The organism is Agrococcus pavilionensis RW1 (assembly GCF_000400485.1).
In the GTDB taxonomy this organism is placed as follows: domain Bacteria; phylum Actinomycetota; class Actinomycetes; order Actinomycetales; family Microbacteriaceae; genus Agrococcus; species Agrococcus pavilionensis.
The window spans coordinates 1-56,686 of the sequence record NZ_ASHR01000035.1 but is presented as its reverse complement, the minus strand read 5'-3'; the positions used below and the strand labels follow the sequence as shown (position 1 = coordinate 56,686).

Below are 56,686 nucleotides of genomic sequence, written 5' to 3'. Positions count from 1 at the left end.
CGCAGCTCATGCGCGAGGTCGTCGCGGTCGCGAAGGAGCTCGACGCCGACGACGGCGTGGGTGCGATCGTCGTGACCGGCTCGGAGCGCGCCTTCGCCGCCGGCGCCGACATCAAGGAGATGGCGACGAAGTCGACCGCCGAGATGCGCGCCGACGGCCACTTCGACGCGTGGCTCGAGTTCGCGGACGTCGAGAAGCCGGTCATCGCGGCGGTGTCGGGCTACGCGCTCGGCGGCGGCTGCGAGCTCGCGCTCATGTGCGACATCATCCTCGCCGCCGACACCGCGACGTTCGGGCTGCCCGAGGTGGGGCTCGGCGTCATCCCGGGCATCGGTGGCACGCAGCGGCTCGTGCGCGCGGTCGGCTACCCGAAGGCGGCCGAGATCATCCTCACGGGGCGTCGCGTCGGCGCCGAGGAGGCCGAGCGCATCGGGCTCGTCTCGCGCGTCGTGGCGGCGGATGCGCTGCTCGAGGAGGCGGGGAAGGTCGCCGCGGGCATCGCGGCGAAGTCGCTGCCGGCGCTCCGCGCCGCGAAGGCGGCCATGGACGCGGCGCTCGAGGTGCCGCTCACCGAGGGCCTCGCGCTCGAGGCGGAGCGCTTCACCGGCCTGTTCGACACGGCCGACCAGAAGGAAGGGATGGCGGCGTTCAGTGAGAAGCGCGAGCCGAGGTTCCAGCACCGCTGAGCTGCTCCCGAGCCGCTCCGCGGACCCCTTCGACCGAACCGGACCCGGTGCACCGGGTCCCGCTCGGCAGAACGGGTCCCGGTGGCGTGCTCACAGCGGCTCGGCCACCGGCCGCGGGTCCTCGAAGTCGCCCGCTCGCTTGCGCATCCGCGCGATGAGCCGCACGAGCTCCGCCGCGTCGTCCTCGTCGATGTCGAGCCCCGTGAAGGCGCGCTCGTTGAGCGCGACCGTCGCCCGCTCGACGAGCTCGCGCCCCGCATCCGTGATCGCCAGCACCGTCGCCCGACCGTCGGTCGGGTGCTGCTCGCGCATCACGAGCCCGTCGCGCACGAGCCGGTCGACCGTGCTCGTCACGCTCGTCGAGTGCACTTGCAGCCGCTTGACGGCCGACTTCATCGGCAGCCGGCCGTCGCGCGTGAACGCGAGCAGCCGCAGCACCTCGAAGCGCGCGAACGACAGCGAGAAGGGGCGCAGGGTCGCCTCGACCGGCGCGACGAGCAGCTGCTGCGCGCGGTTCACCGAGGTCACGAGCGTCATGCCCGGGACGGCATCCGTCCAGCCGTGCTCGATCCACTGGCGGCGGGCCTCGGCGATCGGATCCATCGGCATCGGCCTGTGCGGCATCGGCTCCTCCTCCTCGATCACCGTACCGTTGCCTCAGCACCCCACCACGAAGGGAACCGCTCGATGAAGATCGTCGTGCTCTTGAAGCCCGTCCCGGACACGTACGGGCAGCGCGTGCTCGACCTCGAGACCGGCCTCGCCGATCGCGCGGCGAGCGAGACGGTCATCGACGAGATCGGCGAGCGCGCCCTCGAGGCCGCGCTGCAGCACGCCGAGCAGGCCGGCGACGCCGAGGTCGTCGTGCTGTCGATGGCGCCGGCCGAGTCGCAGTCCGCGCTCCGCAAGGGGCTCGCGATGGGCGCCGCCTCCGCCGTGCACGTCGCCGACGAGCGGCTCGCGGGCGCCGACTACGTGCGCACCGCCGAGGTGCTCGCCGCGGCCCTGCGCAAGACGGGCTTCGACCTCGTCATCACGGGCGACGCATCCACCGACGGCACGGGCGGCGTGATGGCCGCGATGCTCGCCGAGATGCTCGACGCGCCGGGCATCACGCGGCTCGAGTCGCTCGAGATCACGGCGGATGCGGTGCGCGGCACGCGCGCGACCGACGGCGGGACGATGGTCGTCCAGGCGGCGCTGCCGGCCGTCGTCTCGGTGACCGAGGCGCTGCCCGACCCGCGCTTCCCGGCGCTGCGGGGCATCATGAACGCCAAGAAGAAGCCGGTCGAGCAGCTCACGCTCGACGACCTGCCGCTCGACGAGGTCGGCGCGGCGCTCGACGAGACGGCCGCGCCGCGCTCGATCATGACCTCGGTCGCCGAGCGGCCGCCGCGCTCGGCGGGCACCATCATCACCGACGAGGGCGACGCGGGCGAGCGCATCGCGGCCTTCCTGGCCGAGCGGAGGCTCGCGTGAACCCCATCCTCGTGCTCCTGCCCGCCGCTCCCGCGGGCGGGCTCATCGCCGGTGCCGCCGAGGCCATCGGCGCCGCCGCCTCGATCGGCACGCCCATCGCGGTCGTGACCGGACCCGCGGATGCGCTGCCCGGCCTCGCCGAGCAGGCCGCGTCGTTCGGCGCGGCGCGCGTGCACACGGCCGTCGTCGAGGGCGCTGAGCTCGGCGCACCGGCGGCCGACGCGTTCGAGGCGGCCGCGCGGCTCGTGCAGCCAGAGCTCGTGCTCGTGCCGGCGACGGTCGAGGGCCGCGAGGCGGCCGGCCGGCTCGCGGCGCGGCTGCGCGCGCCGATCGCCGCCGACATCGTCGGCGTCGCGCGCGACGAGCAGGGCGTCGTCGTGCGCCACTCGGTCTACGGCGGCGCGTACGACGTCGAGTCGGCCGCGACCTACGGGCCCCTCATCGCGACGATGCGCCTCGGCTCGATCGACGACCGCGCCGAGGCCGCGGCGCCCGACGTCCAGCCGCTCGAGGTCACCGCATCCGGTTGGCGCGCCGCCACGATCGAGAGCTTCGAGCCCATCGCGCAGGTCTCGACGCGCCCCGACCTCCGCACGGCGAAGCGCATCGTCTCGGGCGGACGCGGGCTCGGCTCGAAGGAGCAGTTCGCGCTCATCGAGCAGCTCGCCGACACGCTCGGCGCCGCGGTCGGCGCCTCGCGCGCCGCCGTCGACGCGGGATACGTCGAGCCGAGCGCGCAGGTCGGGCAGACCGGCACGTCGGTCTCGCCCGACCTCTACCTCGCGGTCGGCATCTCGGGTGCGATCCAGCACCGCGCCGGCATGCAGACGGCCAAGACGATCGTCGCGATCGACCGGGATGCGTCGGCGCCGATCTTCGAGATCGCCGACCTCGGCGTCGTGGGCGACCTGTTCACGATCGTGCCGCAGCTCACCGCGGCGCTCGAGGCGCGGAAGGGCTGACGATGGAGCGAGCGGTGGCGGTGCGTCGGGGGCTCCCGCGCGTGCCCGGCGGCGAGCCGTGGCCGCCGGCGTCGGACGTCGCCGCGGCCGACCCGCTGGCCATCGCGACGGCCGCTGCGCCGATCGCGGCCGATGCGCCGCCGCAGCCGCGCGACGACGCGGCGACCGCCGTCGAGGCGGTGCCGGTCGAGCAGCCAGAGGCCGCGGCTCCCGCTCCCGCCCCCGCTGCCGTGCACTCGACCCCGCCCGGCGCGATCCGGCGCGGCCTGCCGCGCGTCGCCGGCGGAGAGCCGTGGCCGCCTGCGGCCGGTGCGGCCGCGGCCGTCGCGGCGCCCGTCGAGCAGCCGATCGCCGAGCCTGAGCGCGAGCCTGCATCGCTGGGTGGTACCGATTCGTCGCCTGCCGCCCCCGCCGAGCGACACATCGGTACCACCCCCGCCCCGGAGGCCGCGCCGGGTGGTACCGATTCGCCGCCTGCCGCCCCCGTCGAGCGACAGATCGGTACCACTCACGACACCGGCGCCACGATCCGCCGCGGGCTGCCGCGCGTGCGCGGCGGCGAGCCGTGGCCGCCCGCCGGCGCTGCCGCGTCGGCCCCCGCCCGTTCGTCGAGCAGCGCGCAGAGCGCGCGCATCGAGACGGAGCCGACGGGTCTCGATGCGCCGCCTGCTTCCACCCGTGCGTCGAGTAGCGCGCGCAGCGCGCGTATCGAGACGGAGCCGGCGGGTCTCGATACGCCGCCTGCGGCGGCTACTCGACCAGCGGGAGTGGAGCCGGCTGCGGCGGCTACTCGACCAGCGAAGGTGGAGGCGCCTGCGGCGGCTACTCGACCCGCGGAGGTGGAGGCGCCTGCGGCGGCTGCTCGACCCGCGGAGGTGGAGGCGCCCGCGGCGGCTCGACCAACGCCGGCGGCGAAGCCCGCCCCGGCGACGAAGCCCGCCGCTGCCGCGGCGAAGCCGGCGGCCGCCGCCGCGAAGTCGGCCGCGACCGCTGCCGCCGCGCCGTCGATGCGCCCGGTCACCGCGCGCCAGTGGATCGCGACCAGCATCATCGTCGCGCTCGCGATCGTCGGCCTCGCGACGATCGTCGTCGCGATCGCCCGCTGGTTCGTCGGGCTCGAGCCGGTCGCGGCGTTCATGCAGCAGTACTCCGGCACCTACGACCTGCCGGAGGGCGCGCCCGTCGGCCTGCCGCCGTGGCTCAACTGGTCGCACTTCTTCAACTCGCTGCTGATCGTGCTCATCATCCGCTCGGGCCTGCAGGTGCGGTACGAGCGGAAGCCCGCCGCCTACTGGACCCCGAAGCGCGGCGGGAAGAAGACGTCGCTGTCGGTCTGGCTCCACACGAGCCTCGACGTGCTGTGGGTCGTCAACGGGCTCGTCTTCGTCGTGCTGCTGTTCGCGACCGGGCAGTGGATGCGCATCGTGCCGACGAGCCTCGAGGTCTTCCCGCACGCGATCTCGGCGGGCCTGCAGTACGTCTCGCTCGACTGGCCGACCGAGCACGGCTGGGTGAACTACAACGCGCTCCAGCAGCTCGCGTACTTCACCACCGTCTTCGTCGCCGCGCCGCTCGCGATCATCACGGGCATCCGCATGAGCCGCTGGTGGCCGCAGGGCAAGGCTGGCCTCGACCGCGCCTTCCCGGTGGAGTGGGCGCGCGCCGTGCACTTCCCCGTGATGCTGTACTTCGTGGTGTTCATCGTCACGCACGTGCTGCTCGTGCTCACGACCGGGGCGCTGCGCAACCTCAACCACATGTACGCGGCGCGGGAGGCCGACGACTGGCTCGGCTTCGCGTTCTTCGCCGGCTCGCTGCTCGTCATCGCCGCGGCGTGGTTCGCGGCGAGGCCGTCGCTGCTCGTGCCGATCGCGCAGCGCTTCGGCACCGTCTCCTCGCGCTGACCGCCGCCCCGAGCGGGATCCACCGGGGGTCATCCCCCAGGCGGATCCCGGGGCGGCCGGGTGGCCCGGTCACCCGCGCGCGCCTAGCGTTGCTCGCATGACCGTCCCCAATCCCGCACAGGGCCAGCCGATGCAGCAGGCGCCGGCCCAGCCGTACGTCCCGCCCGTCGCGCCGACCCAGACGACGACCCCGCGGCCGCCGCTGTCGAAGGCCGACGCCCACCGCGCCCGCCTCGCCGGCGGCATCGGCGGCGGCATCGCCTGGCTCGGCCTCGGCATCTCGCAAGCCGCGATCCTCCTCCTCGCGCTGCCCTTCATCGTCAGCGCCGTCATCTTCGGCATCGGCTTCGCCCTCAGCGACGGCGGTCCGAGCGCGACCGGCGGCGTCTGGCCGCAGCTCACCGACTGGCTCGGCTCCGCGGCCGGCATCGCGGTGATCGCCGCGATCCCGCTCGGCGTCGTCGTCTGGCTCGTCGGCCTCTGGATCAGCGCCCGCATCCTCCGCCGCGGCGGCGTCCACCGCCCGGTCGGCGTCACGTGGGCCGGCTTCGGCATCGCCGCTGCCGCGAACATCCTGCTCGGCAGCCTCGGCTCGATCACGATCGGCCCCGCGTTCGGCGGCCTCCCCTTCGCCGGCGGGCCGAACCTCGACTTCGACCCGAGCGACACCTACTGGGGCGCGCAGGGCTGGAGCGGCGACCCGGGCGACTTCGATCCGGGCGCCATCGACCCCGGCCTCCTCGAGCGCATCGCCGACCCAGGCCAGCTCGTCGCCCTGGCTGGCCCGTGGGTCGCGCTCGGCTCGCTCGTCTCGCTCATCGTGCCGATCATCCTGAGCATCTTCGCCTGGTGGTGGATGGCGCACGCACTCCGCGCTCCCGCCCGGCCGGAGGTCGACGCCACCGCCTGAACGACGGATGCGGCCGGTCACGGCAAGATGGATGGGTGACAGACGATCTCGAGGCCACCCGCCGTCGCCCGCTGTGGTCGCTCATCGGGATCGGCCTCTTCGCCGGGTTCCTCTCGGGCATGTTCGGCATCGGCGGCGGCATCGTCATCGTGCCGCTCCTCGTGCTCGCGGCCGGCTTCGAGCGCCGGCTCGCGGCGGGCACCTCGCTCGCCGCGATCGTGCCGGCCGCGCTCGTCGGCGTCGCGAGCTACGCGGCGCTCGAGCAGGTGGACTGGCTCGTCGCGCTGATCCTCGTGGTCGGCTCGGTGACCGGCGCGCAGGTCGGCGCCCAGCTGCTGCACCGGCTGCCGCTGCTCGCGATCCGCTGGGCGTTCATCGTCTTCCTCGCCGCGGTCGCCGTGAGCCTCTTCCTCGTCGTCCCCTCGCGCGAGGCGGAGCTCGAGCTCACGGTGCTGCCGATCATCGGGCTCGTCGTGCTCGGCTTCTGCACGGGCGTGCTCTCGGGCATCCTCGGCGTCGGCGGCGGCATCATCATCGTGCCGATGCTCATCCTGCTCTTCGGGCAGAGCGACCTCGTCGCGAAGGGCACGTCGCTCGCGATGATGATCCCCACCGCGATCTCCGGCACGATCGGCAACCTGCGGCGCAAGAACGTCGACCTGCGCTCCGCGCTCGTCGTGGGGCTCTCCGCGTGCGTCACGACCGCGCTCGGCGCGGCCGTCGCCAACCTGCTCGACCCGCGCACGGCTTCCATCGTCTTCGCCGTCTTCCTCGCGGTGCTCATCGTCCGGCTCGTCATCGAGGCCGTGCAGTCGAGCCGCAAGGCGTGACGCGGCGGCTCGTGCCGCTGCTGATCGGCGCGCTCTTCACCGCCGTCGGCGCGGCGGTGCTCGCCGCGATGCTCGCCGTGCCGCGGCGCTGGGCGCTCGACGTCGAGACGCTCGTGCTGCTCGTGCCGGCCGCGTGCTTCGTCGTCGGCGCGCTGCTCGTCGGCTTCGCGGTGCGGGGGATGCTGCGCGATCGGCGACGGCGCGCGATGCCGCTCGCGGCGGCGCGGCCGCAGCCCGCGGCGGTGAGCGGCGAGGGGCGCTGGGCGCTCGCGGACGTCGCGAGCGAGCTCGCCCGCCGGCTCGCCGACAGCCCGTGCGCCGTGCATCACGCGGGTGCGCACATCGAGGTGCGGTGGCGCGTCGGCTCGTGGGGCGAGGAGCGCTGCGAGCTGCGCGATGCGGGCGGGGGAGAGCTCGAGCATGCTGACGTCATCGAGACGCCGACCGCGATGCTGCGCCAGAGCGGCGGCTCGACCGTGCGCGTCGGCGCGCCCGGTCGGGCGCCCGCGTCGGCCGGCGCTCGCGAGGAGCTCGACTCGCTCGAGCGGCTCGCGGTGCACGACGCGCTCGACGAGGCGCTCGCGGTGTCGGGGTGGCGGCGACGCGGCTGACGCGACCGCGACCGCGACCGAGGCTACTTGGCGATGTCGATCTGCTCGGTGGGCGGCGGCAGCGTGAGCGTGCCGGTGCGGCTCATGCGGTCGGAGCGGCGCACGCGGATCCACCAGATGGCGCCGACCGCGAAGGCGACGAGGCACGTCGCGGCCGCGACGAGGAGTCCCGCCCGCGGGCCCCACGCATCCGCCACCCAGCCGACGATCGGCGCGCCGATCGGGGTGCCGCCCATGAAGACCGCGCCGTAGAGCGCCATGACGCGGCCGCGCATCTCGGGCGCGCTCGTGAGCTGCACCATCGAGTTGGCGTTGGTCATGAACAGCTGCGCCGTGAAGCCCGCCACGACGAGCGCGACGCCGAACAGCACGATGTGCGGCGAGACCGCCGCCGCGAGGCAGCCGAGCACGAACAGGCCCAGGCCGCCGACGATGAGGGTCCAGCGCGGGCGCGCGGCGCGAGCGGCGAGCAGCGCGCCCGCGACCGAGCCGATCGCCATCGCGCTCGAGAGGATGCCGAAGGTGTCGGCCTGCGCCTCGTACTCGACGCTCGTCATGGTCGAGATGTAGATGGGGAAGTTGAGCCCGAAGGTGCCGAGGATGAACGCCATCGCGAAGACGATCATGAGGTCGCCGCGCTTCTTCACGTAGCGGAAGCCCGCGACGATGTCGCCGAGCCCCTTCGCGCCGCGCGGGCTCGGCCGCAGCTCGTCGGTGCGCAGCCGCAGGAGCGCGACGATCATCGCGATGAAGGTCACGGCGTTGATGAGGAACACCGGGCCGGGCGCGACGAGCGCGATCAAGAGGCCCGCGACGGCCGGGCCGACGAGGCGCGCGCCGTGGAACGAGGCGGAGTTGAGGGCGACCGCGTTGGCGATGTCGTCCTGCCCGACGATCTGCGAGACGAACGCCTGCCGCGCCGGGTTGTCGAACGACTGCACGATGCCGAAGGCGAGGGCGAACAGCTGCACGTGCCACAGCTCGACGACGCCCGCGGTGACGACGATGCCCAGGATGAGCGCGAGGATGCCCATCGCCGATTGCGTCACGAGCAGCACCTTGCGGCGGTCGTACTTGTCGGCGATGAGCCCCGAGACCGGCACGAGCAGCAGCTGGGGACCGAACTGCAGCGCCATGTTGACGCCGACCGCGGTCGCGTCGTTGTTGGTGAGCACCGTGAGCACGGTCCACGACAGCGCGGTGGACTGCATCCACGCGCCGATGTTCGAGATGAGGGCGCCGGTGAACCACGTGCGGTAGTTGAACAGGCGCAGGGAGCGGAACATCATCGTTCGGCGAGCCTCTGGATGACGGGGATGGCGCGCACGAGCGCCTCGCGGTCCTCGGGGCTCAGCGCGTCGATCGCCTCGGCGAGCGCGCGGTTGCGGCGCTCGCGCGTCTCGGCGATCATCTGCCCGCCCTTCTCGCTGATCGCGAAGAGCACCATGCGGCCGTCGCTCGGGTGGTCGCGGCGCTCGACGTAGCCGAGCGACTCGAGGTGCTGGAGCGTCTTGACCATGCTCGGCGGCTTCACGCCCTCGCACGCCGCGATGCGGGCGAGGGTGGGCTCCTCGACGACCTGCAGCGCGCCGAGCGCCGAGAGGTGGTGGAGCGAGAGCGCCTCGTCGACCCGCTCGGCCCGCATGCGCCTGCCCATGCGCACGAGGGCGACCCGGAAGGCGTCGGCGAGGGCGATGGTCGGCATTTCGTTAGTCTACCAAACGACCCGCCGCGAGGTCGACGGCGATCGCGCGCCGATCGGCGCGCGATCCGGTCGGCGTCAGCCGTTCGAGCCGGCCGAGGCGGCGCTCGCGGAGCCGGCCGGCGCGACCGGGGCCGGGGCCGGCACGGGCTCCGGGGCGGGCACCTCTTGAGCGGAGACCGCCGCCTCGGTCGGCGAGGGCGCGACGATCGTGCCCGCGGCGGCCTTCGCGCCCGGTGCCGAGCCGTCGCCCGTGCTCGAGCGCTCGCCGCGCAGCTCGATGCCGGCGACGGGCGAGCCTGCCGCGTCCTGCACCTGCATCGCGTTCGCGATCCCCATCGCGCCCACGCTGAGCCCCGCGAGGGTGAGCGCCCCCGCGGTGCCGACGAGCACCCACTGCTTCCGCTGCATGCCTCCACCCTCGCCGGTCTCCGTGAGGGCGGGAGGACGCTCAGATGAGAGGTCTCTCATCTGCATCGCGCAGGATGTCGCGGCCGAGCGCGAGCTCGACCTCCGCGGTCTCGAGGTCGCCGCGCTCGATCGGCGCGAGCGCGTGCGCGAGCACGTGCACGGCGGTGCGGTGCGCGACGCGCGCCCGGCCCGGCCGCCCGGGGGCGAGCCAGCGCGCGGCCGCGGCGTCGAGCAGCCGCCGGAAGCCCGCCGAGCGGCCCTCGTCGCGCCGCGCGAGCGCGATCGAGGCGATGAGGTGGGCGATGAGCGCCGCCTCGTCGTCGGCCGGGTCGCCGAGCCCCGCGGTGTCGATGTCGATGACGCCCGCGATCGCGCTCGCGTCGTCGGCGTCGACGAACAGCTGCCCGACGTGCAGGTCGCCGTGGATCGTGCGCCGCTCGGCCTCGTCGACGACGAGGGCGGATGCGTCGGCGCCCGTCACGACCGCCGTCACGGCGGCGAGGTGGTCGCGGAGCACCGCCGACGGGGCGACCGCCGGGTCGCCCTCCGCTGCCCTGGCGAGCGCCGCGTCGATGCGCGCGAGGTACCAGTCGTGCCGCAGCGCGAGCGAGGCGCGCGCGTCGCGGCCGGTGTCGACCGCGGCGATCCGCTCGCGCAGCGCGTCGATCGAGTCGAGCAGCCGATCGGGCTCGAGCTCGGCGAGCCGCGAGGTCAGCGGCACGCCGTCGGCCGTCTCGGTGAGCACGATCCCGAGCTCCGACCAGCCGGTGATGTGCGGCACGGGCACGCCGCCCGCGCGCAGCGACTCCTGCAGCTCGACGATCGAGCCGGAGGCCGACGGGCGCACGATCTTGAGGTAGGTCTCCCGCTCGCCCGCGCGCATCCGGAACATCGCCCGCTTGCCGGGCCGGTAGACGAGCAGCTCGGGCGGGCGGTCGATCGAGACGCCGAGCCGGCCCATGAGCGTCGCCGCGGCGGCGGGGAAGGATGCGGGGGCGAGGGCGGGCAAGCGGGGATCGGCCGGGTGCAGCCAGATGCGCGCGTCGGGGCGCCCCGGGTCGCCGAGCACGAAGCCCGTCTCGGCCTCGACCCGCTTGCCGGAGGTGTCGACGTACCAGTAGCGCGCCTGGGGTGAGAGCTCCTCGAAGCCCGTGAGCGCGCCGCCGCCGAACGGCTCGCGGCTGATGATGCGCAGCTCGCCCTCGAGCTGCTCGCCGAGGGCGTCGCGCAGCATCCGCTCCTCGGCGCTCTGGGCGCGCCCGTCGATCGCTGCATCCACACGGCCATTCGACCAGATCGCCGGGCGGCGCGGGCCGATCGCGAGGGGCCTCTCATCCTCGGCTCATCGCCGCCCCGCGACCGCGGGGGTTGAATGGAGGCATGGCCCATCCCGAGCGGAGGCGACTGCGCCCATGGACGGTGCGCTCGCGCATCGTCGGGCTGCTGACGCTCCTCGCGCTCGTCTCGGCGTTCGTGGCCGGCGGGGTCGCCTACGTCGCGGAGCGCTCGCGCACGCTCGAGCAGATCGAGGCGAACCTGCGCGCGGCGCTCGAGTCGGCGAGCTTCATCGTCGCCGACGACGCGTGGGCCGACTCCGCGCAAGCGCTGCGGGCGGTCGTGCAGCGGCTCGCGCCGGATGACAACACCGGCACGCTCGGCATCGTCGACGGCAGCGCGGCGCTCGTGCCGGGCATCGCGACCGACGTGCCGCTCGACCGGCTGCCGGGCTTCGTCGAGCGCGTCGTCGCCGAGACCGCCGGGCACGAGGTCGTGGTCGGCACCTACGCGGGCGGCGAGCGCACCGTGCGCTACCTCGCGGCGCCCGTCGTGGTGGGCGACGTCGACGAGGGCGCGCCGCCCGCCGCCGTCTTCGTCACCGGCTACGACGTCGATGCCGAGCTCGCCGAGCTCGACGGCGCCGCGCGCGTGTTCACGATCACGGCGCTCGTCACGACCGCGGCGACGTTCCTCGTCGGCCTGCTCGTCTCCGACCGGCTGCTGCGCCCCATCCGGCGGATGCGCGAGGTCGCCGAGCGCTCCTCGGCCGCGAGCCTCTCGGAGCGCATCCCCGTCGGGTCGAGCCGCGACGACGTGTCGCAGCTCGCGATCACCGTCAACGGCATGCTCGACCGGCTCGGCGGCGCGCTCGGCAGCCAGCGCGAGCTGCTGCGCGATGTGGGCCACGAGCTCAAGACGCCCATCACGATCGTGCGCGGGCACCTCGAGCTCGTCGACGCGCACGACCCGGCCGACGTCGAGGCGACCCGCGACCTCGCGATCGACGAGCTCGACCGCATGGCGCGGCTCGTCGACGACCTGCGCGCAGCGGCGCGGCTGCGCGACCCGGGCGCCTTCGAGCTGCGGCAGACCGACGTCGCGGCCCTGCTCGAGCAGATCGCCGAGAAGGCGCGCGCGATCGACGGCGCCGAGCTCGAGCCCGGGGTCGAGGCGGTGGCCGCGGTCGCCGTGCTCGATCCCGACCGCATCACGCAAGCGATGCTGCAGCTCGTCGCGAACGCCGCGCGGCACGCGCGCGGCCCGATCGCGATCGGCGCGCGCGTGCTCGGCCGCGACCTGCAGCTGTTCGTGCGCGACCGCGGACCGGGCGTGCCGGACGAGCTCAAGGCCGTCATCTTCGAGCGCTTCCGCCGCGGCGTCGCGGAGGGGCGGGGCGACGGCGGCTCGGGGCTCGGGCTCGCGATCGTGACCCTCATCGCGGAGCGCCACGGCGGCTCGGCGTCGGTCGTGGATGCCAGGGCGACGGATGCCTCGGTCGGCTCCGAGTTCCGGCTCACCCTCCCGGGCGCCGTCGTCCCCGCCGCCGGTGGCGCGCATCCGCCCCGGGGCGCCGTCGATCGCGCCCGGCTCGACGCCCGACCCGACGCCCGATCCCAGACCGACAGCGAGGAGCAGCCATGGCATCGATCCTGATCGCGGAGGACGAGGCGCGCATCGCGTCGTTCGTCGAGAAGGGGCTCGCGGCCGCGGGCTTCTCGACGCGCGTCGCGACGACGGGCCCCGAGGCGCTCGACCTCGCGCTCACCGACGAGTTCGACCTGCTCGTGCTCGACATCGGGCTGCCGGGCTTGGACGGCTTCGAGGTGCTCGCGCAGCTGCGCGGCTCGGGCTCGACGATGCCGGTCATCATCCTCACGGCGCGCGCGGGCGGTGCCGACACCGTCGCGGGGCTCGAGGGCGGCGCCGACGACTACATGGCCAAGCCCTTCCGCTTCGACGAGCTGCTCGCGCGCGTGCGGCTGCGGATGGCGAGCGCCGCGCCGAGCGGCCAGCCGGTCGCGCAGCTCTCGCACCAGGGCCTCGCGCTCGACGTCCGCACCCGGCGCGCGAGCGTCGACGGCCGCGAGGTCGAGCTCTCGGGCCGCGAGTTCGCGCTCGCCGAGGAGCTCGTGCGCCACGCGGGCCAGGTGCTCTCGCGCGAGCAGCTGCTCTCTCGCGTGTGGGGCTACGACTTCGACCCGGGCTCGAACGTCGTCGACGTGTACATCCGCTACCTCCGCAACAAGCTCGGCGCGGAGCGCATCGAGACGGTGCGGGGGATGGGCTACCGGCTCGTGTGAGCGGCCGCCGCCGGCTCAGCGGCGGGGCCGGAGCCCCGTGACCTCGAGCGCGCGATCGAGCAGCAGGCTCGCCGCCTCGGGCGATCGCTCGGCGGCGCGGATGCCGTGGCCGAGCAGGTGCAGCGCCGTGAGCGCTCGCGTGTGCGCCGAGTCGAGCCAGCGCTCCTCGGCGGCGTCGGCGAGGTCCTGCAGCAGCTCGGCATCGGCCGCGCGCCCCGCGACGTCGTTGCGCACGGCGCTCGCGGTCGCGTGCCCGACGAAGGCGGCGCAGTCGTCGGCGGGGTCGCCGAGCCCCGCGGTGTCGACGTCGATGACCGACGAGACGGCGCTGCCGTGGAAGAAGAGCTGGCCGATGTGGAGGTCGCCGTGGATGACGCGCGGCGGGCCGACGCGGCGCGCGTTCGCGATCACGAAGGGCGCGAGCGCTCGCACGTCGGCGGCGCGGTCGGGGAGTGCCTCGCCGATGCGCGCGAGGTGCCAGTCGATGCGCGTCGCGACCGAGGCGCGCGCGATGCGGCGCGTGCGCACCGTGAGCAGCCGCTCGCGGAGCGCGTCGACCGCGTCGACGACGTCGTCGGCCGGCATCGTCGCGGCCGTGACGGGGCCGGGCGTGCCGATCGCGTCGCGCACGACGACGACGCCCGACGGCGACCAGTGCACGACCTCGGGCGCGGGCACGCCGACCGAGCGGCACGCCTCGTGGATCGCCACGAGGTCCTCGGCCTCCGCGGGCCGCACGACCTTCACGAACAGGTGCACGCCGTGCTGCGTGATGCGCACGACGGCGCGGCGGCCCGGGCGGTAGGCGAGCACGCGCGCCTCGATCCGGCCGCTGCTGCCCGCCGCGGCCGAGATGCGCGCGAGCCGCTCGGGGTCGACGGCCGTGCGCAGCGCCGGCAGGCGCGGGTCGAGCGGATGCTTCCAGATGCGGGCGACAGGGACGCCGTCGCTCGTGCTGACGACGAAGCCGGTCTCGACCGCGACCGGCTGCCGCGAGGTGTCGACGAACCACTCGCCGGCCCACTCGCCGTCGTCGATCGTGAAGCGCGCGATGCTGCCGTGCCCGAAGGGCTCGACGGCGACGAGGCGACCGGTGCGACCGATCGCCTTCTCCAGCAGCGCCTGCTCACGCATGCACCCATCGTCGCAGGCGCGCGCGACGATCGGGGTACGGATGCGGTGCGAGCGCCCGGCGAGTTGCGCGAGGCGCGCTGCCGGCGGCTACTCGGCCGCGCCGCTCGCGTCGGCCGCGCCGCGGCCGAGGAGGCTCGAGCGCAAGGGGCCGAACACGCGGTGCAGCACCGCGATCGCCTCGTCGTCGAGGCCGCCGAGGAAGAGCTCCTCGACGTGCCGGGCGTGCACGGGACGCGCCTTCCGCAGGCGCTGCCGCCCCGCATCCGTCAGCACCGCCTCAGTGCCGCGGCGGTCGGTCGGGCTCTGCTCGCGCCGCACGAGCCCCGAGCGCTCGAGCGCGGCGACGCGATACGTCAGCCGGCCGGGCGCGAACGCGATCGCGCGCGCGAGGTCGCCCATGCGCATCCGCGAGCCCTCGGCCTCGTGCAGCACGAGCAGGATGTTGAACTCGCCGAGGTCCATGTCGGCGGCCTCCTTGAGGCGCCGCTCGAGCTCGTTCTCGAGCAGGCTCGAGCCCTCGAAGTACTCGCGCCAGGTCTGCGACGCCGTCGGCTTGCCGCGAGCCGCGCTCACGCGTGCCCCAGCATCTGCTCGAACGAGACGAACGCGTCGCTCTCGACGTCGAACGGGTCGGCCTCGCGCCGTCGCGGCATCGCGACCATGAGGTCGGCGAGCTCTTGCCCCGCGCGCGCGATGCGGCGCTCGAGGCCGGATGCCGTGCCCCAGTCCTCGCTCGCGGCGAAGACCCCGGTGGGCACGACCTGCGCCTTGAGGTAGGCGAACATCGGCCGCATCGCGGTGTCCATCACCATCGAGTGGCGCGCCGAGCCGCCCGTCGCGCCGAGCGCCGTGGGGATCGAGGCGAGCTGCCCCTCCTCGATGACGTCGAAGAACGACTTGAACAGCCCCGAGTACGACATGTTGAACGTCGGCGTCACGGCGATGATCGCCTCGGCGTCGACGACCTCCCTGATCGCGGCGGCGAGCGCCCCCGAGGGGTTGTGCGTGAGCATGTGCGCGGCGATGTCCTGCGCGAGCGGCCGCAGCACGACGTCGACGGCCTCGGCGGTCTGGCCGTGCCCCGTGAGCGCCGAGAGCGTCGCGTCGCGCAGCCGGTCGGCGAGCAGCCTCGTGCTCGAGGGGTCGCCGAGGCCGGCCGAGACGACCGCGATCCGCGGCTCGCTCATCGCGCCTCTCCCGCCTGCTGAGCGATCGCCGCGCCGGTGTCGAGGTCGCTGCGCGCGCCCTGCTCCTGCCACGCGCGGCCCTGCTCGCCGAGCTGCGTGCCCGCCTCCCGCGCGGCCGCGACGCGCGCGGCGTGCGTGGGCGCATCCGGCACCCCGGGCTGGCGCACGCGGTCGAACTCCTGCCGCAGCACCGGCACGACCTCCGTGCCGAGGATCTCGATCTGCTCGAGCACCTCCTCGAGCGGGAGGCCGGCGTGGTCGATGAGGAAGAGCTGGCGCTGGTAGTCGCCCGCGAAGTCGCGGAACGAGAGCGTCCGCTCGATGACCTGCTCGGGCGTGCCGACGGTGAGCGGCGTCGCCTCGGTGAACTCCTCGAGCGAGGGGCCGTGGCCGTAGACGGGGGCGACGTCGAAGAACGGGCGGAACCGCTCCTTCGCCTCGCGCTCGGTCGGCTTCATGAAGACCTGGCCGCCGAGGCCGACGATCGCCTGCTCGGGCTCGCCGTGGCCGTAGTGCGCGAAGCGGTTGCGGTAGAGCCGCACCATCCGCTCGGTGTGCTCCTTGTTCCAGAAGATGTTGTTGTGGAAGAAGCCGTCGCCGTAGTACGCCGCCTGCTCGGCGATCTGCGGCGAGCGGATCGAGCCGTGCCACACGAAGGGCGCGACGCCGTCGAGCGGCGCGGGCGTCGAGGTGTAGCCCGTGAGCGGTGTGCGGTGCTTGCCCTGCCAGTTCACGACCGGCTCGCGCCACAGCTTGTGCAGCAGCGCGTAGTTCTCGATCGCGAGCTCGATGCCGTCGCGGATGTCCTTGCCGAACCACGGGTAGACCGGGCCGGTGTTGCCGCGGCCGAGCGTGAGGTCGACGCGGCCGTCGGCGAGGTGCTGCAGCATCGCGAAGTCCTCGGCGATCTTCACCGGGTCGTTCGTCGTGATGAGCGTCGTCGCGGTCGAGAGGATGAGCCGCTCGGTCTGCGCGGCGATGTAGCCGAGGATCGTCGTGGGCGACGAGGAGAAGAACGGCGGGTTGTGGTGCTCGCCGGCGGCGAAGACGTCGAGGCCGACCTCCTCGGCCTTCTTCGCCATCGCGACCCACGCCCGGATGCGCTCGTGCTCGGTCGGCGTGCGGCCGGTGGTCGGGTCCTCGGTGATGTCGCTCACCGAGAAGATGCCGAACTGCATGCTGCTCATTGGGGGTCCTTCCGTCGCGAGCAAGTCGTTCAAAATCGAATAATCAGTGCAACGGGTCGTGCCGACAGCGTATTCCTCCGGGACGGCTGATCGTTCAAATCCGTCGGATCTGCCTGCGTGTCCTCGTGTTGCGGGCGGATGCGCCCGGCGCCCGGGCGCGTCGGTAGCGTTCGAGCATGGGTGAGCGAGCGGACGTCGCGGTCGTCGGCCTCGGCGCGATCGGCTCGAGCGCCGCGTGGCGGCTCGCCGCTCGCGGGCGCGACGTCGTCGGGATCGACCAGCACCAGCCGGGGCACGCGTGGGGCGGCTCGCACGGGCGCACGCGGCTGTTCCGCGTCGCGTGCCTCGAGCACCCGGGGTTGACCCCCATCGCGCGCCGCGCGCGCGAGCTGTGGCGCGAGCTCGAGGCGTCGAGCGGGGAGGAGCTGCTGCTCGAGACCGGCGCGATCATGATCGGCCGGCCCGGATCGCGCATCATCGAGGGCACGCTCGCCGCGGCGCGAGAGCACGACCTGCCGGTCGAGCGGCTGACCGCCGACGAGCTCGAGCGCTGGCTCCCGGGCCACGCACGGCTCGAGCCCGGCGACATCGGCTTGTGGGACCCGGAGGCGGGCATCCTCCGACCGGAGGCCGCGATCGTCGCGGCGGTCGACGCCGCGCGCGCCGCCGGGGCGCGCATCCGCACCGGCGAGCGCGTGCTCGCAATCGAGCCGGACGGCGACGGCGTCGTGGTGCGGCTCGCGGCCGGCGACGTGCGCGCCCGCCGCGTCGTGCTCGCCGCCGGGCCGTGGCTCGGCCAGCTGGCGGACGTGCCGCTCGTGCCCCATCGCGTCGTGATGACGTGGTTCCGCGCGCGCGACGGCCACGACGCATCCATCGACCGCCTGCCGGTCTTCATCCGCACCGCGCCGGGCACCGGGCAGTGGATCTGGGGCCACGGCGCGCTCGCGGGCGATCTCGCGAAGGTCGGGCCCGAGTTCGACGGCCCGTTCGAGCCCGACGATCCCGACGCGATCGACCGCGAGGTGCACGCTGGCGAGACCGACGGCATCGCGGCGCTCGTCGCGGCGACCTTCCCCGACCTCGAGCCCGAGCCGGCCGAGTCGACGACGTGCACCATGGCGCACACCCCCGATGGGCAGTTCCTCGTCGGGCCGACGGATGCGTCGGGCCGGGTCGTCGTCGCGGGCGGCTGCTCGGGGCACTCCTTCAAGCACGCCGCCGCGCTCGGCGAGCTCGCCGCGCAGCTCGCGGTCGACGAGGCGCCCTTCACCGACATCGGCTTCCTCGACCCGCGCCGCTTCGCCGCGAGCCGCGTGGCCTGAGGCCTCAGCACCCGCGCGCGGACGCGCACGCGCACGCGGGTAGCGAATCGCCGTGCGAGGGCGACTCAGGAACGGTCGTTACCGTCGTCCACCGCCGCGGCGAGCGCTCCTGCGCCCGCGACGATCCACGGAACCGAGTCAAGAGACGAGACGCGTATAGCCATGCCCGCCAGCCACCCCGCCGACTCCCGCTCGACGCGACCCGACGCATCCGCCGATCCGCCCGCCACGACCGGGGAGCTGCGGAGGCTCGAGGTCGACGACGTGCTCGTGGTGAAGACCGGGCGCGTGCGGCAGGCGATCTCGGGCACCGTCGTCGGCAACTTCATGGAGTGGTTCGACTTCGGCATCTACGGCTACCTCGCCGTGACGATGACCGCGGTCTTCACCGCCGGGATGGACGAGGGCCTCGGGCTGCTCGTCGTGCTGCTCGGCTTCGCGATCTCGTTCCTCGTCCGCCCGCTCGGCGGCCTCGTGCTCGGCCCGCTCGGCGACCGCATCGGCCGGCAGCGGGTGCTCTTCCTCACGATGGCGATGATGGCCGCCGCGACGGCGCTCATCGGCGTGCTGCCGACCGCCGCGCAGATCGGCGCGTGGGCGATCCTGCCGCTCTACCTGCTGAAGATGGTGCAGGGCTTCTCGACCGGCGGCGAGTACGCCGGCGCGACCACCTACGTCGCCGAGTTCTCGCCCGACCGCTCGCGCGGCTTCTGGTCGTCGTGGCTCGACGTCGGCTCCTACGTCGGCTTCGCCGCCGGCGCCTCGGTCGTCGCCCTCACGACCTGGATCACGGAGTCGGTCTCCGGGGCCGGCGCGATGGTCGACTACGGCTGGCGCATCCCCTTCCTCATCGCCATCCCGCTCGGCGTCGTCGCGATCTGGTTCCGCCTGCGGATCCCCGAGACGCCCGCCTACGAGGTCGCGCAGGAGGCCCCGCACACCGACGCCGACGACCCGATGGCGCGCCACGGCATCCTCGGCATCCTCCGCCACCACTGGCGCGCGGTGCTCGTCGCGATGGCCGTCGTCGCCGCGACGAACACGGCGGGCTACGCGCTCACGAGCTACATGCCCACCTACCTCGAGGCGACCGTCGGGCTCTCGACGGTGACCGCGGCGCTCGCGACCGTGCCGGTGCTGCTGCTGCTCTCGGCGCTCCTGCCGCTGCTCGGCCGGCTCTCCGACCGCATCGGCCGCAAGCCCGTCTACCTCATGGCGTCCGCCTCCGTCGTCGTGCTCATCCTGCCCGCGTTCGCGCTCATGCAGGTGGGCGAGCTGTGGGCCGTCATGATCGCGCTCGTGATGGTCGCGGTGCCGGTCGCGCTGTGGATCGGCTGCTCGGCGGCGACGCTGCCGGCGCTCTTCCCCACGGCGTCGCGCTTCGGCGCGATGGCGATCGCCTACAACCTCTCGGTCTCGCTGTTCGGCGGCACGACGCCGCTGTTCAGCCAGGCCCTCATCGACCTGACCGGCAACCCCTACATGCCGGCGTTCTACATCATGTTCTTCGGCATCGTCGGCGGCCTCGCGGTGCTCGGCATGCGCGAGACGGCGCGGCGCCCGCTCATCGGCTCGGTGCCGACGGTCGAGTCGCGCGCCGAGGCGGTCGAGCTCGTCGCGACGCAGGACGAGAACCCCCTCATCGACACGACGTCGATGCCGCTCGTCGAGGCGGGCGAACGCGAGCTCGAGGCCGCCCGGTAGCCCGCGCGGCGGCCCGGCGCGAGCGACGGATGCGCCGGGCTCAGTCGGTCGTCGTCGTCGCGGGCGGCGCGTGGTCGTCGCGCACCGCCGCGGGGCGGCCGCGGAGCCGCTCGAGCGCGGCCATCAGGTGGTAGATCACGAGGGTCGCGACCGTGCCGAGCACGATGCCGCCGAACGAGATCTGCCCCGAGGCGAGCGTGAAGTCGGCGATCGCCACGATGAGGCCGACGCCCGCGGCGAACTGGTTGCGCGGGATCGAGAAGTCGACCTTGTTCTCGACCCAGATGCGCACGCCGATGATGCCGATGAGGCCGTAGAGCGCCGTCGTCACGCCGCCGAGCACGCCGTCAGGAGTGGCGAAGATGACCGCGCCGACCTTCGGCGAGAGGCCCAGCAGCACCGCGGTGATCGCGGCGATCCAGTAGGCGGCCGTCGAGAACACGCGCGTCGCGCTCATGACGCCGATGTTCTCGCCGTACGTGGTCGTCGGCGAGCCGCCGAACGTGCCCGCGATGGTGGTGGCGATGCCGTCGGCGAAGAGCGCGCGGCCCGCGAGCGGGTCGAGGTCGCGGTCGAGCAGCTGGCCGACGCCCTTGACGTGCCCGAGGTTCTCGGCGACGAGCGGCAGCACGACCGGCACGAACATGAGGATCGCCGGCAGCAGCGCGGGATCGAACGTCGGCGACGTGAAGGTCGGGAGCCCGATCCACGCGGCGTCCTCGATCGCCTCGAGCTTCTCGGGGTCGACGCGGCCCGTCAGCAGCGCGATGACGTAGCCGAGGACGACGCCGAGCAGGATCGCGAGGCGCGCGACCATGCCGCGGAAGAGCACCGACGTCAGCACGATCGCGAGCAGCGTGATGGCCGCGAGCAGCGGGTCCTTCACGAAGTTGTCGCGCGCGGCCGGGGCCAGGTTGAAGCCGATGAGCGCGACGATCGTGCCCGAGACGACCGGTGGCATGACGGCGCCGATCCAGCGGGTGCCCGAGAAGTGCACGATGACGCCGACGAGCGCGAGCAGCAGCCCGACGAGGATGACGCCCGAGAGCGCGAAGCCCGGCCCGCCGATCTCGGTCGCGGCTCCGATGGGCGCGAGGAAAGCGAACGACGAGCCGAGGTAGCTCGGCAGCCGGTTCTTCGTGATCAGGAGGAAGAGCATCGTGCCGAGCCCTGAGAACAGCAGCGTCGTCGACGGCGGGAAGCCCGTGATGATCGGCACGAGGAAGGTCGCGCCGAACATCGCCACGACGTGCTGCATGCCGAGGCCGATGGTGCGGGGCCAGGCGAGCCGCTCCTCGGGGAGCACGAGGTCGGATGCGGTCAGTCGCGACGCGTCGCGGAGGCGCCAGGTGAACATGTGGTTCCTTCGGTGTTCCGGGCGGCGGCGACCGCCTCTCGGATCGTAGTCCGCAGTCATCCGCTCGGGCGACGCGCACCGCGCCCGATCCGGGCTAGCGTCTCGAGGTGCTCTCGACGATCCTCGCCGGCTACCCCTGGCTCGCGCCCGCGGCGCTCGCCGCGCTCGCGCTGCTGTCGCCGCCCATCGGCGCGCTGCTCGTCAGTCGGCCGCGCGCCGCGTGGACCCTCGCCGCCCTCGCGGCGCTCGCCGTGCTCGTCGCGACGCTCAGCCCGACGGGTCGCGAGCTCGACGCGGGTTGCGTCCTCGTCGTCGAGGCGCGGCTCACGGCCCCGGAGCCGCTCGCGAACGTCGTGCTCACGGTGCCGCTCGCGCTGCTCGTCGGTGTCGCGAGCCGCAGGCCGGCGCTCGGCGCCGCCGTCACCATCGTGCTCGCGCTCGCGATCGAGGCCGTGCAAGCGCTCGTGCCGGCGCTCGGCCGCTCGTGCGCTGCCGACGACGCGCTCGCGAACGGCGTCGGCGCCGCGGTCGGCGCGCTGCTCGCGGTCGCGGCGCTCGCGATCGCGCGGCGAGCGCGGCCGGGCGCGGACCGCCCGGCCGACCGACGCATCCGCACCCCTCAGTAGGCCTGCTCGCGCTGCTCGGTGACGACGTGCAGCAGCACGAAGCGTCCGCCCTCGCGCCACAGCCGCAGCGCCTCCTCGACCGCGGCCGGCACGTCGGCGTCGCGCTCGGCCGCGATGCCGTGCCCGCCGTAGGCGCGAGCGAGCATCGCGAAGTCGGGGTTCTCGAGCTGCGTGCCCGAGACGCGGCCCGGGTGGCGCCGCTCCTGGTGCGTGCGGATGGTGCCGTACTCCTGGTTGTCGACGAGCACGACGAGCGGCGTGGCCCCGACCTGCGCGGCGGTCGCGAGCTCCTGGCCGTTCATGAGGAACTCGCCGTCGCCCGCGATCGAGACGACCTGCCGCTCGGGGAAGTGCAGCGAGGCGGCGACAGCCGATGGGATCGAGTACCCCATCGACCCGTTGCCGCAGCTCACCATCGAGGGGTAGGCGCGGGTGGGGAAGTAGCGGTGCGCCCAGTTGGTGTGCTCGCCGGCGCCGAACGTGACGAGCGCGTCGTGCTCGAGCTGCGGCACGAGGTGCGCCATGACGGTCGCCATCGAGGCGCGGCCCGCGCCGGGCTCGAGGCCCGGGAGCGCGCTGAAGGCGACCTGCTGCTCGCGGAGCCTCGCGGTCCACTCGGCGCGGCGATCGTCGGGCGCGAGCTCGATCCGCTCGAGGTCGCGGGCGAAGGCGCTCGGGCGAGCGAGGATGTGGTGGCTCACGGCGCCCGAGCGGCCGCGCAGGGTCGGGTCGATCGAGACGAGGAAGTTGCGGCGCTCCCAGCCCTGCCGCACGAGGAAGCCGTTCGTGATGACGTCGCCGGGGAGCGTGCCGACGAAGACGAGCAGGTCGCACTCCTCGAGCACGTCGAGCGTCGGCTTCGGGCGGCCGTAGCCGATCGGGCCCGCGTAGGAGGGAGAGTCGAACGGCACGATGCCCTCGGTGCGCCACTCGGCGACCGCTGGCAGGCGGTGCCGCTCGAGCCAGCGGGTGAGCCGGGCCGACGCCTGGGCGTCCCAGTCGCTGCCGCCGGTGACGAAGAGCGGCTTCTCGGCGGTCGCGAGGGCGTCGCGCAGGGCGTCGAGGTCGTGCGCCGTCATGCCGCCGTCGGCGACCGGCAGCTGCGGCTGCGGGTGCCGCTCGATCGACTCCCGGATGACGTCTTCCGGCAGCCCGACGACGACCGGCCCCGGGCGCCCGGCGCGAGCGAGGAACAGCGCGTCGGCGACGACCTCCTGCGCCCGCTCGGCGACGTCGAGCGTGACCACGCTCTTCGCGCCGGCGGCGAACCAGCCGTCGACGTCGAACTCCTGGAACGCCTCCTTGTGCCGGTGCGCGAGCGGGATGAGGCCGATGAACAGCACCATCGGCGTCGAGTCCTGCCACGCGGTGTGCACGCCGACGAGCGCGTTCGCCGCGCCCGGCCCGCGCGTCACCATCGCGATGCCCGGCAGCGGCCCGAGCTTGCCCTCCGCCTCGGCCATGTAGGCCGCGCCGCCCTCGTGGCGGCACACGACCGTCTCGATGCTCGAGTCGTGCAGCCCGTCGAGCACCTCGAGGTAGCTCTCGCCCGGCACGACGAAGGCGCGCCGGATGCCGTGCTCTTCGAGCACGCGGACGATCGCGTGGCCCGCGGTCTCGGTGGCGGGGTGGGGATGCGTGGGTTCGGCCTGGCGCGTCGGCGCGGGCATGAGCTGGGTCAAGAGTGCTCCAAGTTTCGGCAGGAGTGATGCGAGGTGTGAGTCGCCATCGCTTCGGGCGGGTCGCCGAGCGGGCTCTCGCGGGGCCGGGAGGCTCGCGGTGGCGAGCGGGGCCGAGGGGTCGAAGGTGCCGAACCGCACCCGACGCTACGCGCCGCGCCGACCCGAGCGGCTGATCTCCCCGCGCGAAAGATCCCAGTATCTTCACCCCGCGCCAAGACGAGCGCGGCTTCCCGAGCCGCAGAGTGCCGACACTCTGCGGTCCGCGACCCTCGAGAACGACAGAGTGCCGACACTCTGCGGCCCGCGCCCTTCGCGCAGAGTGCTGGCACTCTGCGCGAAGGGCGCCTCGCCCGCGTGGGCGGTGCGCGCTAGGTTCGCTGCGTGATCGAGCACATCGCGGTGCGTGGCGCGCGGGAGAACAACCTGCAGGGCGTCGACGTCGACATCCCCAAGCGGCAGCTGAGCGTCTTCACCGGCGTCTCCGGCTCCGGCAAGTCGAGCCTCGTGTTCGGCACGATCGCGGCCGAGTCGCGTCGCCTCATCGACGAGACCTACGACGCGTTCGTGCAGGGCTTCATGCCGCCGTCGCCCCAGCCCGACGCCGACAGCCTCGAGGGGCTCACCGCGGCGATCCTCGTCAGCCAGGACCAGATGGGCGCGAATTCGCGCTCGACCGTCGGCACCGCGACCGACGCGTACACCATGCTCCGCGTGCTCTACTCGCGCGTCGGCACGCCGCGGCTCGAGTCGTCGGTGATGCTCTCCTTCAACGATCCGCGCGGCATGTGCCTCGCGTGCGAGGGCCTCGGCCGCGTGTCGACGATCGACGTCGATGTCATCGTCGACCGCTCGAAGAGCCTCAACGAGGGCGCGATCGACTTCCCGAACTACGGCGTCGGCACCTGGTACTGGAAGATCTACGCCGACTCGGGCCTGCTCGACCCCGACAAGCGGATCGCCGACTACACCGACGACGAGCTGCACACCTTCCTGCACGGCGAGGAGCGGAAGCTCGCGTTCGCCGGCTTCAACATGACCTACGAGGGCCTCATCCCGAAGCTCCGCAAGAGCGTCTTCGTCAAGGACGTCGACTCGATGAAGCCGACGCTCCGCGCGATCGTCGAGCGCGCCGCGACCTTCGAGGCGTGCCCCGAGTGCGGCGGCTCGCGGCTCAACGCCGCCGCGCGCGAGGTGCGCGTGCAGGGCGTGACGATCGCCGAGGCGACCGCGATGCAGCTCACCGACCTCGCTGCCTTCGTCGCCGCCATCCCGCCCGATGCGGGCGGCGCCGCGACCGCGCCGCTGCGCGCGAAGCTCGTCGACCTGCTCGAGACCTTCGACGCGATCGGCCTCGGCTACCTCTCGCTCGACCGCCCCGCCGGCAGCCTCTCGGGCGGCGAGGCGCAGCGCACGAAGATGGTGCGCCACATGGGTTCGGCGCTCACCGACGTCGCCTACGTCTTCGACGAGCCGACCGCCGGCCTCCACCCGCACGACGTGCAGCGCATGAACGAGCTGCTCCGGCGGCTGCGCGACAAGGGCAACACCGTGCTCGTCGTCGAGCACAAGCCCGAGGTGATGGCGATCGCCGACCGTGTCTTCGACCTCGGCCCGGGCGCCGGCGTGCACGGCGGCCGGGTGGTGTTCGAGGGCACCTTCGACGAGCTGCGGGCCTCGGGCACGCGCACGGGCGAGCACCTCGAGCACCGGCAGCAGCTGAAGGCCCAGGTGCGCACGCCCGCCGGCAGGCTCGAGATCCGCGACGCGCGCGAGCACAACCTGCAGGGCGTCGACGTGGATGTGCCCACGGGCGTGCTCGTGGCCGTCACGGGGGTCGCGGGCTCGGGCAAGTCGTCGCTCATCCACGGCTCGCTGCCGCGGGACGGCGTCGCGTTCGTCGACCAATCGGCGATCAAGGGCTCGCGGCGGTCGAACCCCGCGACCTACACGGGCATCCTCGAGCCCATCCGCAAGGCCTTCGCGACCGCGAACGGCGTCAAGCCCGCGCTCTTCTCGGCGAACTCCGAGGGCGCGTGCCCCGAGTGCAAGGGCCTTGGCGTCATCTACTCCGACCTCGCGTTCATGGCCGGCGTGACGACGCCGTGCGAGCTGTGCGGCGGTCGGCGCTTCACGGCGGAGGTGCTCGAGTACGAGCTGCGCGGCAAGTCGATCGGCGACGTGCTCGACATGTCGATCGAGGAGGCCGCCGGCTTCTTCACCGAGAAGCAGGTGCGCCCGATGCTCGGCCGGCTCGTCGACGTCGGCATCGGCTACATCACGCTCGGGCAGACGCTCACCTCGCTCTCGGGCGGCGAGCGGCAGCGGCTCAAGCTCGCGATCGAGATGGGCACGACCGCCGACGTCATCGTGCTCGACGAGCCGACGACCGGACTCCACATGGCCGACGTCGACAACCTCATCCGGCTGCTCGACCGCATCGTCGACGCCGGCCGCACGGTCATCGTCATCGAGCACAACCTCGACGTCGTCTCGCGCGCCGATTGGCTCATCGACCTCGGGCCCGGCGCGGGCGCGCAGGGCGGACGCGTCGTGTTCGAGGGCACGCCGATCGCGCTCGCGACCGAGCCCGGCGACTCCCTCACCGGCCGGCACCTCGCGAAGCGGCTCGCGGCGGTGTGACGCTGCTCAGTCGATCAGGCCGGTGAGCTCCTTCACCGCGTCGGCGACCGCATCCGGCCGATCGTTCGCGATGTAGTGGCCCGAGCCCCGAGCGGTCGAGATCCGCAGGTCGGCGGCCGTGCCGCGCCAGGGCCCGAGCGTGGCCTCGGTGAGCACCGGATCCTCGCCCGCGAGCACGATGCGCGTGGGCAGCGCGAGGTGGCGCCCGTCCCACGCCCCGCGGCTCATCGCCGCCATGCCGGGCAGGATGAGCCGACGGTAGATCGCCGAGAGGCCGCGCGCCTTCTCGGGCTCGCGCCAGACGGCGAGGAACGCCTCGCGCTCGGCCTCGTCGAAGGTCTCGCGCTGCCAGTCGAGCATGTAGCGCACGATGCGCTGCTTGCCGGTTCGCGCGCTCCATGCGCCGACGCCGGGCGTCGCGAGCACCGGCTGGAACCACACGCGCCACAGCTGCGTCAGCATCGCGCCGGTCGGCCGCGTCCACGGGTGCGGGGAGCCGAGCGCGACGAGCCCCGCGATGCGGTCGGGGTGGTCGAACGCGATGCGCCAGCCGAGGAAGGCGCTGTAGTCGTGGGTGACGAGCACGGGCGGCTCGCCGCCGAGCGCGTCGAGCAGTCCCAGGACGTCGTGCAGCTGCGAGTCGACGTCGAACCCGTGCCGAGGCGACTCGCTCCAGCCGGCCCCGCGCAGATCGGGCATGTGCAGCCGGTGGTCGCCGGCGAGCTCGGGCACGACGCGCCGCCACTCGAACCAGTGCTGCGGGGAGCCGTGCAGCAGCAGCACGGGCCTGCCGCGACCCGCCTCCGCGACGTGCATCGAGAGATCGCCGACCCGGATGCGTCGGTGCGTCGCGCCTGCCAGCTCCGGCATGGGCGCGGTGGTCGTCGTCGTCATGGCCGCACGGTACTACGGCTGTAGTAGACACGCCACTACGGATGTAGTCCTACAGTGGCATCGTGACCTCGACTCGAGAACGCATCGTCGCCGCAGCGCTCGAGCTGCTCGGCACGGAGGGCGCGCGGGCGCTCACGCATCGCCGGGTCGACGAGCTGGCGGGCCTCCCGCAGGGCTCGACGTCGAACCACTTCCGCACCCGTGCCGCGCTCATCGACGGCGCGTCCGACGGGCTCGTCGCGGCGGAGCTGCAGGGGTTGCGGCCGATGGATGCGACGACCGTCGAGGAGCTCGTCGAGCAGGCCGCGCGAGCGATCGAGCTCGTGACCGGAGCGCTGCGCACCGCCACGGCGGCGCGGCTCGCCCTCTTCCTCGAGGCGGACCGCGACGAGCGGCTGCGCTCGAGGATCAGCGCCTCTCGCGCCGCGTACGTCGAGGTCGTCGTCGCCGCGATGCGCGCGGTCGGCGCGGCCGATCCCGCGACCGGAGCGGAGGCGCTGATGGCCGCGAGCGAAGGCGTCATCCTGCACCGGATCGCGCGCCACGACGAGCGCGACCCCCGCCCGCTGCTCGAGGTCGTGGTGCGCGGCGCGCTCGCGGCTCGCGCCGCCGGCGAGGCCGCGATGCCGGAGCCTCCCGAGCGCTCGACGTAGACTCCGCGGCATGCAGATCACCGCCCTCCGCGACGAGTCGACGTTCGTCGACCTCCAGGGGGTCACGATCCACCTCTACAAGTGGCAGCCGGGCCGGCCGAAGGCGGCGGTGCTCATCGCGCACGGCCTCGGTGAGCACGCCCTGCGCTACGAGCACGTCGCGCAGCGACTCGTGCAGGCGGGATACGCCGTGTGGGCCATCGATCAGCGCGGGCACGGCGCGACGGGCGTCGAGCAGCACGGCGGCGACGTCACGAAGCTCGGCCGGCTCGGCCCCGGCGGCATGCGCGCCGTGGTCGGCGACCTCGTCAACGTGCTCAAGCGCATGCGGGCCGAGCACACGACGATCCCGATCGCGATCGTCGGGCACTCGTGGGGCTCGCTCTCGACGCAGATCCTGCTCAACAGCCGCAGCGACCTCGTCGACGCGGCAGTGCTGAGCGGCACCGCCTACCGCGTGCCCGGCTGGATGAACGCCGGCGACCTCAACGCCCGTCACGCGCACCTGGGCTCGACCGGCTACGAGTGGCTTTCGCGCGATCCCGCGATCGTCAGCGCCTTCGTCGACGACCCGCTGACCTTCCCCGCGAAGGTGCTCCCGCTCTTCGGCGTCGCCGACGGCACGCGCCTCTACGGCGTGCCGAAGCGCATCCAGCCGCCCATCCCGCTGCTCATCGCGGGCGGCTCCGACGACTCGCTCGGCGGCGCCAAGTCGATGCGGCGGCTCGCGGAGGCCTACCGCCGGCGCGGAGGCCTCGACGACGTGACGCTCACGATCTACCCCGGCGCGCGGCACGAGATCTTCAACGAGATCAATCGTCAGAAGGTGCTCGACGACCTCACCGCGTGGCTCGACGAACGCCTCTTCGAGCCTCGGATCGAGACGCCCGGCGCCTAGGCTGTCGAGGTGGCCGAGCCGTGGATCCCCGACGTGCTCGGTGCCCCGTTCGAGCAGCGCACGCTCCCGCTCGGCGACGATGCCGAGGGGCAGGTCGTCGCGACGCTCGTGCGCCGCCTGCCGGGGTGGGGGCAGCGGATGCTCGGACCGCTCCGCGACGTCGACGTGCTGTACGTGCACGGCTGGTCCGACTACTTCTTCCAGGCCGAGCTCGCGCAGTCCTGGAACGACCTCGGCGCGCGCTTCTACGCCCTCGACCTGCGCAAGTACGGCCGGTCGCTGCGCGACGGGCAGACGCCCGGCTACGTCGACTCGCTCGACGCCTACGACGCCGACATCGCGGCGGCGCTCGACGCGATCGGCCACGACGGCGAGCCGCGCTCCCGCCGCCTCGTGCTGCTCGGCCACTCGACCGGCGGGCTCACGCTCACCCTCTGGGCTGCGAGGCACCCCGGCGTCGCCGCCGCGCTCATCCTCAACAGCCCGTGGCTCGAGCTGCAGACGGGCGCGCTCGCGCGGCAGGCCATCGCGCCGCTGCTGCGCGCGCACGCGCGCGTTGCGCCGCTCAGCGCACCGCCCGCGATCGAGCTGAGCACCTACGCGCGAGCGCAGCGCGAGATCGGCTCGCTCCCGACCGCCGAGGGGCGCGAGCGCTGGCGGCCGGCGGAGGCCTTCGCGATCCTCCCCGGCTGGCTCAACGCCGTGCTCGCGGGTCACCAGCGGATCGCGGCCGGCGTCGACGTCGGCTGCCCCGCGCTCGTGCTGCTCTCGGCGCGCTCGACGCCGCCGTTCCGGTGGGTCGACGAGCTCACGAGCTCCGACTCGGTGCTCACGGTCGACGACATCGCGCGCGCGGCGACGCGGATCGGCTCGGTCGTCACGATCGCGCGGATCGACCGCGCGATCCACGACGTGTTCCTCTCGTGGCCCGAGCCGCGCGCCGAGGCGTACGGCGTCATGCGCGCGTGGGCGACGGCCACGCTGCGCGCGCCGCGCTCCGCCGGCCTGCGCTCGAGACGCGCATCCGCCTAGGCTGAGGGCCATGCACGGCGAGTACAAGGTCCCCGGCGGCAAGCTCGTGGTCGTCGACCTCGAGGAGCAGGACGGCCGCATCGCCGGCTTCCGGCTCGCGGGCGACTTCTTCCTCGAGCCCGACGACGCGCTCGGCACGATCGACGCCGCGGTCGACGGCCTGCCCGTCACCGCGACCGCCGCCGAGATCGGCGAGGCGATCAAGCGCGCGCTGCCGCAGGACGCGGTGCTGCTCGGCTTCACGCCCGAGTCGGTCGGCGTCGCGATCCGCCGCGCGCTCCAGCACGCGAGCTCGTTCAGCGACTACGAGTGGACGATCATCGACGACGAGCCGCGCCTGCCGATCGTGCACGTCGCGCTCGACGAGGTGCTCACCGAGGCCGTCGGCGCGGGCTCCCGCGGGCCGACCCTGCGCTTCTGGAACCTCGCGGGGCCCGCCGTCTACCTCGGCTCGTTCCAGTCGTACCGCAACGAGGTCGACCCCGAGAACGCCGAGCGCCACGGCATCCCCGTCATCCGCCGCATCACGGGCGGCGGCGCGATGTTCTCCGAGCCCGACAACGCGATCACCTACTCGCTCTACGTGCCGGGCGACCTCGTGCAGGGCATGAGCTTCCAGGACTCCTACGCGTTCCTCGACGCGTGGGTCATCGAGGCGCTCAAGGGACTCGGCATCGACGCGTACTACGCGCCGCTCAACGACATCACGTCGGCGCGGGGCAAGATCGGCGGCGCCGCGCAGAAGCGGCTCGCCTCCGGCGCGGTGCTGCACCACGCGACGATGTCCTACGACATCGACGCCGACAAGATGACCGAGGTGCTGCGCATCGGGCGAGAGAAGCTGAGCGACAAGGGCACGACGAGCGCGAAGAAGCGCGTCGACCCGCTCAAGTCGCAGACCGGCATGCCGAAGGCCGAGGTGCAGGAGGCGCTCAAGGGCACGTTCCGCCGGCTCTACGGCGGCACCGAGGGCGCGCTCACCGAGGCCGAGCTCGCCGAGGCCGAGGAGCGCATCCGCTCGAAGTTCGCGACCGAGGAGTGGCTCCACCGGGTGCCGTGAGTCCGGCGGGCCCGAGGGCCGATCCGCAGGAACCCGGCCTTACGATCATCGCACCATGGACTTCTCACTCGCGCTCACGCCCGACCTCCTCGCGATCTTCCTCACGCTCTTCGTGCTCGAGATCGTCCTCGGCGTCGACAACGTCATCTTCATCTCGATCCTCGCCGCGAAGCTGCCCGAGTCGCAGCAGGCGAAGGCGCGCACCCTCGGGCTCACCCTCGCGATGGTCATGCGCGTCGGGCTCGTGCTGCTCGCCGGCTGGATCATCACGCTCAACGACGACCTCTTCACCGTCTTCGGCATGGGCTTCTCGGGCCGAGAGCTCATCCTCATCGGCGGCGGCGGCTTCCTGCTCTACAAGGCGATCCACGAGATCCACCTCAAGCTCGAGGGCGAGGAGGAGTCGCACGGCTCGAACGCCGCGAAGGCGACGTTCGGCGCCGTGCTCGCGCAGATCCTCGCGATGGACCTCGTCTTCTCGCTCGACTCGGTCATCACCGCCGTCGGCATGACGAGCAACATGATCGTCATCATCAGCGCGGTCGTCATCTCCTTCGGCATCCTGCTCTTCGCCGCGCGCTACATCTTCGAGTTCGTCAACCGCCACCCGACGGTCAAGATGCTCGCGCTGTCGTTCCTGCTGCTCATCGGCGTCTTCCTCATCGCAGAGGGCTTCGGCTTCCACATCGACAAGGCGTTCATCTACGGCCCGATGGTGTTCGCGGTGCTCGTCGAGGGCCTCAACCTCGCGGCGGCGGCGCGCCGACGCAAGCGCGAGGGCGCGAAGGACGAGGCCGTGCGGCTCCACCTGCGCACGTACGCCGGCCCGGTGCGGGGCAGCGTGCCGCTCGGCCCGCTCACCCGCTCCCAGGCGGCCGCGGCGAGCGCCGAGGCGCCGGTCGGGGACGACGCGGGGCGGGACGGCGGCGCCTGAGCCTTGTCGCCCATCCGCCCGCAGGGTTGGATGGGCGGCATGACCGAACCTGCAGCGCCCGGCACCCACGTCGTCGTGGGCGACGACTCCGACCGCTGGCGCTTCGAGGCGCACATCGGCAGCCAGCTCGCCGGCGTGCTCTCCTACGCGGACGACGAGGAGACGGGCGAGCGCACGCTCCAGCACACCGTCGTCGGCGAGGCGTTCGGCGGGCACGGCGTGGGCAGCGCGCTCGCCGCCTTCGCGATCGCGGAGGCGCGCGAGGCGGGTCGCCGCATCGTGCCGCAGTGCACGTTCGTGCAGCGATGGCTCGAGAAGCACCCCGAGCAGGCCGACGTCGTCGCGCACCCGTACAAGCCGTCCACGGCGTAGCCGCGCGCCGCGCCGGAGGCGCGAGCGGCTGATCGCGCCATGAGCGGATGCTGGGCCTCGGCGCCTTCGAGCAGGCTTGGCTCAAGAGTCGCCGAGAGCGCTGGGGGACAGCGCGGACGGTGTTACGTTGCCCGTGCGCGCCGTCGACGAGGACGGCCGACACGGGCCGGGGGACTCCCTTGAAGCAGCAGCTGGTGGCGGTGCTGACCGCCGCGATGGTAGGCATCGGCGTCATCGCCGCTGCGCCGACGCCGGCGGTCGAGCCGCCCGAGGTGCCGGCGCAGATCGAGCGCGTCGCCGCCGTCTTCGACGGCATCAACGCCTACCGCGCGGCGAAGGACCTCGAGCCGCTGCTGTTCTCGCCCGAGATCTCCGAGGGCTCGCTCGAGTGGAGCCTCGAGATGGCCGAGACGGGGGTCTTCGCCCACAGCCCCGACCCCGGTTCGCACCTCCCGCGCGGTTCCTCGCGCGAGGGCGAGATCATCGCGTCGCGCTGGGATCGCGACGCGCTCGGCCTCGTCGACCAGTGGATCGCGTCGCCGTCGCACGAGGCCGCGCTCACGCGCGACTTCACCGTCATGGGCGTCGGCATCGCGATCGGCGATGACGGGAAGATGTACGGCACCGTGCACTTCGGGCGCTACCGCAACCCGGATGCGATCGACGCCTTCGTCGACGTGCGCGCGTGGCTCGATGCCATCGGCGCCGAGGCCGCGGCGAGCGTCGAGCCGGCGGCGCCGCCCGTGCCGACCGGGCCGACGGTGTCGCGCGTCGCTGGCGCCGATCGCTTCGAATCCGCCGTGCTGCTCTCGCGCCGCTACAACGACCCGGCGACGGTGCAGACCGCCTACCTCGTCTCGGGCGAGGCCTTCGCCGACGCGCTGAGCGCCGCGCCCGCGGCGGCCCAGCCGGGCGGCGCGCTGCTGCTGACGCAGCGCGAGCAGCTGCCGGCAGCCGTCGGCGAGGAGCTCGCGCGACTCGCTCCCGCGAGGGTCGTCGTCGTGGGCGGGTACGGCGCGATCTCGGCGGGCGTCGAGACCGCCGTCCGGGAGCTCGTGCCGCTCGCGCAGGTCGACCGCATCGCGGGTGCCGACCGCTACGCCACGAGCGCCGCGATCGCGCGCGACGCGTTCCCCGGCTCGGCCGAGGCGTACATCGCCTCGGGACTCGGCTTCGCGGATGCGCTGAGCGCCGCCCCGATCGCTGCGCAGCGGGGCGCGCCGGTGCTGCTGACGCCGCCGGGCGAGCTCGCGCCGGCGCTGCGCGACTTCCTCGACGAGCGCAGCCTCGTCTCGATCACCATCGCCGGCGGGACGCCGTCGGTCTCGATCGCGACGGAGCGCTCGATCATCGAGGCTACGGCCCTGCGGCCCTCGCGCCTCGCGGGCAGCGACCGCTTCGCGACCAACGTCCTCGCGGCCAGACGGGGTTCGGTCGCCGAGCGGGAGACGGTGCTGCTCGCCCCGGGCTACGACTTCCCGGACGCGCTCGCGGCCGCCGCGCTCGCGAACCGCGTGGGACCGCTGCTGCTGACGGCCCCATCGTGCGTGCCGGCCGGCACGCTCGCGATGCTCGAGAGCACCTACCGCCCGAGCGAGGTGGTCCTGCTCGGCACCGAGGCGGACCTCGGTGCGGGGGTCGCGGCGCTCGAGCACTGCGGCTGACCGCCGCGTGAGGGCCCTCCGATGCGCGGCCGGTCGAGGTGTCGTACGATGGGGGCGCTGCGAGAGCGGCACTGCGGATGTAGTTCAATGGCAGAACTTCAGCTTCCCAAGCTGATAGCGCGGGTTCGATTCCCGTCATCCGCTCCACGAGGCCCGGTCGACGACCGGGCCTTCGCCGTGTCCGCTCGTTAGGCCGTCGCCGCCCGCCGCACCGCGAGCTGCAGGATCGCCACGCCGGTGCTCGTGGTGTCCGCCCGCCGCAGCTCGAGGTCGCGCCGCGGCCCCTCGCCGAACAGTCGCGTGCCGCTGCCGAGCGTGACGGGGTGCACGAGCAGCACGAAGCGGTCGACGAGCCCCGCCGCGTGCAGCGCCCGCACGAGCTCGCCGCTGCCGAGGATCGAGAGCTCCCCGTCGACCTCTTGCTTGAGCCGCGCGACGGTCTCGACCGCCTCGCCGTGCAGCAGCGTCGACGAGGGATGCGCGACCGGCGCGCCCGAGCGCGAGGCGACCCACTTGGGCGTGCGCCGCAGGAAGTCGCCGAAGGGGTTCGGCTCGGGCGCCGAGAGCCAGTGCCCGACGACGTCGTCGTAGGTGCGGCGGCCGAGGAGCATGCCGCTCGTCGTCGCCATGCCCTCGCCCATGATCGCCAGCTGCTCGTCGTTCGCGAACGGCGCCGCCCAGCCGCCGTGCGCGAACCCGCCCCTCGTGTCCTCCTCGGGCGCGGCGGGTGCCTGCATGACGCCGTCGAGCGTGATGCTCTCGGTCGCGGTGATCGTGGCCATGCGCCGACCCTGCTCGCCGAGCCCGCGCGCGTCAATGCGCGAGTTCGCGTCAGCTCGGCAGCTGCAGCGGCTGCAGCACCCCGAGCCGCAGCCAGAGGAGCGGGGCGACGACCGAGAGCGCGACCGTCAGCAGCAGCGTCAGCACCACGACGATGTACTGCACGCGCCGGCGCCCCTGCGAGATGCGGCGGAAGCCCCACGCGACCGGGATGCCGACGAGCGCGACCATGATCGCCACGGTCGGTGCGACCCAGTGGGGGATGCACGCGAGCACCGCGAGCGCCGCGACGCCGACGGCGATCGGCCACATGCGCGGCTCGCGCCGCGCGCGCCGCTCGTGCTCCGGCGGCGGCTCCCACGGCAGCTCCGGCACGGGCACGGGCCCCGCGTCCAGCGGTGCGGATGCGTCGGCGGGCTCCCGCGGCGGGCGGATCCTGCGCGTCCACGGTGCGGCCGCCGACGGGGCATCCGGCTCGGCGCGACCGTCGCCGCCTGCACCCGCTGCCGCCCGGCGCTCGGGCGGTGCCCAGCGCGCCGCGTCGTCGTCGTGCCCCTCCACGCATCCATCGTGGCAGGCGGCGCCCGCGCCGTCTCCGCCCCGAGCGGTTCAGGGGAGCGGCGGCAGCTGGAGCCCGCTCGGCCCCGTCATGGGCGGCGGTTCGCGCCTCGCGCGCGCGGCGGTGAGCGCGACGCCCGCCGAGGCGATGATGACGAGCGCGATCGCGAGCAGGTCCCAACCGGTGAGCAGCTCGCCGATGACGAGGAAGCCGAACAGCGCCGCCGACGCCGGTTCGAGCGCCATGAGGATGCCGAACACGCGCGTCGGCACGCGCCGCAGCGCGAGCAGCTCGAGGCCGTAGGCGATCGCGCTCGAGAGCATCGCGATCCCGAACGCCGGCAGCAGCACGCTCGGGTCGGCGGCGACCGCGTCGATCGCGCCCAGGAGCCCGAAGGGCAGCACCGCGACGGCCGCGATGACGAGCGCGCCCGCGAGCCCGCCGACGCCCGGCACCCGCTGCCCCACCTGCGCCGAGGCGAGGATGTAGGCGGCCCAGCAGCCGCCCGCCGCAAGCGCGAGCAGCACGCCGACCGGGTCGAGGTCGCCGCCGATCGACTGCACGCCGATGACGCCGACGCCGAGCGCCGCGACGCCGACCCACGCGAAGTCGACGGCTCGCCGCGACTGCACGAGCGCGAGCACGAGCGGCCCGAGCAGCTCGACCGTCACCGCGACCGCGATCGGGATGCGGGGGAGCGCGAGGTAGAACAGCAGGTTCATGCCCGCGAGCGTGAGGCCGAGGAAGACGATCGAGCGCCACGCCGCGGCGTTCCACGAGCGGATGCGCGGGCGCGCGATCGCGAGGACGACGAGCGCGGCGAAGACGAGCCGCAGGAGCGTGAGCCCGGCGGGGTCGATGCGGTCGAGCACCGTCTTGGCGATCGACGCGCCGAGCTGCACTGAGGCGATCGAGCCGAGCACGAGCGGCACGCCCACGAGCAGCCCGCCGGTCGGGATCCCGCGCAGGAGGGAGCGGGCGGAGGCAGGCACCCCTCCAGCGTAGGACGGCGCCGCCGCCTCGAGCGGCCGTGCGCGCGTCACGCCAGAGGATGATCTTCGGGCGAGCCTGTTCCGCTCCTGGGGCGCGAGCCCCAGGATGTGGCTATGGATCGTCCCTCCTGCCGCCGGCGCCCACGATGAGCGCGCCCGCGAGCCCCGGCGCGCCCGAGCCGCTGCCGGCATCCCCCGTCTTCGTCGACCCGGTCGCCATCGACCCCGCGCGCCCGCACGACGGCGTCGACCTCGCCGCCGACGGCATCGTCGTCGACGGGCTCCGGCGCAGCTTCGGCGGCGTGCACGCGGTGCGGGCGATGACCTTCCACGCGAAGCCCGGCCGGGTGACGGGGCTCATCGGCCCGAACGGCGCGGGCAAGACGACCCTCATGCTCATGCTCGCGTCGCTGCTCGCCCCCGACGCCGGCGCGATCCGCGTTGCGGGCGCCGACCCCGTGCGCGACCCGCGGGCCGTGCGGCGTGCGATGGGGTGGATGCCCGACGTACTCGGCACGTGGCGCACGCTCTCGCCGCGACAGATCCTCGTCACCGTCGGGCGCCTGCACGGGCTGCCGGAGCGCGTCGCGCGGGACCGCGCCGACGAGCTCATCGTGCAAGCGCGGCTCGAGGAGCTCGCGAACCGGCCGAGCCGCGTGCTCTCGCGCGGCCAGCAGCAGCGGCTCGGGCTCGCTCGCGCGCTCGTGCACCGCCCGCGCGTGCTGCTGCTCGACGAACCGGCCGCCGGCCTCGACCCCACCTCGCGCCTCGAGCTGCGCGAGCTGCTGCGCGGCTTCGCGACCGCGGGCGGCACCGTGCTGATCTCGAGCCACGACCTCTCGGAGCTCGACGAGATCGCGCAGGACGCCGTCTTCGTCGACCGCGGCGAGGTCGTCGGCGGCGAGCGACTCGTGCTCGCCCGGCAGGCGGCTCGCGAGTGGCGGGTCCGCGCGCTCGACCCGCGGGCGCTGAGCTACCAGCTCGCGAGCATCGGCGTGGCCTTCGACCGAGTGCGGCTCGAGGGCGATGTCGCCCTCATCGCGCTGGACCGGGAGGAGCACGCCGCCGACCTGCTGCAGCGGCTCGTGGCCGCGGGCGTGCCGATCGTCCACTTCGCGCCCGCCGTCGGCGACATCGAGCGCACCTACCTCGGACTCGCGGGAGGCCGCCGATGAGCCAGACAGCGACCCTTCCTCCCGAGGCGCCGGCGCCCGTGCAGCCTCCCGCGCGCGGGTTCGGGGCGTGGATGCGGATGCTCGGCGTGGTCGTGCGGCTCGAGCTCGCGCAGCGCGTGCGGAGCGTCGCCTGGTACGTGCTGCTCGTCGTCGTCGGCCTCGTCGTCGGCGGCGTCATCGTCGTGCTGTTCCTGTCGCTCGCCGACTACCAGCGCGACCTCGGCGGCGCGATCTTCTCGACCACGATCTTCCTCGTCATGCTCGTCACCTCGCTCGTGACGCCCGCGCTCAGCGGCAACGCCATCAACGGCGACCGCGACGGCGGCACGCTCGCCGCGACGCAGGTGACGCAGGTGACGGCCGGGCAGCTCGTGCTCGGCAAGGTGCTCGGTGCGTGGATCGCCTCGCTCGGCTTCCTGCTCGTGTGCGCGCCGTTCATGCTCGGCTCGGCGCTGCTCGGCGGGCTGCGCATCGAGGCGGTCGCGGTCGCGATCCCGGTCGTCGTGGTCGAGATCGGCGTCGTCTCGGCGATCGGCGTCGGGCTCTCCGGGCTCATCCGCCGGCCCGTGCTCTCGACGGTCGTCACCTACCTCGTCGTCGCGTTCTTCAGCGTCGGCACGCTCATCGGCTTCGGCGTCGCGACGATCGCGTTCCAGAGCGAGGAGACCTACAACGAGGTCGAGTGGGACTGGGACGAGACGACCGATGCGACGACGTGCCGCGTCACCGATCGCACGTTCGAGACGACCGTGCCGCGGCCCGATCGCGTGTGGCCGCTGCTCGCCGCGAACCCCTACGTCATCCTCGCCGACGCCGTGCCGCCGCATTTCGACGCGAGCGGCTACCCCGACGACCTGCTCGGCCAGATCGCGAGCGGCGTGCGCTACGCCCAGCTCGAGCCGGTGCAGGAGGAGTGCCCGGAGATCCTGCCGAGCGGGGCGTGGCAAGGCGAGACGGCCGAGGAGGTCTACGAGCGCACGGTGCCGAGCTGGTTCGTCGGCCTCGCCATCCACCTCGCGCTCGCGGCGCTCGCGGTGTGGGGCGCGATCGGCGCCGTGCGCGCCCCCGCCCGCACGCTCGCGCCCGGCAGCCGCATCGCGTGACATCCGCGATGATGAGGGCATGACGCTGCCTCCCAGGGCCGAGGCCATCCGGCGAGAGCTCGCCGCGCTCGGCATCGACCGCGAGATCATCCGCTTCCCCGAGGGCACCCACACGGCGAAGGCCGCGGCGGCGGCGCTCGGCATCGACGTCGGCGCGATCGCCAACTCGCTCATCTTCTGGATGGCGGATGCGCCCCTGCTCGTGATGACGTCGGGTCGCCACCGCGTCGACACGGCCGCGCTCTCCGCGCAGCTCGGCGACGGGCCGATCGAGCGCGCGACGCCCGAGCAGGTGCGAGCCGCGACCGGCCAGGTGATCGGCGGCGTCGCGCCGCTCGGGCACCCCGCGCCCATCCGCACGATCGTGGACGTCGCACTCGCCGACTACGAGCAGCTCTCGGCGGCGGCCGGCACGGCCGACACCGTCTTCATGCTGACCTACGCCGAGCTGCTGCGCATCACGGGCGGCGAGGAGCGCGTGGTCGGCGACTAGTGCGGTGGGAGCAGCGGTGCTGGACCTCCAGCCCCGCCACAGGAGCCCCGCCATACACTCAGCCCGATGACTGACACCGCTTCCGCCTCCGAGCTCCAGGTCTGGCCCGGCCAGCCCTACCCGCTGGGCGCGACCTTCGACGGCACCGGCACGAACTTCGCCATCTTCACGGAGTCGGCGGAGCGCGTCGAGCTGTGCCTCTTCGACGACGACGACGTCGAGACCCGCGTCGAGCTGAGCGAGGTCGACGCCTTCGTCTGGCACGCCTACCTCCCGAGCGTGCAGCCCGGGCAGCGCTACGGCTACCGGGTGCACGGCCCCTACGAGCCCGAGCGAGGCCTGCGGCACAACCCCGCGAAGCTGCTCCTCGACCCCTACGCGAAGGCGACGAGCGGCACGATCGAGTGGGGCCAGCCGCTCCACAGCTACAACTTCGGCGACCCGCTCAGCCGCAACGACGACGACTCCGCGCCACACATGGTCAAGGGCGTCGTCATCAACCCGTTCTTCGACTGGACCGGCGACCGCTACCCGCGCACGCCCTACAACGAGACGGTCATCTACGAGGCGCACGTCAAGGGGCTCACGCAGACCCATCCCGACGTGCCGGAGGCGCTCCGGGGCACCTACGCGGGCCTCGCGCATCCGTCGATCATCGCCCACCTGCAGAAGATCGGCGTGACGGCGATCGAGCTCATGCCCGTGCACCAGTTCGTGCACGACGCGGTGCTGCTCGAGAAGGGCCTGCGCAACTACTGGGGCTACAACACCCTGAGCTTCTTCGCCCCGCACGCGGAGTACGCGGGGACGGGCGAGCGCGGCCAGCAGGTGCAGGAGTTCAAGGCGATGGTGAAGGCGCTGCACGCCGCCGGCATCGAGGTCATCCTCGACGTCGTCTACAACCACACCGCCGAGGGCAACCACATGGGCCCGACGCTCTCGTGGCGCGGCATCGACAACCAGGCCTACTACCGGCTCGTCGAGGGCGACGAGCAGTTCTACATGGACTACACCGGCACGGGCAACAGCCTCAACGTCGCCCACCCGCACGCGCTGCAGATGATCATGGACAGCCTGCGCTACTGGGTGACCGAGATGCACGTCGACGGCTTCCGCTTCGACCTCGCCTCCACGCTCGCGCGCGAGTTCTACGACGTCGACCGGCTGTCGACCTTCTTCGAGCTCGTGCAGCAGGACCCGGTGATCAGCCAGGTCAAGCTCATCGCCGAGCCGTGGGACATCGGCCCGGGCGGCTACCAGGTGGGCAACTTCCCGCCGCAGTGGACGGAGTGGAACGGCAAGTACCGCGACCAGGTGCGCGACTTCTGGCGCGGGGAGCCGACCGCGCTCGGGGAGTTCGCGAGCCGCCTGGCCGGCTCCGCCGACCTGTACGAGCACTCGGGTCGCCGGCCCGTCGCATCCATCAACTTCGTCACCGCGCACGACGGCTTCACGCTCCGCGACCTCGTCAGCTACAACGAGAAGCACAACGAGGCCAACGGCGAGGACGGCAACGACGGCGAGAGCCACAACCGCTCCTACAACTACGGCGTCGAGGGGCCGACCGACGACCCGGAGATCCTCGCCGTGCGCGCGCGCCAGCAGCGCAACTTCCTCGCGACGCTGCTGCTGAGCCAGGGCGTGCCGATGATCCTGCACGGCGACGAGCTCGGCCGCACGCAGCAGGGCAACAACAACACCTACGCGCAGGACTCCGAGCTCAGCTGGATCGACTGGTCGGCGATCGACCAGCCGCTCATCGAGTTCACGGCCGCGATCGCGCAGCTGCGCCACGACCACCCGACCTTCCGCCGGAAGCGCTTCTTCACCGGCACGACGGTGCGCACGGGCAACGGCGAGCGGCTCAACGACATCGTGTGGCTGCGCGGCGACGGCACCCCGATGGAGGACGGCGACTGGGATGCCGCGGCGAGCGAGAAGACCGTCGGCATGTACCTGAACGGCCACGGCATCGCCGGCCGCGGCGAGCGCGGCGAGCGGATCGTCGACGACCACTTCCTCATCTACTGCAGCGCCTCCGACGAGGAGCGCGAGCTCACGCTGCCGCCGAGCGAGTACTCGGAGGCGTGGGACGTGCTCATCGACACCGGCGCGCACGAGCCGCACGACGGCCGCGTCGATGCCGGCACCGCGCTCCGCATCGCGCCGCGCGCGCTGCTCGTGCTCCGCGAGCACCGGCCGCCGGTCGAGCAGGACTTCTCGGTCGCGGCCTCGATCGCGGCGACGAACGGTCTCGCGACCGGTGCGATCCCCACGGTCGCCGCCGACGCATCCGAACCCCAGGACTGAGGAGATCCGTGCACGCGCCGCAGAGCACCTACCGACTGCAGATCAGCGAGGAGTTCACGCTCCTCGACGCGGCCGCCCGGCTCGAGGCGCTCGCCGACCTCGGGGTCGACTGGGTGTACCTCTCGCCGATCCTCGACGCCGAGCCCGGCTCGAACCACGGCTACGACGTCGTCTCGCACGCGCGGATCGACGCGTCGCGCGGCGGCTCCGAGGGACTGGATGCGGTGGCGCAGGAGGCGCGCAGGCTCGGCATGGGCGTGCTCGTCGACATCGTGCCGAACCACATGGGCGTCGCGGTGCCCGAGCACAACGCGTGGTGGTGGCAGCTGCTGCGAGAGGGGCGCGAGAGCGCGATCGCGCCGTACTTCGACGTCGACTGGGACGCGGGCGGCGGCAAGCTGCTGCTGCCGATCGTCGGCGACGACGACTGGTCGGAGGACGGCACCGTCGGCCACCTCGCCATCGAGGACGGCGGCGAGGCGCTCCGGTACTGGGACACGCGGCTGCCGATCGCACCCGGCACCGGCGAGGGCACGCCGCACGAGGTGCTCGAGCGGCAGCACTACCGGCTCGGGCACTGGAAGCAGGGCGACGACCAGCTGAACTACCGGCGCTTCTTCGCGGTCTCGACGCTCGCCGCCGTGCGGGTCGAGCTGCCCGAGGTCTTCGAGGCGACGCACGCCGAGATCGCGCGCTGGTTCGACGAGCGGCTCGTGCAGGGCCTGCGCGTCGACCACCCGGACGGCTTGCGCGACCCCGCGGGCTACCTCGACGACCTCGACCGGCTCACGGGCGGCGCGTTCGTGCTCGTCGAGAAGATCCTCGAGCCGGGGGAGGAGCTGCCGCGCTGGGCGACCGCCGGCACGACCGGCTACGACACGCTCGGGCTCATCGACCGCGTGCTCACCGACCCCGCCGGGGCCGAGCCGCTCGACGCGCTCGACGCGCGGCTGCGCGGCGGCGAGCGCGTCGACTGGGCCGAGATGATCCACGGCACGAAGCGCGGCATCGCCGATCGTCTCCTGCGCGCCGAGGTGCTGCGGCTCGAGCGCGAGGTGCGCGCGGCGGATGCGTGGGGAGACCGCGGCGCGCCGGCCGACGCCGCCGACGCGATCGCCGAGCTGCTCGCGTGCTTCCCCGTCTACCGCTCCTACCTGCCCGAGGGGCGCGAGCACCTCGGCCGGGCGGCCGAGCTCGCGAAGCAGCACCGGCCCGACCTCGCCGCCACGATCGATGCGCTCCTGCCCGTGCTCGGCAACCCCGAGCAGCCCGCCGCGCTGCGCTTCCAGCAGACGAGCGGCATGGTGATGGCGAAGGGCGTCGAGGACACCGCGTTCTACCGCTACTCGCGGCTCACGAGCCTCAACGAGGTGGGCGGCGACCCCGAGGTGTTCGCCGTCGGCGTCGAGGAGTTCCACACCTCGATGGCACAGCGCCAGCAGGAGTGGCCGCTCGCCATGAACGCCCTCTCGACCCACGACACGAAGCGCGGCGAGGACGTGCGCGCGCGCATCACGACCATCTCCGAGGTGCCGGGGGAGTGGGAGGCGCTGCTCGACAAGCTGCTCGTCTTCGCGCCCAAGCAGGGCCGGCCCTTCGTCAACCTGCTGCTGCAGGCGATCGTCGGCGCGTGGCCGGCGAGCGAGGAGCGGCTCCTCGCCTACACAGAGAAGGCGTCGCGCGAGGCCGACGACATCACGCACTGGACGGCCCCCGACGCGGAGTTCGAGGCCAACCTCACCGAGCTCGTGCGGCAAGTGCTGCGGGAGCCCGCGAGGGGCGACGTCGAGGCGTTCCTCGCGTCGACCGACGCCGGGTTCCGCGCGAACGTGCTGAGCGCGAAGCTCCTGAGCCTCACGATCCCCGGCTTCCCCGACGTCTACCAGGGCTCCGAGGCGCTCGAGCAGTCGCTCGTCGACCCCGACAACCGCCGCCCGATCGATTGGGCACGGATGGATGCGCTGCGCGAGTCCGCGCGCTCGCCGCTGTCGGGCGGGTGGGACCTCGAGGTCGCGAAGACCCGGCTCGTGCGCGAGGCGCTGCGCCTGCGTCGCGACCACCCCGAGCGCTTCGCCGACTACGCGCCGATCCTGCTGCACGGCGAGGCTGCGGCGCACGCGATCGCCTTCGACCGCGGCGGTGCGATCGCGGTCGCGACGCGACTGCCGATCGGGCTCGCCCAGCGCGGCGGCTGGGGCGACACGACGATCCAGCTGCCAGAGGGCCGCTGGCGCGAGCTGCTGACGACGAAGGAGCTGCGGGGCGGGGAGACCCGGCTCGCCGACCTCCTCTCGACGCTGCCGGTCGCGCTCCTCACGCGCGCCGACTGACGGCGCCCCGGCTCGCTCGACCGGGGTTGATCGCTCAGCGACGGGCATGCTCTCGGCGCGTTCGCAGACGCTGTTACTAGGATGTGCGAGTATCGCGCGCTGGAGCTCGCGGCTCGGCTCGCGCCGCATTCATCGCGGCGCCGGCCCGGTCGCGTCGCCGCCGGAGGGGTCGGGCTGCTGGTGGGTGTGCTCGGCCCCTCCGCCGCGGGTCGGCGCGCCGCGGCACCGGAGGGTGCGCTCGGCACAGCAGGGGCATAGCCTGCCCTCATGCAGCACGACGCGCCCACGCCCGAAGACCCGCAGCAGCCGCGATACGGGCAGCAGCCCCAGCACGGGCAGTCCGGCCAGTACGGATCGCCGGCGCCGTACGGGCAGCCCCAGCAGGGCCAGCCCTACGCCGAGCAGCCGGTGAGCTACGCGCCCTACGGCCAGGGCGGGCAGCACGGACAGCCCGCGTCGTACGGCGCCGGGATGCCCATGCCGGCGGTCGTCAAGTGGGGCCTCGGCATCCAGTGGGCAGGCGTGGTGCTCGGCGTGATCGGCATCGGCCTCGCCCTCATCGGTCTGCTCGCGCTCGCGGGCGCGGGGGAGCCCGGGGCGCTCGGCGTCGTCGGCGCGCTCGTCGCCGTGGCTGCCGTGCTCGTGGTGGCGCAGGTCGTCGTGCTCCTGTTCGCCACGAAGGGCCGCAACTGGGCCCGCATCGTGCTCGCCGTGCTCGCCGCGATCGGCATCGTCACGTCGCTCGCCTCCGGCCAGGGGCTCAACTTCGGCTCGCTCATCTCGATCCTGAGCGTCGTGCTGCTCTTCCTGCCGGCGGCCAACGAGTGGTTCGCCGCGCGCTCCGCGCAGCGGTAGCGAGACCGAGCCGAGCGGCTCCCAGGCAACCGGCAGGCTCGCGGCGGGCGGCCGCCCTAGCCTGCTTGCATGCTGCACGAATACCGGGTCTGGGCGCCGAACGCCGAGCGGATGCGCGTCGTCGCCGACGAGGAGTCCGTCGAGATGACGAGCGCCGAGGGCGGCTGGTGGCAAGCGCTCGCGCCGGCCGGCGACTACGGCTTCCAGATCGACGACGACGACGCGGTGCGGCCCGATCCGCGCAGCCGGCGCCAGCCCCGCGGCGTCCACGAGCGCTCCCGCGTGTGGGACGCATCCGCCCACGCCTGGCAGGACGCGGGCTGGACCGGCAAGCCGATCGCGGGCGGCGTGATCTACGAGCTGCACGTCGGCACGTTCACGCCTGAGGGCACGCTCGAGGCGGCCGCCGGCCGGCTCGACCACCTCCGCGAGATCGGCGTCACGCACGTCGAGCTGCTGCCGATGAACGCCTTCAATGGCACGCACAACTGGGGCTACGACGGCGTCGCCTGGTTCGCGGTGCACGAGGGCTACGGCGGCCCCGACGCCTACCAGCGCTTCGTCGACGCCGCGCACGCCGCGGGGCTCGCGGTCGTGCAGGACGTCGTCTACAACCACCTGGGGCCCTCGGGCAACTACCTGCCGCTCTACGGGCCCTACCTCTCGAGCGCGGGCCGCTCGACATGGGGCGAGCACGTCAACCTCGCCGAGCCGGAGGTGCGCCGCACCATCCTCGACAACGTGCGCTTCTGGTTCGAGGACATGCACGTGGATGCGCTGCGGCTCGACGCGGTGCACGCGCTCCACGACGAGGGCGAGACGCACATCCTCGAGGAGATGGCGATCGAGACGGCGGCGCTGGCCGCGCACCTCGGGCGGCCGCTCGAGCTCATCGCCGAGAGCGACATGAACGACCCGAAGCTCATCACGCCGCGCGAGGGCGGCGGCTACGGCCTCGACGGCCAGTGGTCGGATGACTTCCATCACGGCGTGCACGTCGCCCTCACGGGCGAGACGGCGGGCTACTACGCCGACTTCGAGCCGCTCGCGGCGCTCGGCAAGGCGCTCGAGCGCGGCTTCTTCCACGACAGCACCTACTCGTCGTTCCGCGGTCGCGACCACGGGCACCCGATCGACGTCGAGCGCTCGCTGTCGTGGCGGCTCGTCGTGTCGGCGCAGAACCACGACCAGATCGGCAACCGCGCTCGCGGCGATCGCATCACCGAGGTGCTCGACGAGTCGCAGCTGCTGTGCGCGGCGCTGCTGCTCTACGCCGGCCCGTTCACGCCGATGCTGTTCATGGGCGAGGAGTGGGCGGCGTCGACGCCGTTCCAGTTCTTCACGTCGCACCCCGAGCCCGAGCTCGGCACGGCGACCGCCGAGGGCCGGCTCGAGGAGTTCGAGCAGATGGGCTGGGACCCGGCCGTCGTGCCCGACCCGCAGGACCCCGCGACGTTCGAGCGCTCGAAGCTCGACTGGTCGGAGCCGCAGGGCGGGCGCCACGCGCGCGTGCTCGAGGGCTACCGGCAGCTCGCGAGGCTGCGGCGCGAGCTCGAGGCGCTCACCGACCCGCACTACTCGCGCAACCGCGTCGAGGTCGACGAGGAGCGGCGCGTGCTGCGCCTCGTGCGTCGAGCGGGCATGGCGGATGCGGTCGAGATCGTCATCAACGTCGCTCGCGAGCCGCAGACGGTCGCGGTCGCTCGCACCGAGCTGCGCTTCGCGACCCACCCTGACGTCGCGCTCGAGGGCGAGCTGACGCTCCCGCCCGGCTCGGGCGCGCTGCTCGCCTAGCGCCCCTTCGCCCGTCGGTCGAGCAGCCCGGCCGCGGGCCGCTCCTCCGCCCGTCGGTCGAGCAGCCCGGCCGCAGGCCGCCCCTCCGCCCGTTGGTCGAGTAGCCCGGCCGCAGGCCGGGCGTATCGAGACCGGGCTACCGTTGACGCGTGACCCAGCTCGTCGGCGACCTCTCCTTCCCGCACGTCGGCTACCTCGAGTCGCGTCGCGGCCCGATCGTCGAGATCCGCCTCTCGAACCATCCGATGGGGCAGCGCCGCACCTACCTCCGCGTGCCCGAGGGCGCGGGCGAGATCCCCGCCGGCGTCTACAGCACGCTCGTCAAGCAAGTGGTCGACAGCGATGCCGAGATCGGCTGGCTCATCGGAGTCGACCTCGAGCTCGAGTCGCCCGCGGCGCCGGTGCGCGAGGACGCGACGCTCGACGACGAGTGGGAGTCGGGCGAGCAGGACCTCCTGATCGCCTCCGACGCCGAGGCGTTCCTGCCGCAGGAGCCGCCGCTCGAGCGCGAGGGCGATCAGCCGGTCAACCCGTTCGGCCTGTGGGCGCTCGACGAGGGTGGCGCCGCGCTGCGCGTCGAGGTCGAGCTCGACGAGGGCGGCGAGACGCTCTGGATCGAGCCTTCGACCGCCTACGGCAAGTCGCTCCACCCGTGGCACTACGAGGCCGAGCCCGTCGAGGGGCTCGACGCGGCGGTCGCGGCGATCGAGGCCGGCGACGCCGTCGTCCAGCTGCGGCTGCTCGCGCCGCGCGCCTTCGGCGACCACGCCGAGGCCGTGCCCTACGAGCGCTGGCGGGTCGGCAGCCGCCGAGCCGTCGAGCAGGCGGCGCCAGCCGAGCTGCCGGAGTTCGACCCGGGCGTCTGGATGCGGTGGCTCACGCCCGTCGACGGCGGCGACCCTGTCGCCTTCGGGGGCTTCATGTTCCCGGACGGCCGCGCGATCGAGCTGCAGCCCGTCATGCCGGCGGAGCCGGAGTGGGCGACCGGTCGCGTGCTGACGATCCCGATGCCCAGGCCCGGCATCGAGTTCGAGGATCGCCGCGAGGTGACGGTGTACGGCAAGCCGTTCAAGGAGCTGCGCTCGTCGGTGCCGAAGATCCAGAAGCGCCCGCCGACGCCGCTCGGCCGGTTCGTGCTCGAGGCGGAGGGCTACATGCCGCCGGGCTGGAGCGCGCTCGGCTGAGCCGCCGCGGCCGTCTCCGGCACCGCGAAGCGGCGTCGGTAGGCCGAGGGCGAGACGCGCAGCTGCCGCGTGAAGTGGTGCCGCAGCAGCGCAGCTGTGCCGAACCCCGCCTGCTGCGCGACGACGTCGAGGCCGAGGTCGGTCGCCTCGAGCAGCGCTTGCGCGCGCTGCACGCGCTGCGACGTGAGCCACGCGGCGGGCGTCGTGCCGAGCTCCTCGCGGAACCGGCGCGCGAACGTTCGCTCCGAGAGGTTCGCCCGCCGCGCGAGCGAGGCGACGGTGTGCTCCTCGTCGAGGTGCGCGACCATCCAGTCGATGAGCGGCGCGAGCGTCTCGGCGCGCTGCTCGGCGACCGGCCCGACCGCGAACTGCGACTGGCCGCCGTCGCGCAGCGGCGGCACGACCATCGAGCGGGCGATGACCGCGGCGGCTTGCGCGCCGTGCAGCTGGCGCACGACGTGCAGCGACGCGTCGATCGCCGCGGCCGTGCCGGCGCTCGTCGTGACGGGTCCGTCGTCGACCCACAGCGCGTCGCGCTCGAGCGCGATGTGCGGGAACTGCGCGGCGAGGCCGTCGATGTGCCGCCAGTGCGTCGTCGCTCGCCGGCCGTCGAGGATGCCGGCCTTCGCGGCGACGAACGCTCCCGAGCACAGCGCGAGCACGCGAGCGCCGCGCTCGACGGCGCGCTGCAGCACCCGCGAGACGGCGAGCGAGCACTCGCCGTCGTACTCGCACTGCGCGTACGGCGTGAGGATGAGCAGGTCGGCCTCGTCGGCGAAGCCGAGCCCGTGCTCGACCATCATCGGCAGGTCGAGCCCGCCGGCGACGCGCACGGGCCCGGGCGTCTGCGTCACGACGCGGAAGTCGTGCCGCGGCACGCCTCGGTCGGTGCGGTCGTATCCGAAGACCTCGCCCGCGACTGCGAGCTCGAACGCACTGACGTCGTCGTCGACGATGCAGGCCACCTTGAGCATCGCGCGCCCCCCTCGGAGTGATTGGCAGGATGTTGTCGGACATTGACGATTCTGCCACTCGTGGCGGGATCTTGGCAAGCGCAGACTTCCTGCCATGAACATCACCTGGCTCCTCATCCTCGTCGCCCTCGGTGCCGTCGCGATCGTCGCCACCGTCTTCGCGCTGGTCCGCCAGCGCGCGCCCGTGTCGCCACCGATGCGGAGCGCAGCGCCCAGCTCCGCGACCGCTCGCTCGACCACGACGCGCGACGCGTCGCCGCCGCGCTCGAGGAGCAGGTCTCGCACCGCCTCGATGCACCCGGCAACGGCCTCGCGCCGCAGATGACGCAGCCCGTCATCGACGCCGCCATCTGGGGCGGCGCGGTGCCCGCCCGATGACCCATCCGCATCCCGACCGCAGACGGCCCGGCCACTCGATCGCCGGGCCGTCTGCCGCGAATCGGCCCCTGGCGCTCGCGCGGCGGCGAGCGCATCATCGACGCATGGAAGCGACCTGGGCCAGCAGCGTCGCCACGGATCCCACGTGGCTCGCCGTCATCGCCGCGATCGGCGCCGTCGGATCGCTCGCGACCGTCGTCGTGCTCCTGCGCCAGCAGGCGCCGCGCCGGAAGCCCGATCTCGAGCGCATCGCGCGCCGCCGCGAGCCGCGATCCGCGCACTGACGCGGCGCGCACGGCGGGCTCGCGCCGCGGCCCCACAATGGAGCCATGCGACTCGCGAACGCCCGGCTCCTCGACGGCTCCCTGACCGACATCGACATCGTCGACGGTGAGATCGAGCGCGTCAGCCCGGCGGGATCGACGCCGTCGACGGGGGAGCGCCGAGACCTCGAGGGCGCGGTCGTCATCCCCGGGCTGTGGGACGAGCACACGCACATGAGCCAGTGGGCGCGGCATCGCACGCGCCAGAGCGTGCTCGCCGCGGAGTCGGCCGAGGAGGCCGCCGCGATCGCGACGGCGGCAGTCGTGCGCCACTCGGGCCCCGACCCGCTCGTGCTCGTCGGCATGCGCGACGGCCTCTGGCCCGCCGCCCCGACCCGTGCGCTGCTCGACGAGGCGACCGGCTCGGTGCCGACGCTCGTCGTCTCGAGCGACGTCCACTGCTCGTGGCCGAACACCGCGATGCTCGCGCGCCTCGGGCTCGAGCTCGACGGTGCGCTGCTGCGCGAGGACGCCGCATTCGCCGCGCTCGGCGTCGTCGAGGCCATGCTCGACCCCGACGCGCTCGACCGCCACGTCGTCGACGCCCTGGCTGCCGCGGCATCGCGCGGCGTCGTCGGCGTCGTCGACCTCGAGTTCGGCGACGCCGTCGGGCAGTGGATGCGTCCCGGCCGGGCGACACCGACGCGCGTCGACGTCGGCATCTACGCCGACGAGCTCGAGCTCGCCGCCGAGCGCGGGCTGCGCTCGGGCGACGTCATCGCGGGCCGCGCCCGCGTGGGCGGGCTCAAGGTGATCTCCGACGGCTCGCTCGGCACGCGCACGGCGTGGACCGCGCATCCGTACGGCACCTCGAGCGCCAAGGTCGACGGCGGCGACTTCGGCCGGGGCGTGCGCAACGTCGACGACGAGGCGCTCGATCGGCTGCTCGCACGGGCCGCCGAGCTCGGGCTCGATGCCATGGTCCACGCGATCGGCGATGCGGCCGTCACCGCGGCGATCGACGCCTTCGAGCGCGCCGGCGTCGGCGGGCGCATCGAGCACGCGCAGCTCGTCGCGGGCGTCGACATCCCGCGCATGGCGAGGCTCGGCATCGTCGCCTCGGTGCAGCCGGAGCACGCGCTCGACGACCGCGAGCTCATGGCCTCGCTGTGGTCGGACCGCTCGCGCGATGCCTATCGCTTGCGCTCCCTCGTCGACGCGGGCGTGCGCGTCGTGCTCGGCTCCGACGCTCCCGTCACGCCCCTCGACCCCTGGCTCGGCATCGCGACCGCCGTCACCCGCACGCGCGGCGACGAGGCGCCGTGGCAGCCGGAGGAGGCGCTCTCGCTCGAGCAGGCGATCGCCGCATCGAGCCGCACGCGCATCGCCGTGGGCGAGCTCGCCGACCTCGTCGTGCTCGGTGCGCCGCTCCCCGCGACCGACGACCCGCACGGAGCCGCCGCGGCCCTGCGCGCCATGCCGGTCGAGCTCACGCTCGTCGCGGGCGAGCCGATCTTCGACGGGATGGGTTGACTCGAGACCCTGCGGACCCAGACAGCGGATGTGTTGGACCGTTGTGGATCCGACACAACAGGTCGTGAGGCGTCCCCGGCTGCGATTGCGGTCGCGACCAACGCCCTCGCGCGGTCTCGAGGGTCGTGCCTACCGTGAGGACGCATCCGTCCTGTCCTGAAGGAGGAACCATGGCCGACCGCACCGACCGCCAGCGCTCGACGAGCCCGCGCCCGCAGGGCCGGGTCGACGTCGACTGGCTCGGCCGCGACCTGCTCGGCACGTGGGCCGAGCGCCGCCTCGCCGCGCGAGCCAAGGTCGCCGACCCCCGCTACCAGCGCGTCGACGACCTGACGATGGCCGACCACCGCGAGCGCGTGCTCGAGCAGATGCACATGCTGGTCGCCGACGGCGCCGTCCACGCCGCCTTCCCGGAGCGCTTCGGCGGCGCCGACGATCACGGCGGCAACATCGCCGGGTTCGAGGAGCTCGTGCTCGCCGACCCGAGCCTGCAGATCAAGTCGGGCGTGCAGTACGGGCTGTTCGGTGCGGCGGTGCTGCACCTCGGCACGCGGCGCCACCACGATGAGCTGCTGCCGGCCATCATCAGCCTCGACGTGCCGGGCGCCTTCGCGATGACCGAGACGGGCCACGGCTCGGACGTCGCCTCGATCGGCACGACCGCGACCTACGACGAGGCCTCCGAGGAGTTCGTCATCCACACGCCGTTCCGCGGTGCGTGGAAGGACTACCTGGGCAACGCCGCGCTCCACGGCAAGCACGCGGTCGTCTTCGCGAAGCTGCACACGCGGGGCGTCGACCACGGCGTGCACGCGTTCTACGTGCCGCTCCGCGACGACGACGGTGCGTTCCTGCCGGGCGTCGGGGGCGAGGACGACGGCTACAAGGGCGGGCTCAACGGCATCGACAACGGCCGCCTCCACTTCACCCACGTGCGCGTGCCGCGCACGAACCTGCTCAACCGCTACGGCGACGTCGCGCCCGACGGCACCTACTCGAGCCCGATCGCCAGCCCCGGCCGGCGCTTCTTCACGATGCTCGGCACGCTCGTGCAGGGCCGCGTCTCGCTCGACGGCGCCGCCGTCGTCGCGCAGAAGGCTGCACTCGCGATCGCGATCCGCTACGGCACCGAGCGGCGCCAGTTCAACGCCTCGAGCAACGCCGAGGAGGAGGTGCTGCTCGACTACCGCCGGCACCAGCGCCGGCTGTTCACGCGGCTCGCGAAGGCCTACGCGCAGTCGTACGCGCACGAGATCCTGCTGACGAAGTTCGACGGCGTCTTCTCGGGCCGCACCGACACCCCCGAGGAGCGCGAGGACCTGGAGACGCTCGCCGCCGGGCTCAAGGCACTCTCGACGTGGCAGGCGCTCGACACGCTGCAGGAGGCGCGCGAGGCGTGCGGCGGTGCGGGCTTCCTCGGCGAGAACCGCATCGTGCAGCTGCGCGCCGACCTCGACGTCTACGTCACGTTCGAGGGCGACAACACGGTGCTGCTGCAGCTCGTCGGCAAGCGCCTGCTCGGCGACTTCTCCAAGCAGTTCAAGGGCGCCTCGAAGGCCGACATCGCCCGCTTCGCGGCCGACCAGCTCTTCGATCGCGCGACGTCGTTCGTCGGCCTGCGCACGCTCTCGCAGGACGTGCGCGACCTCCGCAACGTCAAGAAGTCGTCGCTCGCGCTCCGTGACCGCGACGTGCAGCGCGACCTGCTCGAGGACCGCGTCGAGCAGATGGTCGCCGACATCGCCGGCCGGCTGCGGAACGCGCCGAAGGACCAGGCCGGCGCCGCCGCCGCGTTCAACGACGAGCAGCACGAGCTCATCGAGGCCGCGCGCGCGTGGGTCGAGCTGCAGCAGTACGACGCGCTCGACGCGGCCGTGGAGCGGATGCCCGCGGCGACCAAGGAGGTCATGACGCACGTGCGCGACCTCTTCGCGCTCACGATCATCGAGGAGCACGCCGCGTGGCACCTCGAGAACGGCCGGCTCTCGGGTGCCCGCTCGAAGGCCGTGACCTCGACGATCGAGGTGCTGCTGCAGAAGCTGCGGCCGCACGCGCTCGACCTCTCCGCGGCCTTCGGCCTCGGCGACGAGCACCTGCGCGCGCACATCGCGACCGGCGCCGAGGCCGAGCGCCAGGCCGAGGCGATGGCGCACTACGCGCAGCTCCGGGCCGCCGGCACCCTTCCGGTGCCCGAGAAGCGGGGGCGCGCGTCCGACCCGTCGGCGCAGCCGATCGCGACGGCGGGCGCGGCGCCCGTGCCGCCGGCCGACGTCATGTCGGCGCCCTCGGCCGACTCGGTGTCGGCGCCGTCGGCGGATGCTGCTGACGACGAGCACGACGCGGAGCTCGCGACCCGCTGAGCCGCCGCCGTCCATCGAGGAGATCCGCCGCAGGGCGGGTCCCCTCGATGCCGTCGCGGGCCGCGCGCCCGCGGATGCAGACGCGATCCACAGGACGTATGCGGCCTCCGGAATTGCGTACGCCATACGCTGTAAAGCATCCGGGGTCACGATCGTGAAGGTCACCAGGCCCGCATCGGCTGGGAAGTCGCCGACGAGCCCGAGAGGGGCACCATGACCACGATGACCGCCGTGAGGAGCACGCAAGGCGAGCTCCGCGCCACCACACCGCCCTCCGAGCGAGGAGCGCGCGCCGACTTCCGGGTGGTCGCGAAGGCCGTGCGTGACGCGGGCCTGCTCGAGCGCAGGGTCGGCTTCTACGCGTGGCTCATGGCCGGTCTCGGCCTCGCGCTCGTGGGGCTGCTCGTCGGCTCCGTGCTGCTCGGCGACTCGTGGTTCCAGCTGCTCATCGCCGCCGGTCTCGGCGTCGTCCTCACGCAGATCGCGTTCATCGCGCACGAGGCCTCGCACCGCCAGGTGCTGCGATCGGGCCCTGCGAACGACCGGCTCGGGCGCATCCTCGCCGCCGGCATCGTCGGCATCAGCCACCAGTGGTGGATGACGAAGCACTCGCGCCACCACGCGAACCCCAACCAGATCGGCCGCGACCCCGACATCGAGATCGACACGATCTCGTTCCTGCCGAGCGACGCGAAGAAGGCCCGCGGCATCCAGCGCTGGGTCACGCGGCGCCAGGGCTGGCTGTTCTTCCCGCTGCTGGCGTTCGAGGGCGCCAACCTGCACGTGCGCTCGATCGCGACGCTCCTCGAGCGCCGCCCGGTCGTGGGCCGCTGGCTCGAGCTCGGCCTCATCGCCGGCCGCTTCGCGCTGCTCATCACGTTCCTGCTGCTCGTCATGCCGCCGCTCATGGCACTCGCCTTCCTCGGCGTGCAGCTCGCGGTCTTCGGCATCGGCATGGGCGCATCCTTCGCCCCGAACCACAAGGGGATGCCGACCGTCAGCCGCGACGCGAAGCTCGACTTCTTCACGAAGCAGGTGAGGACGTCGCGCAACATCCGCGGCTGGGGCATGAGCACGCTCATGGGCGGCCTCAACTACCAGGTGGAGCACCACCTGTTCCCCAACATGGCCCGCCCGCACCTGCGCGCGGCGAGCGAGATCGTGCGCGCCCACTGCCGCGAGCACGGCATCGCCTACACCGAGACGAACATGGTCGGCGCGTACGCATCGGTCGTCCGCTACCTGAACCGCGTCGGGCTCGCCGCCCGCGACCCGTTCGAGTGCCCGATGCTGGCGACGAGGCGATGAGCCGGAGGGCACCGAAGCGGCAGCCTGTCCGTCACGCGATCGCGCAGCTGCACTGGGCGCTCAGCCCCTGGCAGCTCGTGCGCGAGCAGCCGCCCGTCGATGGCGCGCGGCTGCTCATCGGCGCCCCGCACACCTCCAACCGCGACTTCGTGCTCATGCTCGCGATCTCGTGGGACGCGCGCCTGCCGGTGCGCTGGCTCGGCAAGCGCGAGCTGTTCGAGGGCCCGCTCGGCTGGGCGATGCACCGCCTCGGGGGCATCCCGGTCGATCGCGACGACCCGTCGGGCCTCGTCGAGCGCATCATCGCGCTCGTGCGCGACGATCCGCGCGCGGTGATCGTCGTGACGCCCGACGGCACCCGGAGGTCGCAGCAGTGGCGCAGCGGCTTCTACCGCATCGCGCTCGAGGCCGGCCTGCCCGTCACGCTCGGCTTCGTCGACTCGACGACCCGCACGACGGGGCTCGGGCCGACCATCGCGCTCACGGGTGACGTGCCGGCCGACATGGAGCGCATCCGCGCCTTCTACGCCGACAAGGTGGGCATCAACCGCGAGCTGACGACCGAGCCGCGGCTCGCCGACGAGGCCGGGCTCGCCGCGCGGCTGCGCGGGGAGCGGGCCCAGCGCGAGCGCTGACGCGGCCGCACCCCTGGCGCGGGCGGCGCGGCTTTGGCACGATGTGGCCATGAGCACCGCCGGGATGATCGAGATCAGCGAGGACGAGTGCCTCAAGCTGCTGCGCGCCTTCGAGTTCGGGCGCATCGCGTTCCGCATCGCCGACGCGCTCGAGGTCTTCCCCGTCAACTACCACGCCGACGGCCGGCACATCACGTTCCGCACCGCGCCGGGCACGAAGCTCGCGGGGGTGCTGCTCGCCGACGACGTCGTGTTCGAGATCGACCACATCGGCGAGCGCGAGGCGTGGAGCGTTGTCGCCCACGGCAGGGCGCGCCGGCTCGAGTCGAGCAGCGAGCTCGAGCAGGCCGAGCAACTGCCCATCCGGCCGCTCGTGCCGAGCGTCAAGCGCGAGTTCGTGCGCATCGAGCTCTCGCGCGTGAGCGGCCGCCGCTTCCACCGCGGGCCGCAACCCGACCCGGCAGCAGAGCCGCTCGTCGACTCGACCGACTGAGCGGCGAGCGCGGTCACTCGGCGAGCTCGTCGCGCCGCCGGGCGAGGTAGGCGCGCTCGGCGGCGTTGCCGGCGAGCTCGAGGGCGCGGTCGTACGCCGCGCGGCCTCGGCGGTGCGCTCGAGCCGCCGGAGCAGATCGGCCCGCGTCGCGTGCAGCGCGTGGCAGCCGTCGAGGTCGTCGGCGACCCGGTCGACCTCGTCGAGCGCCGCGGCCGGGCCGTCGGCCTCACCGATCGCCACCGCCCGGTCGAGCCGCACGATGGCGACGGATCGAGCGCGACGAGCCGGTCGTAGAGCGCGACGATCCGCGACCAGTCGGTCTCGCGCGCCGTCGGCGCCGCGGTGTGCACGGCGCTGATCGCGGTGAGGTGAACGGGCGCACCCCGACCGGGTCGCGGCACGCCCGCGAGGCGTCGGCCGCGTCATCAGGCCTACGAACGGCAGGGGCGGGATGCGACACCCGTGTCGCGCATGCCAGCACCCTACGGGCGACCGGCAGCTGCGGAATGGGAAACCTCCAGGCCGCGTTGCCACACTCGACCCGCACGACGAGCACTCGGCACGAGGAGAGCATCCGCATGACGCACACGGTCGCATCGAGCATCGCCGACGCCGAGCGACCCCGCGAGACGCTCACGATCGGCATCCTCGGGGCCGGCAAGATCGGCACCGTGCTCGCGCGGCACTCGCTCGCCGCCGGCCACCGCACGCTCATCGCCGCGTCGGGTTCGCCCGCGCGCATCCGACTCATCGCCGAGTACATGGCGCCGGGTGCCGAGCCGATGCTCGCCGCCGAGGTCGCCGGCGCGGCCGATGTCGTCATCCTCGCGCTGCCGCTCGGTCAGTACGACCGGATCCCCGTCGCGGAGCTGCGCGGCAAGCTCGTCGTCGACGCCATGAACTACTGGTGGGAGACGGACGGCATCCGCGACGAGTTCACCGACCCCGAGCGGCCGACGAGCACGATCGTGCAGGAGTCCCTGCCCGAGTCGCGCGTCGTGAAGGCGTTCAACCACATGGGCTACCACGACCTCGCCGACTGGCCCCGCTCATCCGGGAGCCCGCAGCGGCGGGCGATCGCGGTCGCGGGCGACAGCGCCGACGACGTCGCGCTCGTCGCGCAGCTCGTCGACGACTTCGGGTTCGACCCGGTCGTGCTCGACTCGCTCGCGGCGGGCCTGCGGCTGCAGCCGGGCTTCCCGGCCTTCGGCGCCAACGAGGACGCGCCGACGCTGCGGGCGCTCATCGGCGACTAACGCCGGCGCTGCACCGGGAACGACGAAGCCCCCGCCGTGGCGGGGGCTGTCGATGGTGGCTCCGACCGGCATCGATCCGGTGACCTTTCGATTTTCAGTCGAACGCTCTACCAACTGAGCTACAGAGCCAGGCTCTCGAGGAGCCGAGGCGGGCTCACGCCCGCCCTTGCACGAGGCCCTCTCTCTCGAGAGGGCCAGGGCAATGGCGACCCTGACGGGACTTGAACCCGCGACCTCCGCCGTGACAGGGCGGCGCGCTAACCAAACTGCGCTACAGGGCCATTCCGGTAGTACCCATCGTACAGACGAATCCGAGAGAGAGTGACCCCAACGGGATTCGAACCCGTGCTGCCGCCGTGAAAGGGCGGTGTCCTAGGCCGCTAAACGATGGGGCCATGCGCCGGAGCACATGACTACCGAGGGAAGACGTTACCGCACGCCTCGGCCGCGTGCAAACCGGCCGACGTGCCTCAGCTTCTTTGAGCGCGG

General features: G+C 73.4%; 52 protein-coding genes and 4 tRNA genes (1 of these 56 cut by a window edge). 37 read left to right on the top strand and 19 right to left on the bottom strand.

Annotated features, from left to right (window positions below):
• On the top strand, positions 1–686 hold the 3' portion of the coding sequence (locus L332_RS27220) for an enoyl-CoA hydratase-related protein (RefSeq protein ID WP_021011514.1). The gene continues 91 nt to the left of window position 1, outside the view; the window shows 686 of its 777 coding nt (coding positions 92–777); the start codon falls outside the window, past its left edge; the stop codon is at positions 684–686.
• A 90-nt stretch (positions 687–776) separates the two neighbouring features.
• Here L332_RS27220 and L332_RS27215 read toward each other — a convergent pair whose 3' ends face one another.
• Entirely contained in the window at positions 777–1,310 is a 534-nt protein-coding gene (locus L332_RS27215; RefSeq protein ID WP_031224257.1) for a MarR family winged helix-turn-helix transcriptional regulator, read from the bottom strand.
• Positions 1,311–1,373: 63 nt separating this feature from the next.
• Between L332_RS27215 and L332_RS27210 the strand changes: the two genes are divergently transcribed.
• The 6 genes from L332_RS27210 to L332_RS30470 all read left to right on the top strand — a co-directional run bounded on the left by L332_RS27210 (position 1,374) and on the right by L332_RS30470 (position 7,382).
• Positions 1,374–2,165, top strand: a complete 792-nt coding sequence (locus L332_RS27210; protein WP_021011512.1) for an electron transfer flavoprotein subunit beta/FixA family protein — start codon at positions 1,374–1,376, stop codon at positions 2,163–2,165.
• Positions 2,162–3,127, top strand: a complete 966-nt coding sequence (locus L332_RS27205) for an electron transfer flavoprotein subunit alpha/FixB family protein (protein WP_021011511.1) — start codon at positions 2,162–2,164, stop codon at positions 3,125–3,127. The genes L332_RS27210 and L332_RS27205 overlap by 4 nt, the downstream gene beginning before the upstream one ends.
• A gap of 875 nt (positions 3,128–4,002) precedes the next feature.
• A complete protein-coding gene (locus tag L332_RS30895; protein ID WP_021065111.1) occupies positions 4,003–5,031 on the top strand; it encodes a cytochrome b/b6 domain-containing protein in 1,029 nt (342 codons plus the stop codon).
• A 97-nt stretch (positions 5,032–5,128) separates the two neighbouring features.
• Positions 5,129–5,941: a hypothetical protein gene (locus tag L332_RS27200; protein WP_021065110.1), complete on the top strand. Its 813-nt coding sequence runs from the start codon at positions 5,129–5,131 to the stop codon at positions 5,939–5,941.
• 35 nt (positions 5,942–5,976) lie between these two features.
• Complete coding sequence (locus tag L332_RS27195; RefSeq protein ID WP_021011507.1) at positions 5,977–6,771, top strand: sulfite exporter TauE/SafE family protein; 795 nt, start codon at positions 5,977–5,979, stop codon at positions 6,769–6,771.
• Entirely contained in the window at positions 6,768–7,382 is a 615-nt protein-coding gene (locus L332_RS30470; protein ID WP_021011506.1) for a hypothetical protein, read from the top strand. Before L332_RS27195 ends, L332_RS30470 begins: the two co-directional genes overlap by 4 nt.
• Before the next feature lie 23 nt (positions 7,383–7,405).
• On the opposite strand, the gene L332_RS27185 is transcribed toward L332_RS30470, so the two are convergent.
• The 4 genes from L332_RS27185 to L332_RS27170 form a co-directional block, all read right to left on the bottom strand.
• On the bottom strand, positions 7,406–8,671 hold the full coding sequence (locus tag L332_RS27185) for an MFS transporter (protein WP_021065109.1): 1,266 nt from the start codon (positions 8,669–8,671) through the stop codon (positions 7,406–7,408).
• Complete coding sequence (locus L332_RS27180) at positions 8,668–9,087, bottom strand: MarR family winged helix-turn-helix transcriptional regulator (RefSeq protein WP_021011504.1); 420 nt, start codon at positions 9,085–9,087, stop codon at positions 8,668–8,670. Before L332_RS27180 ends, L332_RS27185 begins: the two co-directional genes overlap by 4 nt.
• Before the next feature lie 75 nt (positions 9,088–9,162).
• A complete protein-coding gene (locus tag L332_RS27175; protein ID WP_021011503.1) occupies positions 9,163–9,495 on the bottom strand; it encodes a hypothetical protein in 333 nt (110 codons plus the stop codon).
• 40 nt (positions 9,496–9,535) lie between these two features.
• Complete coding sequence (locus L332_RS27170; protein WP_021011502.1) at positions 9,536–10,774, bottom strand: phosphotransferase family protein; 1,239 nt, start codon at positions 10,772–10,774, stop codon at positions 9,536–9,538.
• A gap of 101 nt (positions 10,775–10,875) precedes the next feature.
• Here L332_RS27170 and L332_RS29620 point away from each other — a divergent pair, with 101 nt between their 5' ends.
• Together L332_RS29620 and L332_RS27160 are read left to right on the top strand one after the other, a co-directional pair.
• Positions 10,876–12,426, top strand: coding sequence for a sensor histidine kinase (locus L332_RS29620; protein WP_021011501.1), 1,551 nt, complete (start codon positions 10,876–10,878; stop codon positions 12,424–12,426).
• On the top strand, positions 12,411–13,073 hold the full coding sequence (locus L332_RS27160) for a response regulator transcription factor (RefSeq protein ID WP_021011500.1): 663 nt from the start codon (positions 12,411–12,413) through the stop codon (positions 13,071–13,073). The genes L332_RS29620 and L332_RS27160 overlap by 16 nt, the downstream gene beginning before the upstream one ends.
• 15 nt (positions 13,074–13,088) lie before the next feature.
• Here the strand turns inward: L332_RS27160 and L332_RS27155 are convergent, their stop codons facing one another.
• The 4 genes from L332_RS27155 to L332_RS27145 form a co-directional block, all read right to left on the bottom strand.
• The gene (locus L332_RS27155; protein WP_021011499.1) at positions 13,089–14,207 is read right to left on the bottom strand and encodes a phosphotransferase; all 1,119 of its coding nucleotides are present in this window, start codon (positions 14,205–14,207) and stop codon (positions 13,089–13,091) included.
• Between the two features lie 87 nt (positions 14,208–14,294).
• Complete coding sequence (locus tag L332_RS0115705) at positions 14,295–14,780, bottom strand: MarR family winged helix-turn-helix transcriptional regulator (RefSeq protein ID WP_021011498.1); 486 nt, start codon at positions 14,778–14,780, stop codon at positions 14,295–14,297.
• Complete coding sequence (locus tag L332_RS27150) at positions 14,777–15,394, bottom strand: CE1759 family FMN reductase (RefSeq protein WP_021011497.1); 618 nt, start codon at positions 15,392–15,394, stop codon at positions 14,777–14,779. Before L332_RS27150 ends, L332_RS0115705 begins: the two co-directional genes overlap by 4 nt.
• Entirely contained in the window at positions 15,391–16,572 is a 1,182-nt protein-coding gene (locus L332_RS27145) for an LLM class flavin-dependent oxidoreductase (protein WP_052588767.1), read from the bottom strand. The genes L332_RS27150 and L332_RS27145 overlap by 4 nt, the downstream gene beginning before the upstream one ends.
• Before the next feature lie 185 nt (positions 16,573–16,757).
• Here L332_RS27145 and solA point away from each other — a divergent pair, with 185 nt between their 5' ends.
• Positions 16,758–17,906: an N-methyl-L-tryptophan oxidase gene (gene solA, locus L332_RS27140; RefSeq protein ID WP_021011495.1), complete on the top strand. Its 1,149-nt coding sequence runs from the start codon at positions 16,758–16,760 to the stop codon at positions 17,904–17,906.
• 162 nt (positions 17,907–18,068) lie between these two features.
• Entirely contained in the window at positions 18,069–19,610 is a 1,542-nt protein-coding gene (locus tag L332_RS27135) for an MFS transporter (RefSeq protein ID WP_021011494.1), read from the top strand.
• 40 nt (positions 19,611–19,650) lie between these two features.
• Here L332_RS27135 and L332_RS27130 read toward each other — a convergent pair whose 3' ends face one another.
• Complete coding sequence (locus tag L332_RS27130) at positions 19,651–20,967, bottom strand: uracil-xanthine permease family protein (RefSeq protein WP_021011493.1); 1,317 nt, start codon at positions 20,965–20,967, stop codon at positions 19,651–19,653.
• 107 nt (positions 20,968–21,074) lie between these two features.
• Here L332_RS27130 and L332_RS27125 point away from each other — a divergent pair, with 107 nt between their 5' ends.
• Entirely contained in the window at positions 21,075–21,593 is a 519-nt protein-coding gene (locus L332_RS27125; protein ID WP_021011492.1) for a VanZ family protein, read from the top strand.
• On the opposite strand, the gene L332_RS27120 is transcribed toward L332_RS27125, so the two are convergent.
• Positions 21,587–23,263, bottom strand: a complete 1,677-nt coding sequence (locus tag L332_RS27120; protein WP_052588765.1) for a thiamine pyrophosphate-dependent enzyme — start codon at positions 23,261–23,263, stop codon at positions 21,587–21,589. The genes L332_RS27125 and L332_RS27120 overlap by 7 nt on opposite strands.
• A gap of 393 nt (positions 23,264–23,656) precedes the next feature.
• Here L332_RS27120 and L332_RS27115 point away from each other — a divergent pair, with 393 nt between their 5' ends.
• Positions 23,657–25,915, top strand: coding sequence for an ATP-binding cassette domain-containing protein (locus L332_RS27115; RefSeq protein WP_021011490.1), 2,259 nt, complete (start codon positions 23,657–23,659; stop codon positions 25,913–25,915).
• Positions 25,916–25,921: 6 nt separating this feature from the next.
• Here L332_RS27115 and L332_RS27110 read toward each other — a convergent pair whose 3' ends face one another.
• The gene (locus tag L332_RS27110; RefSeq protein ID WP_021011489.1) at positions 25,922–26,809 is read right to left on the bottom strand and encodes an alpha/beta fold hydrolase; all 888 of its coding nucleotides are present in this window, start codon (positions 26,807–26,809) and stop codon (positions 25,922–25,924) included.
• Positions 26,810–26,871: 62 nt separating this feature from the next.
• Between L332_RS27110 and L332_RS27105 the strand changes: the two genes are divergently transcribed.
• The 8 genes from L332_RS27105 to L332_RS27070 all read left to right on the top strand — a co-directional run bounded on the left by L332_RS27105 (position 26,872) and on the right by L332_RS27070 (position 33,569).
• Complete coding sequence (locus tag L332_RS27105; protein WP_021011488.1) at positions 26,872–27,462, top strand: TetR/AcrR family transcriptional regulator; 591 nt, start codon at positions 26,872–26,874, stop codon at positions 27,460–27,462.
• A gap of 10 nt (positions 27,463–27,472) precedes the next feature.
• Positions 27,473–28,360, top strand: a complete 888-nt coding sequence (locus L332_RS27100) for an alpha/beta hydrolase (RefSeq protein ID WP_021011487.1) — start codon at positions 27,473–27,475, stop codon at positions 28,358–28,360.
• A 9-nt stretch (positions 28,361–28,369) separates the two neighbouring features.
• Positions 28,370–29,392 carry an alpha/beta fold hydrolase gene (locus tag L332_RS27095; protein ID WP_021011486.1) on the top strand — a complete coding sequence of 341 codons (1,023 nt, stop codon included), beginning with the start codon at positions 28,370–28,372 and terminating at the stop codon, positions 29,390–29,392.
• Positions 29,393–29,402: 10 nt separating this feature from the next.
• Positions 29,403–30,452: a lipoate--protein ligase family protein gene (locus L332_RS27090; protein WP_021011485.1), complete on the top strand. Its 1,050-nt coding sequence runs from the start codon at positions 29,403–29,405 to the stop codon at positions 30,450–30,452.
• A gap of 55 nt (positions 30,453–30,507) precedes the next feature.
• A complete protein-coding gene (locus L332_RS27085; RefSeq protein WP_021065107.1) occupies positions 30,508–31,386 on the top strand; it encodes a TerC family protein in 879 nt (292 codons plus the stop codon).
• A gap of 39 nt (positions 31,387–31,425) precedes the next feature.
• Positions 31,426–31,758, top strand: a complete 333-nt coding sequence (locus tag L332_RS27080) for a GNAT family N-acetyltransferase (protein ID WP_021011484.1) — start codon at positions 31,426–31,428, stop codon at positions 31,756–31,758.
• A 194-nt stretch (positions 31,759–31,952) separates the two neighbouring features.
• Positions 31,953–33,422 (top strand): cell wall-binding repeat-containing protein, encoded by a 1,470-nt coding sequence (locus tag L332_RS27075; RefSeq protein WP_021011483.1) that lies wholly within the window; start codon positions 31,953–31,955, stop codon positions 33,420–33,422.
• A 73-nt stretch (positions 33,423–33,495) separates the two neighbouring features.
• Positions 33,496–33,569 (top strand) — tRNA-Gly (locus L332_RS27070).
• A gap of 41 nt (positions 33,570–33,610) precedes the next feature.
• Here L332_RS27070 and L332_RS27065 read toward each other — a convergent pair.
• Genes L332_RS27065 through L332_RS27055 form a run of 3 tightly spaced genes read right to left on the bottom strand, consistent with a single transcriptional unit; the run spans position 33,611 to position 35,753 of the window.
• Positions 33,611–34,204 (bottom strand): dihydrofolate reductase family protein, encoded by a 594-nt coding sequence (locus L332_RS27065; RefSeq protein ID WP_021011482.1) that lies wholly within the window; start codon positions 34,202–34,204, stop codon positions 33,611–33,613.
• A 49-nt stretch (positions 34,205–34,253) separates the two neighbouring features.
• Positions 34,254–34,763: a hypothetical protein gene (locus L332_RS27060; protein WP_021011481.1), complete on the bottom strand. Its 510-nt coding sequence runs from the start codon at positions 34,761–34,763 to the stop codon at positions 34,254–34,256.
• A 48-nt stretch (positions 34,764–34,811) separates the two neighbouring features.
• Entirely contained in the window at positions 34,812–35,753 is a 942-nt protein-coding gene (locus L332_RS27055; protein ID WP_021011480.1) for an EamA family transporter, read from the bottom strand.
• Between the two features lie 146 nt (positions 35,754–35,899).
• Between L332_RS27055 and L332_RS27050 the strand changes: the two genes are divergently transcribed.
• The 8 genes from L332_RS27050 (at position 35,900) to L332_RS27015 (ending at position 46,997) form a co-directional block, all read left to right on the top strand.
• Entirely contained in the window at positions 35,900–36,928 is a 1,029-nt protein-coding gene (locus tag L332_RS27050; RefSeq protein WP_021011479.1) for an ABC transporter ATP-binding protein, read from the top strand.
• Positions 36,925–38,031, top strand: coding sequence for an ABC transporter permease (locus L332_RS27045; RefSeq protein WP_144061101.1), 1,107 nt, complete (start codon positions 36,925–36,927; stop codon positions 38,029–38,031). Before L332_RS27050 ends, L332_RS27045 begins: the two co-directional genes overlap by 4 nt.
• 19 nt (positions 38,032–38,050) lie before the next feature.
• A complete protein-coding gene (locus L332_RS27040; protein ID WP_021011477.1) occupies positions 38,051–38,524 on the top strand; it encodes a YbaK/EbsC family protein in 474 nt (157 codons plus the stop codon).
• A gap of 66 nt (positions 38,525–38,590) precedes the next feature.
• Positions 38,591–40,834, top strand: a complete 2,244-nt coding sequence (gene glgX, locus L332_RS27035; RefSeq protein ID WP_021011476.1) for a glycogen debranching protein GlgX — start codon at positions 38,591–38,593, stop codon at positions 40,832–40,834.
• Between the two features lie 8 nt (positions 40,835–40,842).
• On the top strand, positions 40,843–43,164 hold the full coding sequence (gene treY, locus L332_RS27030; RefSeq protein ID WP_021011475.1) for a malto-oligosyltrehalose synthase: 2,322 nt from the start codon (positions 40,843–40,845) through the stop codon (positions 43,162–43,164).
• 267 nt (positions 43,165–43,431) lie between these two features.
• Complete coding sequence (locus L332_RS29615; protein ID WP_021011474.1) at positions 43,432–44,019, top strand: hypothetical protein; 588 nt, start codon at positions 43,432–43,434, stop codon at positions 44,017–44,019.
• A gap of 69 nt (positions 44,020–44,088) precedes the next feature.
• Positions 44,089–45,813 carry a malto-oligosyltrehalose trehalohydrolase gene (gene treZ, locus L332_RS27020; protein ID WP_021011473.1) on the top strand — a complete coding sequence of 575 codons (1,725 nt, stop codon included), beginning with the start codon at positions 44,089–44,091 and terminating at the stop codon, positions 45,811–45,813.
• A gap of 149 nt (positions 45,814–45,962) precedes the next feature.
• A complete protein-coding gene (locus tag L332_RS27015; protein WP_021011472.1) occupies positions 45,963–46,997 on the top strand; it encodes a hypothetical protein in 1,035 nt (344 codons plus the stop codon).
• Here L332_RS27015 and L332_RS27010 read toward each other — a convergent pair.
• Entirely contained in the window at positions 46,964–47,971 is a 1,008-nt protein-coding gene (locus L332_RS27010; RefSeq protein ID WP_021011471.1) for a GlxA family transcriptional regulator, read from the bottom strand. The two genes, L332_RS27015 and L332_RS27010, sit on opposite strands and share 34 nt — an antisense overlap.
• Before the next feature lie 482 nt (positions 47,972–48,453).
• Between L332_RS27010 and L332_RS27000 the strand changes: the two genes are divergently transcribed.
• The 8 genes from L332_RS27000 (at position 48,454) to L332_RS26970 (ending at position 56,197) form a co-directional block, all read left to right on the top strand.
• Positions 48,454–48,633: a hypothetical protein gene (locus tag L332_RS27000; protein WP_021011469.1), complete on the top strand. Its 180-nt coding sequence runs from the start codon at positions 48,454–48,456 to the stop codon at positions 48,631–48,633.
• A 45-nt stretch (positions 48,634–48,678) separates the two neighbouring features.
• Positions 48,679–50,145, top strand: coding sequence for an amidohydrolase (locus tag L332_RS26995; RefSeq protein WP_021011468.1), 1,467 nt, complete (start codon positions 48,679–48,681; stop codon positions 50,143–50,145).
• Between the two features lie 170 nt (positions 50,146–50,315).
• Positions 50,316–52,505, top strand: coding sequence for an acyl-CoA dehydrogenase family protein (locus L332_RS26990; protein ID WP_021011467.1), 2,190 nt, complete (start codon positions 50,316–50,318; stop codon positions 52,503–52,505).
• A 213-nt stretch (positions 52,506–52,718) separates the two neighbouring features.
• Positions 52,719–53,813 carry a fatty acid desaturase family protein gene (locus L332_RS26985; protein ID WP_031224235.1) on the top strand — a complete coding sequence of 365 codons (1,095 nt, stop codon included), beginning with the start codon at positions 52,719–52,721 and terminating at the stop codon, positions 53,811–53,813.
• Positions 53,810–54,448: a 1-acyl-sn-glycerol-3-phosphate acyltransferase gene (locus tag L332_RS26980; protein WP_021011464.1), complete on the top strand. Its 639-nt coding sequence runs from the start codon at positions 53,810–53,812 to the stop codon at positions 54,446–54,448. The genes L332_RS26985 and L332_RS26980 overlap by 4 nt, the downstream gene beginning before the upstream one ends.
• Before the next feature lie 49 nt (positions 54,449–54,497).
• On the top strand, positions 54,498–54,941 hold the full coding sequence (locus L332_RS26975) for a pyridoxamine 5'-phosphate oxidase family protein (RefSeq protein ID WP_021011463.1): 444 nt from the start codon (positions 54,498–54,500) through the stop codon (positions 54,939–54,941).
• 159 nt (positions 54,942–55,100) lie between these two features.
• Positions 55,101–55,235, top strand: a complete 135-nt coding sequence (locus tag L332_RS30890; RefSeq protein ID WP_268743640.1) for a hypothetical protein — start codon at positions 55,101–55,103, stop codon at positions 55,233–55,235.
• Positions 55,236–55,519: 284 nt separating this feature from the next.
• On the top strand, positions 55,520–56,197 hold the full coding sequence (locus tag L332_RS26970) for an NADPH-dependent F420 reductase (RefSeq protein WP_021011461.1): 678 nt from the start codon (positions 55,520–55,522) through the stop codon (positions 56,195–56,197).
• A 53-nt stretch (positions 56,198–56,250) separates the two neighbouring features.
• Here the strand turns inward: L332_RS26970 and L332_RS26965 are convergent.
• From L332_RS26965 to L332_RS26955, 3 genes are all read right to left on the bottom strand, one after another.
• A tRNA-Phe gene (locus L332_RS26965) sits at positions 56,251–56,326 on the bottom strand.
• A gap of 74 nt (positions 56,327–56,400) precedes the next feature.
• Positions 56,401–56,478: transfer RNA gene (locus L332_RS26960), tRNA-Asp, on the bottom strand.
• A gap of 41 nt (positions 56,479–56,519) precedes the next feature.
• Positions 56,520–56,592, bottom strand: a tRNA-Glu gene (locus L332_RS26955).
• Positions 56,593–56,686: the final 94 nt, after the last annotated feature.

What these genes read in the sequence shown, in the direction of transcription:
- L332_RS27180 (WP_021011504.1), bottom strand. Translation starts at nt 9,087, where the DNA reads ATGCCGACCATCGCCCTCGCCGACGCCTTCCGGGTCGCCCTCGTGCGC.
- L332_RS26970 (WP_021011461.1), top strand. Translation starts at nt 55,520, where the DNA reads ATGACGCACACGGTCGCATCGAGCATCGCCGACGCCGAGCGACCCCGC.
- L332_RS27210 (WP_021011512.1), top strand. Translation starts at nt 1,374, where the DNA reads ATGAAGATCGTCGTGCTCTTGAAGCCCGTCCCGGACACGTACGGGCAG.
- L332_RS26985 (WP_031224235.1), top strand. Translation starts at nt 52,719, where the DNA reads ATGACCACGATGACCGCCGTGAGGAGCACGCAAGGCGAGCTCCGCGCC.
- L332_RS27050 (WP_021011479.1), top strand. Translation starts at nt 35,900, where the DNA reads ATGAGCGCGCCCGCGAGCCCCGGCGCGCCCGAGCCGCTGCCGGCATCC.
- L332_RS27160 (WP_021011500.1), top strand. Translation starts at nt 12,411, where the DNA reads ATGGCATCGATCCTGATCGCGGAGGACGAGGCGCGCATCGCGTCGTTC.
- L332_RS26995 (WP_021011468.1), top strand. Translation starts at nt 48,679, where the DNA reads ATGCGACTCGCGAACGCCCGGCTCCTCGACGGCTCCCTGACCGACATC.
- L332_RS27145 (WP_052588767.1), bottom strand. Translation starts at nt 16,572, where the DNA reads ATGCAGTTCGGCATCTTCTCGGTGAGCGACATCACCGAGGACCCGACC.
- glgX (WP_021011476.1), top strand. Translation starts at nt 38,591, where the DNA reads ATGACTGACACCGCTTCCGCCTCCGAGCTCCAGGTCTGGCCCGGCCAG.
- L332_RS27130 (WP_021011493.1), bottom strand. Translation starts at nt 20,967, where the DNA reads ATGTTCACCTGGCGCCTCCGCGACGCGTCGCGACTGACCGCATCCGAC.
- L332_RS27175 (WP_021011503.1), bottom strand. Translation starts at nt 9,495, where the DNA reads ATGCAGCGGAAGCAGTGGGTGCTCGTCGGCACCGCGGGGGCGCTCACC.
- L332_RS27085 (WP_021065107.1), top strand. Translation starts at nt 30,508, where the DNA reads ATGGACTTCTCACTCGCGCTCACGCCCGACCTCCTCGCGATCTTCCTC.
- L332_RS26980 (WP_021011464.1), top strand. Translation starts at nt 53,810, where the DNA reads ATGAGCCGGAGGGCACCGAAGCGGCAGCCTGTCCGTCACGCGATCGCG.
- L332_RS27000 (WP_021011469.1), top strand. Translation starts at nt 48,454, where the DNA reads ATGGAAGCGACCTGGGCCAGCAGCGTCGCCACGGATCCCACGTGGCTC.
- L332_RS27155 (WP_021011499.1), bottom strand. Translation starts at nt 14,207, where the DNA reads ATGCGTGAGCAGGCGCTGCTGGAGAAGGCGATCGGTCGCACCGGTCGC.
- L332_RS27120 (WP_052588765.1), bottom strand. Translation starts at nt 23,263, where the DNA reads ATGCCCGCGCCGACGCGCCAGGCCGAACCCACGCATCCCCACCCCGCC.
- L332_RS27150 (WP_021011497.1), bottom strand. Translation starts at nt 15,394, where the DNA reads ATGAGCGAGCCGCGGATCGCGGTCGTCTCGGCCGGCCTCGGCGACCCC.
- L332_RS27065 (WP_021011482.1), bottom strand. Translation starts at nt 34,204, where the DNA reads ATGGCCACGATCACCGCGACCGAGAGCATCACGCTCGACGGCGTCATG.
- L332_RS27185 (WP_021065109.1), bottom strand. Translation starts at nt 8,671, where the DNA reads ATGATGTTCCGCTCCCTGCGCCTGTTCAACTACCGCACGTGGTTCACC.
- L332_RS29620 (WP_021011501.1), top strand. Translation starts at nt 10,876, where the DNA reads ATGGCCCATCCCGAGCGGAGGCGACTGCGCCCATGGACGGTGCGCTCG.
- L332_RS27090 (WP_021011485.1), top strand. Translation starts at nt 29,403, where the DNA reads ATGCACGGCGAGTACAAGGTCCCCGGCGGCAAGCTCGTGGTCGTCGAC.
- L332_RS27010 (WP_021011471.1), bottom strand. Translation starts at nt 47,971, where the DNA reads ATGCTCAAGGTGGCCTGCATCGTCGACGACGACGTCAGTGCGTTCGAG.
- L332_RS27040 (WP_021011477.1), top strand. Translation starts at nt 38,051, where the DNA reads ATGACGCTGCCTCCCAGGGCCGAGGCCATCCGGCGAGAGCTCGCCGCG.
- L332_RS27135 (WP_021011494.1), top strand. Translation starts at nt 18,069, where the DNA reads ATGCCCGCCAGCCACCCCGCCGACTCCCGCTCGACGCGACCCGACGCA.
- L332_RS27215 (WP_031224257.1), bottom strand. Translation starts at nt 1,310, where the DNA reads ATGCCGCACAGGCCGATGCCGATGGATCCGATCGCCGAGGCCCGCCGC.
- L332_RS27100 (WP_021011487.1), top strand. Translation starts at nt 27,473, where the DNA reads ATGCAGATCACCGCCCTCCGCGACGAGTCGACGTTCGTCGACCTCCAG.
- L332_RS27200 (WP_021065110.1), top strand. Translation starts at nt 5,129, where the DNA reads ATGACCGTCCCCAATCCCGCACAGGGCCAGCCGATGCAGCAGGCGCCG.
- solA (WP_021011495.1), top strand. Translation starts at nt 16,758, where the DNA reads ATGGGTGAGCGAGCGGACGTCGCGGTCGTCGGCCTCGGCGCGATCGGC.
- L332_RS26990 (WP_021011467.1), top strand. Translation starts at nt 50,316, where the DNA reads ATGGCCGACCGCACCGACCGCCAGCGCTCGACGAGCCCGCGCCCGCAG.
- treZ (WP_021011473.1), top strand. Translation starts at nt 44,089, where the DNA reads ATGCTGCACGAATACCGGGTCTGGGCGCCGAACGCCGAGCGGATGCGC.
- L332_RS27110 (WP_021011489.1), bottom strand. Translation starts at nt 26,809, where the DNA reads ATGACGACGACGACCACCGCGCCCATGCCGGAGCTGGCAGGCGCGACG.
- L332_RS29615 (WP_021011474.1), top strand. Translation starts at nt 43,432, where the DNA reads ATGCAGCACGACGCGCCCACGCCCGAAGACCCGCAGCAGCCGCGATAC.
- L332_RS26975 (WP_021011463.1), top strand. Translation starts at nt 54,498, where the DNA reads ATGAGCACCGCCGGGATGATCGAGATCAGCGAGGACGAGTGCCTCAAG.
- L332_RS27080 (WP_021011484.1), top strand. Translation starts at nt 31,426, where the DNA reads ATGACCGAACCTGCAGCGCCCGGCACCCACGTCGTCGTGGGCGACGAC.
- L332_RS27045 (WP_144061101.1), top strand. Translation starts at nt 36,925, where the DNA reads ATGAGCCAGACAGCGACCCTTCCTCCCGAGGCGCCGGCGCCCGTGCAG.